This window comes from Polynucleobacter sp. AP-Kaivos-20-H2 (genome assembly GCF_018882215.1).
Classification (GTDB): Bacteria; Pseudomonadota; Gammaproteobacteria; order Burkholderiales; family Burkholderiaceae; genus Polynucleobacter.
Map to the genome: position 1 here is coordinate 1 of NZ_JACVOX010000004.1, position 56825 is coordinate 56825.

Sequence of the window (56825 nt, forward strand, 5' to 3'; positions counted from 1 at the left end):
ATATATCCACTACTACAACCATGACCGAATCAAAGAAAAGCTAAAGGGATTAAGTCCGGTTGATTACCGAACTCAATCCCTCGTGCTAACCTAACTAAACTGTCCAACTACTGGGGGTCAGTTCAGAAGGTGGCTTTAGTATTTCTTGCTTGCCTAGAGCAGCATCAACAAAGGCCTGAGATTCTTTGCAAATATTAATTTAACTTACGGCTTTAATCTTAAGGCTATCAATATCGTCTCTTAGGCACACCAGCAAAAGATTGCTTCTTCTCAAGATGTCTAAATGTAATACGGCCTTTGCTCAAGTCATAGGGAGAGACCTCCAAAGAAACCTTATCTCCTGCCAATATACGAATGTGATTTTTTTTCATTCTTCCCGCTGTATAGGCAATAAGCTTATGGCCATTATCTAAAGTAATCCGATAACGAGAATCTGGCAGAATTTCATCAACCAGACCTTCCATTTCAAGCAACTCTTCTTTTGCCATTTAACATCCTTTATAAAAATAAAAAGCCCAGTCATGCTGGGCTTTAGGCCAGGCAAATAATTTCCGCCTGGTATTTGCTTCTGATTTAAACAGGTTGAATATTGGATGCCAACTTGCCTTTAGGGCCAGTAGTGATATCAAAAGTCACCTTTTGACCTTCAGCTAAAGACTTAAATCCGCTGCTGTTAATTGCTGAAAAATGGGCAAATAAATCTTCGCCGCCGAGTTCAGGGGTAATAAAGCCGAAGCCTTTAGCGTCGTTAAACCATTTCACAATTCCGTTTGCCATATCTGACTATTCCTTAAAAAAATATAAAAGGGGCTATGCCCCAAATGAGGCGAAAGTCAAGAATGGCGGGGGAGATGCTAAGAAGAACTATCGCAGAACTGCGGTATTAATTACTAGTACAACAACACTATTAGCTTGAAAATCGCTAAATGTATTTTACTCTACTTTAGTCATCAAAGATTATTTAATTACAAATCACCTCTATAACAGCCATAGGTGCAGGTAAAAGTGCTTTGGCTATCTGTTAGTTGCGAGTTAGAATCTACCGACCTACCAGCTATACAAAAGCCGCCCTCTAGCGGCTTTTTCATTTCACTACCCATATGGCATCATAGAATCATGACAAGTAAACTATATGACTTATTTCTAGAGAAAAATCCAAGCCTGCAAGAGCGGCTAGATTTAGGAAAATCGATTCGCAAACAGGTTGGTCGTTCTTCAATTGGAGTATTTAATATAGAAGCTAAACGTCAAACTCCAATTGACATCTTGCTTTCTCAAGCGCGATCACGCATTCCTGAATATGTACCAATTCGACATGCGCGCATGGCGGTTGATCCCTTTGCGTTTTTTCGAGGTGGTGCCGCAATTATGGCTAATGACCTAAGCCGCACCCAGAGCCCACCTATTAAAGTGCAGTTATGTGGAGATATGCATGTCAGCAACTTCGGGTTCTTTTCCACAACCGAACACCAGTTAGTCTTTGGAATTAATGATTTTGATGAAACACTGCCCGGTAACTTTGATTGGGATCTGAAACGTCTTACAGCAAGCGCAATGATTGCCGCTCAGCAATTAGGCAAAGACTGTGTTTATGGTGAAATGATTGTCAGGACGATAGTGAAATCCTATCGTAATTTTCTACAGCAATACTCAACCGTACCCTATACCGATCTCAAGCGAGCATATATTGATGAAAAGGTGCTAACGCAAGCTGCGGCAAAATATGCGGATCCGGTAAGTCAAAAATACTTACAAAAATTGCTTGATAAAGCGAGGAAAAATAATAGTCATGGCCTCATCGGAAAGCTCACTGAAGATACCCCAGAGGGTATGCGATTAATTAATCAACCCCCATTGATTGAGCACCCAGAACTTTCGCCCCATGGCCGCAAAATATCGGAATTAAATGATGTAGGTATAAATTTTTATATTCAGTCATTAAATCCAGATCGCAGGCATTTATTAATGCGTTACCAATGGGTTGACTGGGCTAGAAAAGTTGTCGGCGTAGGAAGTGTTGGCACTGCCTGCTGGGTAATGTATTTTGAAGGTCTCAATGCCAATGACCCACTATTCCTCCAAACAAAACAAGCCCAAAAATCGGTATTGGCTTCATTTTTTCCGGATATACAGTTCAAATCAGAGGGAGAACGAGTTGTTCACGGTCAATGTCTAATTCAGGGGGCTCCAGACCTTTTCCTAGGCTATGGCAAGACTGCAGAAATGGATTTTTATGTACGGCAATTGCGTGACATGAAGGGTGGAATATCTGTGGGGGGCGACGGCATCAATGCCAAAGTATTTCCTGACTTTGCAAAACTCTTTGGATGGGCATTGGCTAATGCGCACGCTCGGTCAGGTGATGCAGCTCAATTGGCAGGCTACTGCGGCAAGAGTGAGGCAATGGATGATGCCCTTGTGAGCTTTGCTACAACATATAGCAAACAAAATATGGTCGACTACGATACTTACTTAAAGGCGATCAAGTCAGGCAAGATCCCCTGCGCGACTGAAAACTTTTAACCCTTTGGTTGCGAGTTAGAAAACGAAGTTTCGGCGCAGCCAATTTCGCTCGACCTAGTAGTTAAAAAGAGCCACTCTCTAGTGGCTTTTCTTTTGCATCCATTTAGCCTGTATCACAAACTCAACTGCAAAAAGTCTATTGAGGTGCTACATTAGATCTATGCAGAAAACGGCCTTACCAATTAAATCAATCTTTATTTTTTCCTTTCAATTGCTTTTCTTGAATGCGGCATTTGCATGGGGAGATGAGGGACATCAGGTAGTTGGTCAAATTGCTCAATCGCAACTATCGCCTAAAGCACAGATTGAAATTAGCAAACTATTAATGTTGGAGCCCGGCTCTACTATGGTGAGCATCTCAACTTGACTAGATGAGCATGCGACCAAGATTACCGCCCGGTGGCATTACATCAATTTTCCAAAGAAAGCCTGTTTATACGTACCCGAGAGAGATTGCCCAAATGGGGATTGCGTGATTGCAGCCTTGGAGCAACAGACGCAGATTTTGGGATCAAAAGAGTCAGGTGAGAAAAGGCTGCTTGCACTCAAATACATTGTTCACTTTATGGGTGACATCCACCAACCTTTACATGCGGGCTATAAAGAAGATAAAGGCAGTAACACTTACCAAATCCAGGCCTTTGGTAAAGCAACTAATTTACATGCCCTTTGGGACTTTGGTCTGATTAAGAACTTAAATACCCCAACCAATGCATTGGTGCTCGACCTATCATCCAATAAGACTCAACGCGGGGATTACTTCAATATAGAACCACTCAATGCGGCTACTGAGTCCTGCAATATCGCCCATGAAAATAGGTTTTATCCAACCCGCCTAGTTGATCAGCAGTACATCAATCACTACACGCCGATTCTAGAGGTCAGACTTAGGCTTGCAGGTGAGCGACTGGCTCAACTACTCAATAAAACTTTTCAATAGTAATTTAAGCTTCATAAAAACTATTCACAAATACCCGTCAAGAGTAAGCTGCCAGAGAAGAAACCAAAAGGTTTTTGCTTCCCTTTTACAAATTCATCAATATTCAAATAATCTACAAAGACCCCACTTTTACTGGCTGCCTTTTGGACCCAAAGTACTTTAAAGGAATTTTTCTCGCTGCCGGACGCAAGCACCTTAGGATTTTTTTGAGCGTCCATTACGTCGCCAAAAACCTCGCCCGTTTTCTTCATCACAGTAAATTTCTGCCCTATTCTTGAGTTATTTTGCAAGATCTCTAAAGAACCATCATACTTAATATGAGCATCGCTCATCACTTCGCATTGGTAAATTTTGGAATCAGCAAAGACTTGTAATGGAGAGGTCAATACGATTACGGAAAGTATATTGAATAAGTAATTCATAGTTTTATCTCTTTGTAATAAGTTCGAAAAAATCTTTAGATCCACTAATTTCTTTTAATCATTCAGCCATACAAAAACCTTCACTACTCATCCCAAGGAAATCTAGCGCGGGACAGCTCCTCCATGATTTCTCGTTTACTGCGACCGACCCTTCTAGAATGATTGGAGGCTTGCAGCCCTTCACCCCCATGATCCGATGGTGTTTCTGATTGCTCCCGCCCCAACTCCTCTGGTGTAGAGGATTCACTCTTAAGGTCTTCCTTCTTGGCAGGCTCTATATTGGAATGATTAGTCATCACTTAGTACAGGGAATAATTTAAAAATCGATCAAATTAATTCAGAGATTTCAATCAAGTTCTGATCTGGGTCTCGAACATACACAGAGTTAATTTTCTGTGTAGCGCCAGTACGAACCACCGGACCCTCAATGATGGGCCAGGCTTCAGCTTTAAGCCTTTCAATCACTTGTTGTAGTGGGCAATCAGCAATAAAACACAGATCTAACGAGCCTGGAGTTGGAATGTCGGCCTTAGGCTCGAATTCCTTACCTTTAATATGTAGGTTGATCTTTTGATTGCCGAACTTAAAGGCTTTACGCTCTACAGGCGGAGTGCCACCAATAAAAGATTCCAGCTTCATTCCAAGAACCCGGGTATAAAAATCCACACACTCAGCCTCCTTTGCGGTGGTGAGAACTAAGTGATCTAAATGGTCAATCATGCTTATCTTCTGATCTAGACTTTATTGAACGCGGCGTAATTCATCAACGTAATCTGGCTCAGGATGCAATGCGTTGGTAGTGCCGGCCTTTGCCACCTGCCCGGGAACTTCATGACCGACAATCTTTGGTAACTCTCTTGCCAGCTGTATTAGCCTGGGAATATTCATGCCGGTGTCATAACCCATCGCATCAAGCATATGAATCGCATCCTCACTAGAAATATTGCCACTTGCACCTGGTGCATAAGGGCATCCTCCCAAGCCACCTAGAGAACCATCAAAGCGAACAATGCCAGACTGAACAGCAGCCAAAAGATTAGCTAAGCCCATGCCTCTGGTGTTGTGGAAGTGTAAGGTCAGCTGTAGGGCAGGAAATTGCTTCTGCAATGAATCGCACATCCTCTTTACTTGATCAGGATTTGCCATGCCCGTGGTGTCGCAGATTGTTACACCTCTTACACCGAGGTCTGCAAACCGTTTTGTAAATCCTTCAACCACCGCTTGAGAAACCTCCCCTTCCATGGGGCAGCCAAAACTGGTGGATAAGGAAACATTAATAGGGGTTCTGCCATCAACATACTTAATTACTTCAACTAATCCAGCAAAGCTCTTTTCTCGACTCATGCGTAGGTTGGCTAAGTTATGAGTCTCTGAAGTCGACATCACGAGATTAAATTCATCGGCCTTAGATTCCAAGGCGCGCTCGGCACCTCTTAAATTGGGAACTAAAACGGTGTACTCCACTCCAGGTACGCGCTTAATACGCCCCATCACTTCCTCAGCATCGCGTAGCATCGGAATAGCTTTAGGCGAAGTAAATGAGGTCACCTCAATTTTGGCAAAGCCGCACTCACTGAGTGCATCAACCAGCTTTACCTTATCATCCGTTGGTACAAAATTGGGCTCAATCTGAAATCCATCCCGCATTACGACATCATTGAAATAAATTCTGGTCATGGTTTTATCTTTATTTAGTAAATGCAATGCCGCGCTCTTTTAAAGAGGCGACCTGATCATCACTCAAACCAATGCTTTTGAGTATTTCATCGGTGTTCTGCCCAATATCTGGGGCAAGAGTCTTAATGGATCCCGGCGTACGCGATAACTTCGGAATCACGCCCGGCACATCCAACTTTGTGCCATCTTGCATCTGAATCGTTTGAATATTTTCACGGGCTTTGTAATGTGGATCGCTTGCGATATCGGCAACGGTATAAATTTTTCCTGCTGGCACGGATACAGAATCCAGCGCTTCCAATGCTTTGGTAGCGCTAACCGTTTTAGCCCACTTACCTATAGCTTGATCAAGCTCAGCCACTCGTTTGACGCGACCATCGTTAGTTTCCAGCTGGGGGTCATTGCCTAAATCTACGCGCCCAATCACTGTCATCAGGCGCTTGAATATGCTATCACCATTGCCGGCAACCAATACATAGCCACCATCAGCGCACTGGTAGGCATTGGTTGGGGCAATACCAGGCAAGGCGCTACCAGCCGCTTGGCGTACCTCACCAAATGCGCTGTATTCAGGCAACAGGCTTTCCATGCAATTAAAGACTGCTTCATACAATGCAATATCAATAATCTGACCCTTGCCACTGTTATGGCGCTCTTGCAGAGCTAGCAAGATACCAATCACACCATGCAAAGACGCTAAAGTGTCGCCGATGCTGATACCAACCCGCACAGGTACTCTGCCGGGTTCAGCAGTGAGATGTCGCAAGCCGCCCATAGCTTCTGCAACCACACCAAATCCCGGTTTATCTCTGTATGGACCAGTCTGACCATAACCACTGATACGGAGAACAATTAACTTGGGATTGAGTTGAAGTAATTTTTCTGGATCAAGACCCCAACCCTCCAATGTTCCAGGGCGAAAGTTTTCGATTAATACATCCGCCTCTTTTACTAGCGTCCTGACAATATCTTGCGCTTCCGCTTTTCTTAAATCCAGGGAAAGTGATTTCTTATTACGTGACTGCACTTGCCACCAGACTGAAGTGCCATTTTTAAGAAGGCGCCACTTGCGCAATGCATCGCCCTCTTTAGGAGGTTCGATCTTGATGACATCAGCACCAAAATCAGCCAGGGTCTTAGCGGCGAATGGCCCGGCAATGAGTTGTCCCATCTCAACGACTTTTAACTTTGATAATGGCTCCATCAAATCCCCTGAATTATGCTTTTATGCCCTAAGTGGGTACTTTAAATCAATCAGCAATTGATCTAATAAAAGTCCATTTTCTGAGCCTAAAACACAGCTCTTTTATGGTGGGGGTTAATCAATCCTTCCAGGTGGGATATTTTTGCATCACTGAATCGAATAATTCAGATTCAAGCTGCTGATCGAGCCATTTTTTGACTGCAGGTATAGGGAGTTGCTCAAACCTTTTGGGATCAACCATTGAAAATTGCCTAATGAATGGGAAGATAGCCACATCAACCCAAGTTAATCTGTTCCCCATTAGGTATTGGAAGTTTTGCAGCGCCTGCTCCATAGGGATCAACATGACTTGTAATGCTTCATCGAGAACTGCTTCTGGATCTAGCTCTGGGAATCGAGCAGGGTATTTGTATTGATCTAATAGAGTCTTAAATGGGCCATCATTTTTTTCAATCCAAGTATTGGCGATAGACTCATCTACCTCCCTCCACTCTTGAGGGTCAGACTGTTGCAATGCCCAGCGCAAGATATCCAGGCTTTGATCTAATACGAGATCATCAATCCGTAAAACAGGGACCGTTCCCTTGGGAGAGATCTGCAACATCGATTGCGGTTTATTGCGCAACTCAATCTCTCGGTGTTCAACCTGAATACCCGCATACTTCAATGCCATGCGGGCCCGCATTGCATATGGACATCTTCGATAAGAATACAAAGTGGGTGTCATGCAATCACTTTACTCCCAGCAACTAATAGGTCACCCGCTGCCAACCGCTAGGGCAGGCCTGTGTCTGTGGATAGTACAGTCCATTTTCAGGGCAATAGGCAGCAGTTTGGGGCTGCGGAGGATAAACATATTGTGGGGCGTAATAAACGCGCGGCGGCCTGTAGTACGCATTAGCAACAGCCACTCCAGCCACAGCACCAACCGCAAAAGGCGCCCAACCGCCACGCCAACCACCATATCCACCGTGCCACCTACCACCATGAGCGCTAGCTGAACTAGCCATTCCTGCAAGCATGACTCCTGTAAGCAGGCATATCAGTAACTTTTTCATATCGACCCCCATTTATAAAGGCATTAAGCCCTTTCTTACATAACGGATCAACTTTTAGGTGAGTTGACGCTATCCAATTAAATACTTTTGCAGGTATTGATGGGCAGGTCTTAAGGGAGCTTTTTCTTCCTACAAGCATCAGAGCAGTATTTGACTGATTCCCAATTTTTAGCCCAGGATTTTCTCCAAGTCATTTCTTTTTTGCAGACAATACAAATCTTACTTGGGAGAGCGCTTTTATTTCCCTTAAACGTTGTCTTCATGAGTATTTTATAGCGTGTCGAGCTGATTCAGAATCTTTTGGGCATGCAGCACAATTTCTTTTTGATCTTCATCACTAATTCTTTTGAGGTTAGCCGTCATTAACTTAGTACGCGGGCTCGCTTCAAATTGCGCGCGATGCTTAATCAAAAAGTTCCAATACAAAGTTGTGACGGGGCATGCCTCTTCCCCATAACGTATCTCAGGCTTGTATTTACATGAGCCACAATAATTACTCATGCGCTTGATATATGCGCCACTGGCGATATAAGGCTTACTAGTAAACCGTCCGCCATTGGCAAATAAGGCCATCCCAGCCGTATTAGGCAACTCCACCCATTCAATCGCATCTACGTAAATCGCCAGATACCAATCGCACACTTCTTGAGGCAGGATTTCTGCTAGAAGTGCAAAGTTCCCCGTCACCATTAAACGCTGAATATGGTGTGCATAACCATATTGCAATGTTTGACCAATAGCATCTTGCATACAAGTCATCTGGGTCTGCCCAGTCCAATACCATTTGGGCAATGAGCGCTGATGTTGATAGTAGTTATCTTGCGCCATCTTTGGCATATCAAGGTAATACATACCCCTGACAAATTCACGCCAGCCTAATATTTGCCGAATGAAACCTTCGATTGTTGATAGATCCAATACATACTTTTTCCAAGCAATGATGACCGTATCAATCACCTCGCGAGGATTTAGTAGCTTTAGGTTTAATGCGCTCGACAAAATTGAATGCCACCCAAACGGCGTATCCGTCCACATAGCATCTTGATACACACCGAAGTTTCTGAGGCGATATTCGACAAAATACTCAAGAGCTTGTAGAGCCTGGCCTCGGGTAACAGGCCAGTTAAATGATTCCAGGGATCCGGGGTGCTCTGGGTAAGTCTTTGCAACGAATTCCAATACTTCATTGGTAATCGCATCTACTTCAAACGCCGCAGGAGCATCGATGATGCCCGGCCCCTTCTTGGGATAGGGCTTGCGATTATCTTGATCAAAATTCCACTGACCCCCCTCGGGATTGCCATCTGCACCTATCAACACATGGTGCTTCTTGCGCATTAGGCGGTAAAAATACTCCAGCCTGAGTTCTTTCTTGTTTGCTGTCCACTCCACAAACTCTTGACGCGAGCAATAGAAATGCCCATCCTCAAGCATCTCCAGCTCAATGTTGAGCTCTTTTGCTAATACCTCAATCGCCTGCTTTAGACGCCACTCACCGGGTTCCACGCAAACTAAACGCATTACTTTCTTGTGCAGGATGTGCTCCTTAAGAACCTCGACAAGCGTTAGAGACGCACCTTGAACGTAAGTCAGTGGATATTCCAGCTTTTTCAACTCTACTGCGAAGTGACGCATCGCCGATAGAAATAAAGCAATTTTGGCTTTATGGGACCAAACGTACTGAGCCTCATTAGCCGATTCAATCATGATGATTTCATCTGCTTGAGGATCAAAGCCTCGTAATGCGGCGCTCTGTAAATCGAGCTGATCGCCCAGAATCAGAACTAAGCGCTGAGACTCCTTGGTTTGCTGCTTGCTTTGGCGCTTCATTTATTTTTATATTGAGTGGGGCAATAGGCCCGAGTGACATCTTCACTGCGTAAGGCGCTATGTTTTGTTGCCCTTCCAGTTACCCGCTTGCGCCAAAGTTCAAAGGAGCTGCGTTTTAGCTCCTTACGCATGATGGCAATCACCTGAGGCTCACCCAAGCCGAAGGTCTTCTCAATCGCATCAAATGGTGTGCGATCCTCCCAGGCCATTTCAATAAGGCGAGATAAATCGGGCTCTGCGAGGGTCCTAGGAGCTAGCTTTGGCATCCTGCAATTTTAAGACTTATTCAATAAACTAGCTTGAGCCCATGATTGGAAAAATTCGTCAAAAACTGATTTCCCAAGAAATCCCAGCGATACAAAAGCCGGCGGTAATCATTTGCCCTATTTGCGATCGACCCATCCCAGATTCACAGAAGGATGCGCACCACCTCATCCCCAAATCTAAGGGTGGGAAAACTACCGAGCACCTTCACCGCATTTGCCACAAGCAAATACATGCCTTATTTAGTGAATCAGAATTAGCTCAGCAATACCATCATGCTCAGATCCTGAAAGAGCACCCAGAAATGAAGAAATTTATTCAATGGGTCAAAGACAAGCCCAATTCTTTTTATGAAAAAACTCGTAAGAGCGCACGCTTGAAAGACTCTTATTAAGTATTCACTTTGCCCTATTTAAGTGCATTGAAGAGTTTAATTGACCTATTAGCGACTCAAGAACCTTTTTTAAAGGGCATTAAAGAGAGATCAATCTAAACCCCTCTTTGGTGCATAGGATTTGAAGTTGTGCAAAGCCAAATTTCGTTCTAATTATTAAAACTTAAGATGTGGCATGCGTATAAAAATTACAAAGAGCCTGGTATTACCGGCCCAAATACTCGAGACCGAAAGCATCCCTGAGGCACTTTTCCCTGAGGGGGATTATCTTGCCAACCTCACCCCTGATGGGAAGATTGAGGTGATCAATACACGGAAAATAAAAGCTCTTTTTTCTTTCTCGCAATTTAGAGAAAGAGTCTCGCTAGGTGAATTTATTGTGATGGAGGCCTGAGATCGAATCTCAGTGGGCTAAATCTAGACTCACTACAACCGCTGTCATTGCAGCAACAGATTCAAATGCTTTTGAATTAACGCCACTAGTATCAACATCCTCCCAGTTGAACTCCAAGGAGAAATGGGCAGACTCGACAATCAGCTCATAACTAGTAGACACCTTATTGCTCTCAACCCCCTTTAGCTCATCACTCAGAGGAACGCGTAAGGACTCGATAGCAGCAATTAATGTACTCACCTCATTACCCGTTAACTCTCGGGTACGCAGCACATCATCTGTTCGCTTAATAGAAATCTTGGAGACCTCATCAATCGTCACCTCGTATTGGTTAAGACCCAGATCTTCCCAAACAGTTAATTCCAGAGCAATCGGATATGTTTTCATCAATCTACCTCGTCAACATGGGGTTCGTCAAAATGCGTCTTTTGAGGCCGAAGCTTTACTGCTAGCTGAGTCCATTTACTTTGATGGATTCGGTAATCGCAATCCTCAGCATGATTCTCTAGCAAACCAAAAATGATGGTAGTCGGGATTTTGCAATGAAGGCAGCGATAAGCATGTTGATGCTCTTCAATCTTCTCTTGGGGGTAGTCGATATAAAACGGTTTCAATTTGAGCCCCTTTTTTTTCTTAGCTAGATCAGGTTAATAAAACCATCTTACACCTGAGCTTTATTAAAGTGGGATTCATTTGAAGGTATATATCTACCCCTCAAGCTCACCTTCCCATTTAGAGATAACGGCCGTTGCCAAGCCATTACCCAATACATTGGTTGCCGAACGCGCCATATCCAAGAAGTGATCTACCCCAAGGATCAATAGGACGCCCGCTTCTGGCAAGTTAAATTGGGATAGGGTTGCAGCAATGACCACCAATGAGGCTCGCGGTACGCCCGCTATCCCCTTTGAGGTGATCATTAACACTAGCAACATCAAGAGCTGTTGGCTGAGCTCCATCTCAATACCGTAGACCTGCGCAATAAAGATTGCAGCAAATGTGCAATACATCATCGACCCATCTAAGTTAAAGGAATATCCCACCGGCAAAACAAAAGAAGCAATTTTGTTTTTACAGCCAAAGCGCTCCACTCTCTCTAAAGTCATTGGATAAGCCGCTTCTGAACTCGCCGTCGTAAACGCAAGTAAAGCCGGCTCACGCAACATCTTCACTAAAGTCCAAGTGCGATTTTTTAATACCAAGGAACTAATCAGAATGATGACGATCCATAAGGTGAAAATAGCAGCATAAAAACTCAGCATGAATTTTCCGTAGGTCATCAATATGCTGACACCATTTTCAGCAATGACGGAAGAAACTGCCGAGAAGACTGCGATAGGAGCCATCTTCATCACTGCAGTCGTAATCTTGAGCATGATGTGGGAGAGCATATCCAGATTACGAATGAACTCATCCGCTCTAGCTCCCATGCCTGCTGCGCCAACCCCAAAGAAAACAGCAAAAACTACGATCTGCAAGATCTCGTTTTTAGCCATCGCATCAAAGATGCTGACCGGGAAAATATGTCTCACAAAATCTGGAAAATTAAGGCTCGCTTTATTTAATCCAGTATTGGCCGCGATCTCCGGCAGAGTTAATTCCACACCAACACCCGGATGCAGAATATTGACCATGACCAAGCCCAGCAATAAAGAAACCAGCGACATAGAAATAAACCAAGAGAAGGTTTTTAAACCCACTCTACCGATAGTCGAGGCATCACCCATTTTGGCTATACCAACAACCAAGGTGGCAAATACCAAGGGAGCAATGATCATCTTAATCAAACGCAAAAAGACATCCGTCAAGATTGAAATGTAAAGGACGTACTGATCGGGGAAAGAAGTTCCTGCACCGTATAAGTTGACAAGATAGCCAACCAAGACACCCAAGACCATCGCCCCTAGAATAAAGTGAGTTAGCTTTTTAGAGTTCATGGACGGCCTAATAAATGAGGGGAACAGAAAGATTCTACCCATCTTTAGGCTTGCTAGAGGTCAACCAAGACTGAAAAAGTTGATAATGAGCGATTGAACATACTTCTTGGAAGATAAATATGCTCCCTTGCATTGAATTGGAAACTAGCCCGAATCCAACAGCTGCCGTTATCTGGTTGCATGGTCTTGGAGCCGACGGCAATGATTTTGTACCTATCATTCCTGAGTTAAAACTAGCTGGATGCCCTGGCATTCGCTTTGTGTTTCCCAGCGCCCCAAGCATGCCCGTCACCGTTAATGGTGGCTACGTCATGCCAGCCTGGTATGACATCATTGGCAGAAACCTGATGGATCAAGAAGATGCGGCAGGCATTCAAAAATCGGCAGCGGCGATTGTTCAGTTAATCGAAAAAGAGGCTGAGCGCGGGATTGCCTATGACAAGATTGTGTTGGCTGGCTTTTCTCAAGGGTGTGCAATGGCCTTGCATATTGGCTTACGTTTTCCACACAAACTTGCCGGCATTATTGCCCTGTCAGGCTACCTACCCTTAGCAATGACTGCCAATATTGAAAAGCATACTGCCAATGTTAAGACACCGATCTTTATGGCACATGGCACATATGATCCCGTGGTTGCTCTTGATCGCGCCCAAGCATCGCATGCCTTACTAGAACAAATGGGTTATCAAGTAGATTGGAATGAATATCCCATGGAACACTCCGTTAATCATGAAGAGCTCATGGATATCTCGCGCTTCTTGCAAGAAGTATTAGCAGCTAAATAAGCCCATCCGAAATTAACTTGATACTGGCAATCAGCAAAAAGAATCTTACTGTTCGGTAGTACCATTTCATTGAGATTCTTTTAGCAAGATAAAAGCCAAAATAGACACCTACTGGTGCACAAGGCAACAAGATGATTGAGGTTGCCAATTGCTTGTAATTTAATAGATCTAAATAGGCATAAGGCCCCAGCTTCCCAAAATTCATAACCGTGAAAAAGACTCCTAAGGTCGAGGTGTAAACCATTGGCAAGAGCTTTTCTCTGAGCATGTACACCGTAATCGGTGGCCCACCAATATGTGCAACAAAGGAAGTAAAGCCAGACGTCAACCCCATAGCTCTCCCAAGCCAAGGATAGGACTTTGTCTCCTTCGCCTCTATGCGAGACATAGCAAGATTCTGAATCAAAAAGAGGAGGGTAAAAATACCAATCGACAGTGTCAATACCTGAGGCGTGATGGCAGTAAAGAAAATCATTCCCAACAGAAGACCTGCTATGGCCGGCGGAATAACAATCTTAAGAATGCCCCAGTTCGCATTTTGAATGTATCGACGCAAACCCACTAAATCAATCACAATTAAGAGTGGCAGCATGATTGCTAAGGCTTCATTAATTGGAGCTTGGCTAGCCATCAAAGGTAGCGAGAGAGTGCCAAGCCCAGCGCCAAAGCCGCTTTTAGATATACCCAGAATGGTCACGCTGATGACCGCACATACAAAAAAAGCAAGTGAATGTGCGTGAAAAGATTGCTCCAGGGAGGTAAAGAGTAAATCAAGCATCCAGCGATCTTACCAAGCTATGAATAGGTAGGCAGCGGCTACGGCCATAAAGCCTGTAGCTAGCCATCCGAAAATCCTCATGCTCAAAGAGGCGACATGAGCCCCCATCACAGACTGTTTTGATGACAAAACCATAATGGCCACCATGAGTGGTACAGCGACAATCCCATTGATTACCGCACTCCAAAACAAGGCTTTCATAGGGCTAATGGGCGAGTATTGAATCGCGAGGGCAATCAACACGCTCAAGGCAATGATGGCGTAAAACTTGCTTGCTTGAGCAGCGCTATCTTCCAAGCTAGAGCGCCAGCCAAATACTTCTGACAAAGCATAGGCAGCCGAACCAGCAAGAACGGGCACACCCATCAGCCCGACGCCCAAGATCCCCAGTGCAAAAAGCAGAAAAGTAAACTCGCCGGCGAGAGGTCTCAGTGCTGATGCAGCTTGAGCAGCAGTATTGATATCGCGTATGCCTGCAGCATAAAGAGTTACTGCTGTAGCGAGAATAATGCAGTACGCAGCCACATTGGAGTACAACATGCCGCTCCAAGTATCCCAACGAATTCTTCTGAGCTCTGCAGCGACCACCGCGGGATTTTTCTGTTCAAAGAGACTGGGCTGACCACGCAAGTTCATATCCTCCACTTCCTGGGAGGATTGCCAAAAAAATAAATAAGGGCTGATAGTAGTGCCAAAGATTCCAACCACTACGGCGGCCGAATCTGCACTCCAGGTCAGTTGAGGGAAGAAGGTACTCCAGATCACATCACCCCAAGGAATATGCACCGTAAAAAGGACGGCGCCATATGCCAGTAGGGAAAGTGATAACCACTTTAAAAAGAAAACATAGTGGCGATAAGGAATCAGTATCTGCAAAATCAAAGTCAACAATACAAAGATGCCGGTCATGATGTGCCAATTAATGCCTGTAACCAATTGGGCCACTTCACCCATTGCAGCAATATCTGCAGCAATATTGAGAACATTGGCAATCAATAGCAGCAACACTAGAGCAACCAATACAACCGGCGGAAAAGCCAACTTCATATTGGCGGATAAACCACGGCCAGTCACCCTGCCGATACGAGCGCATAACACTTGGATTGTCGACATTAAAGGGTATGCAAATGGCATTGTCCAAAGCATATTTAAACCAAATTGCGCACCCGCTTGAGAATAAGTGACGATCCCACTTGGATCATCATCCGCTACACCCGTCACCAATCCCGGACCTACCCGAGATAAAGGATGTTGCTTAATGCGGACCCAGATTTCCGAGAGATTCATATGGGTTGCGGTGAAAAGATCATCCTTTGAGTGTAGTCTTTAATAGAGAGCTCAGGAGGATCCGCCCAAAAGAAAAGGGCTCATACAGAGCCCTTATGCTGATTGCTTTCACTCTCAAAGTTTCTTGCTAAAACTATATTGAGCAAATGCTTGCTCGGCCACATTAAACCACTGCGCCTCCATGCTTCTAAATGCACGGTAGTCCTCAAAAATCTTTTTGAATTGCGGATTCTTGGCAGACTCCTCTGCATACGTTTCTTGGCTTGCTTTAAAGCACGCATCTAGGATAGAAGTGTTGAACTTGCGAAGTACGGCGCCGTTTTGCAGGAGACGTTGTAATGCTGGCGGATTGAGCGCATCGTACTTTGCGCACATATCGGTATGGGCTTCGAAACAAGCCGACTCCCATGCTGCCTGATAGGCAGGCGGCAAAGAATCCCACTGCTTTTTATTGACCAAGAAAGAAAGTCCGGCGGCACCCTCCCAGAAAGCTGGGTAGTAGTAATTCTTGGCAACCTTTGCCAGGCCTAGCTTTTCATCGTCATAGGGTCCAACAAATTCAGCAGCATCAATCGTGCCTTTTTCTAAAGCCGAATAAATCTCACCGGCCGGAAGCTGTTGTGGCACTACACCGAGTTTTGCAAGTACCTGCCCTGCAAATCCAGCGATACGGAATTTCAGGCCCTTCAGGTCTTCTGGTGATTTAATTTCTTTGCGAAACCAGCCACCCATTTGCGTACCAGTTTGACCGCCTAAGAAATTCACAATGTTGTAGCTGGCATAGAGTTCGCGCATTAACTTCATACCATTGCCATACAGCATCCAAGCCGATTGTTGGCGTGCGGTCAAACCAAATGGTGCAGCGGTATCGAATATGAAAGCACTGTTTTTACCAAGGTAGTAATAACTCGCAGTGTGTCCGCACTCTACAGTGCCATTTTGTACGGCATCCAATACTTGTAGCGCTGGAACCACTTCACCAGCTGCAAATACCTTAACGTTAAATTTTCCGTCAGTAGCTTTACGCAAAGCGTTAGCAAATACTTCAGGCGTACCAAATAAAGTATCTAATGATTTAGGGAAGCTCGAAACCAGACGCCAATTCAGAGTTGGCAAACTTTGCGCAAGCGATGGCGCTGCTAAGGCGGCAGCTCCGGCACCAATTGTGGCTTTCTTTAAAAATGAACGTCTTTGCATTTCCGTCACCCCTTTTAAAAATAATGAAGTTTTATATTGATACTATTTTTAGTAGTCCGTATAGATTGTCTTGCTTTATTTTCCACCAACCGTCATTGAGCCCAATAAGATTGATCCCGTTTCTTTAGCACCACGAATGAGGGTATCACTGCCAATTAACTGAATATCCATCAGCATATCGCGTAGATTGCCAGCGATGGTAACCTCTTCAACAGGATATTGAATAACTCCATTTTCAACCCAGTAACCAAATGCACCTCGTGAATAATCACCCGTCACGTAATTGACCCCCTGCCCCATTAATTCTGTCACCAATAAACCGGTGCCCATTTCTTTTAATAGTGCAGGCAAGCCACCCTTAGGCGTTTTCTTACTTTGTAAAGTCAGGTGATGTGATCCACCAGCATTACCGGTGGTTTTCATGCCCAACTTCCGAGCAGAATAAGTCGATAAAAAATAACCTTCGAGTATTCCTTTATCTACCACTGTTCTAGCAGAAGTTTTGACACCCTCCTCATCAAATGGCGCACTACCACTCATTGACTTCAGATGCGGATCTTCAAACAAGCTGATATGTTTGGGCAACACTTGCTTGCCCAGGCTATCGAGTAGAAAGCTGGAGCGGCGATACAAAGCACCGCCTGAAACAGCTTGTACTAGACCTCCCAATAAACCCGCAGCGAGAGGCGCCTCAAAGATCACCGGGCAACGTCGAGTTGTCAAAGATCTAGCCTTGAGTCGTGACAAGGCTCTCTGAGCTGCATAGGTTCCGATTGCAGTAGGATCAGCCAACTCCTCAGGAATGCGAGAGCTGGAGTACCAATCGTCACGTTGCATGTGGGCTTTCTTGCCACCTTCGCTAGCGATTGGTGCGCAGGAAATATAGTGGCGAGAAAAAGGATAGCCACCCATAAATCCATGGGACGTTCCCATCATGAAATGCGCATGGTGTGCGGATACCGATGCGCCATCACTATTCTGAATTTGTTTGCTCACTGAAAATGCCGCACCCTCAGCACTACGTGCGATTTCTACGGCAGCAGCTGCATCAATATTCCATGGATGAAATAAATCTAAATCTAGCGGATTTTTTTCTAAGAGCTCAGCCTCAGCAGGACCTGCACATAAATCCTCTGCCGTGTGTTGTGCGATGTGATAGGCAGCATCTACCGTTGCCTTTAATGATGCTTTAGAGAAATCGCTAGTGCTGGCGTTACCGCGGTGATGACCCAAAAATACGGTGACCCCCACTTGCTTATCCAGACTTTGTTCGATAGTCTCGACCTCACCCTTACGAACAGTAACGGAGAGGCCTTGCCCCTCTGAAACCTCCGCTACGGCATCTGAGGCACCCCTTCTTTTGGCCTCTTTAAGCATGAAATCGATGATTTCTTGAAACTGGTTCGATGTGTATGTAAACATACCCTAATAATAGCTAGAATAGAAACATGAAGCATACAGAAGCCCTGAAACGAAACAGCCCCAATGAGGTCAAAATTGGCCTCATATCCATCTCGGATCGCGCCAGTAAAGGCGTCTATCAGGATGAGGGCATTCCTGCCCTACAAACCTGGCTCATTAAGGCCATGAGCAATCCCTGTGTTTTTCATGAACGGCTCATTGCTGATGAGTCTGAAAGCATTACCGAGACAATTGTTGAACTAGTAGACGAGCTAGGCTGCGATCTAGTGCTCACTACAGGCGGTACTGGCCCCTCCAGAAGAGATGTCACCCCTGAGGCTACCCGTGAAGCCGGCACTCGTGAGATGCCTGGTTTTGGGGAGCAAATGCGTCAAATTAGCTTGAGTTTTGTGCCAACCGCCATTCTGTCTAGGCAGACAGCCGTCCTAAGAGAAATTGATGGTCATGCCGCCCTGGTCATTAACTTGCCCGGACAACCTAAGGCAATTGCAGAGACGCTTGAAGGCCTGAAGGATGAAAACGGCAAATCGATTGTTCCCGGCATCTTTGCAGCAGTGCCTTACTGCGTTGATTTAATTGGCGGTCCGTATATCGAAACTGACGAAACCGTCATTAAAGTCTTTAGACCAAAAAGTGCTCTTAAGAAATCTGGAGCTTGATTCGCTAACCATCAATAAAAAGGTCCGCATTGCGGACCTTTTCGCTTGAGACAACTATTGAGGAAGCGGCACAATAAACTTCTCGCGGTAATACTTCAGCTCTTCGATAGACTCTTCTATGTCTGCTAATGCTGTATGCGCCTGGTTCTTTGTGAAGCCTTTCACCAACTCAGGATGCCAACGCTTACAGAGCTCTTTCAAAGTAGAAACATCAATATTTCGATAATGAAAGTAAGCCTCTAACTTCGGCATGTACTTCGCCATAAAGCGTCTGTCTTGCCCAATCGTATTGCCACACATTGGAGCGATGCCAGCCTTAATATATTTTTTCAAGAAAGCAATGCACTCTGCCTCCACTGTTGCCTCATCTAGAGTGGATGCCTTCACCTTATCGATCAAACCAGAGCGCCCATGCGTACCTTTATTCCAGGCATCCATGGCATCCAAAACGGCATCTTCCTGATGCACTACCCAGACTGGGGCCGTGGCAATAGTATTGAGGTGGGCATCCGTCACGATGATGGCAATTTCCAGAATCCGTTCGGTTTCCGGATTTAGGCCTGACATCTCCATATCTACCCAAATCAGGTGTTCATTAGCTGGTGCTTCCTTGGTTGCCGCCGTGACTGCTGCTGTGGCTGCTCCTGTGGCTGTAGTGTTAGTTTGCTCGCTCATATCTATAATGATCTCATGACATTCACAATTGTTTTTCTAATTGCCTTTATTGCTAGCTTTGGCTTACGCCATTGGCTCTCCCAACGTCAAATTCGCTATGTGGCACAGCATCGTAATGCCGTACCCGCAGATTTTGCTGAAAAAGTGACTTTAGCTGAACATCAAAAAGCAGCTGACTACACCATCGCTAAATTGCGTCTTGGTATTTTAGAGAATGGGGTCAGCGCCATCATTTTAATTGGCTTCACCTTATTGGGTGGGCTACAGATTCTAAACCTAGCATTACTACAATTTTTGGGCGAAGGCATCGCTCAACAAATTGCCCTGCTGGTTTCCGTCGTGATCATTTCTGGCGTGATTGATATGCCTTTCTCTTGGTACAAGCAGTTCCATTTAGAGGAACGCTTTGGATTTAACCGCATGGGTAAAAAACTATTCTTCACGGATATGATTAAAGGAATGGCAGTAGGCGGCGCCATTGGTATTCCATTACTCTGGGTCATCCTGACATTGATGGCCAAGGCTGGTGATTTATGGTGGCTTTGGGCATGGGCAGTATTGACAGCATTTAGCTTGCTCATGCAGTGGATCTTCCCCACTTTTATAGCACCCCTCTTCAATAAGTTTCAACCCTTAGAGGATGGACCTTTAAAAACACAGATTGAAGCGCTACTAAAACGCTGCGACTTTGCGAGCCAGGGCCTATTTGTGATGGATGGCAGTAAACGTAGCGCTCACGGCAATGCATTCTTTGCCGGCATGGGTAAAGCCAAGCGCATTGTATTTTTTGACACCTTGATTGAAAAGCTCAATCCGGGCGAGGTAGAGGCGGTTCTCGCACATGAGCTTGGCCATTTCAAATGCAAACATATTCGTAAACGTCTCTTGGTCTCGTTCGCTCTCAGCTTTGCGATGTTTGCTCTATTGGGTTGGATCAGCACCAAAGTCTGGTTCTACACTGACTTAGGCGTGATGCCTAACCTCAATGGTTATAACGGTGGCCTCGCATTGGCACTCTTTATGCTGGTCTCTCCAGTCTTTAGCTTTTTCTTCACACCACTTTCTAGCTTGGCCTCACGCAAGCATGAGTACGAAGCGGATGGATTTGCTGCCGAGAAATCTTCCGCAAAAGATTTAATTGCGGCACTAGTGAAGTTATATCAAGATAATGCCTCGACCCTCACGCCCGATCCGATCTATACGGCTTTCTATAGCTCGCATCCACCTGCGCCCTTGCGCATTGCTAACTTACAGCGGTTTAGCTCATAAGGATGGAGCAATTTCATGCGCTACTCATTGCCTCCTACGGAAGGCATTATTTAGCGCAGCGTTTAATTGCAGATGCTGCTGGTCAAGAATCACCTGATGGTCCATTAATACAAGTCAGCACTCCAGCTAAGCAACATATCGGTGCTGTGGGTGATCGCATGTTGCTTGAAATGACTTCAGCTGATCAAGCACGCATTATCCAAATTGAGCCCCGAGAAAATCTCCTCTATCGCTCGGATGCCTTCAAGAGCAAGTTGATTGCCTCGAATGTAGATCAAATCTTGGTAGTACTTGCTACTCAACCCGCTTTCTCGCCAGACTTATTGGGAAGAGCAGTAGTAGCTGCTGAAGCCAATCAAATTGGTCTCCATATTTTGCTTAACAAGTGTGACCTTAAAGACAATCTTGAGCACGCACGCAAAATCATCGCGCCCTATGCTCGCATGGGATATCAAGTCAGCGAAGTCTCTGCCAAATTTGATCCAGCCTCAATCGATTCCTTGCAGTCTGCTCTACAGGGCAAGATCTCTGTCTTTGTAGGCCAATCAGGTATGGGCAAGTCCAGCCTATTAAATGCTTGGATACCGAATGCGGCCGCACTGACCCAAGAATATTCTGTGCGCTTAGATACCGGCAAACACACTACTACTGCATGCCGTTATTTTGAATTGCCTGAGGCTTGGGGCAGAGATGCCACAGGTAAGCTTGGCGCTTTGATTGATTCACCAGGCTTTCAGGAGTTTGGTTTGGCGCACATGTCTGTTAGTGAATTGCAGCATGCCTTTAGGGAATTTAAAGACTTGCTTGGAAAGTGCCGCTTTCATAACTGCGCGCATTTGACTGAGCCAGATTGCGCAGTAAGAGAAGCGGTAGATAGAAATGAAATAGCGCCAGAAAGACTGGCGCTATTTAGACAGCTGCACTCAGATTCAAAAACAGCTGATGTACAAATTCAGGGAATTAGCCAAGCCAAAGAGCGATGGTCAGCATTAGCAACAAAGCCATCCAAGCGATAACTAAGCGCCATACTAATCCTACTGCAGAGCGCATCGTACGCTCAGTAGGCTCAAGACCTACTTCATAAATAACCGGTTCACCAGCTTCAGCCATACGCAAAGCTTCATCACTATCAGGCTCGCTCATTGGCTCACCAAGACGCACACCCAATGCACCGCTGCCTGCTGCCAAAATTACTGCAGACAAAGAGTCTGACCACTTTTGCGTGAGATAGCGCCAGCCATATACAGCGCCCTCGAAGTTGCCAACAATGGCAAAGCCCATTGCGGTAATGCGCGCAGGAACCCAATCCAAAACGTAGAAGAAATGACGGGCAGATTCGCTGAGGTTAAAGTCACCACGCTCTGACCAACGTTGAGAGGCAATATCAGCCAAGCGGTAGAGCACAACACCAGCCGGGCCCATTGGCATCATGAACCAGAACAACACACCAAACACATGGTGGTGTGAACCGATGATGGCGCGCTCTAGTGCCAAAGAAATCACTTCAGTCTCGGAAAGATTGGAAGTGTCCAATTCAGGGCCATACCACTCACCCAAGGCTGCACGTGCAGCAGGTAAGTCATGCGCTTCAATTGCTTCATGCACGGCAGTAAAAGAATGACTGAACTGACGAAAACCAAAAAACAAATAAGCGATAACGATATTCCAAAGAAAACCCAAGATTGGATAAGTCACCATACAAGTGACATACACAATGAAGACTAAAAAAGTTGGCAGTATGAAGGCCACCAAGCAGGCCATGCGAGCACCGATAGGGCTTGCACCGTCTTCAGTCTTACCACCGAACTCAGCGGCGACCCAGTCTAACCAGCGAGCGCATACACGCGCAATCCAATGGCTTGAAGTGACTGGGCGGTATTGCTCAGCAATGAGGGCGAAGAGAATAGAAAAGAAAGTCATACTTTTAATAAATGATAAAGGTTACGCAACATTCCCGCAGTGGCACCCCAAATAAAGCGGTTCTCATAAGGCATTGAATAAAAACGTCGTCCACCCTGCTCACTTTGCCACAATCTGACTTGATGATTAGCGGGATCTAACAAAAAACTTAGGGGCACCTCAAAGACATCGGCCACCTCAAACTCGTCTAAGACATATTCTGCGTGAGCTTGGACCAATCCTACTACTGGTGTAACGCTATAGCCAGAAACAGTTAAATACTGTGGCAAATGACCAATAATCTCCACTCGCCCAGGATCTAATCCGATCTCTTCTTTGCTCTCACGCAAGGCGGTCTCATTAGGACTTTGATCCTCAGGATCCATACGACCCCCTGGAAAACTAATTTGGCCTGCATGATCGCGCAAATGATTGGTTCTTTGCGTGAGCAATACTGACAAACCATCCTCCTTCAATAGAAGTGGAATCAGTACTGCTGCTTTAGTGACTTTTCCGACTGCTTGGCGCTTAGCAATAATGTCAGCCGCAATGACATGACGATTTTCATCGGTAATCTCCGGCTCCCATTGGGGCGGTGATTGCAAACGCGCTTTTAAACCAGTGGGCTCCAAAAATTCTGGTGCTACCTTTTTTTCACCAGCACACACCGCATGAATCGGAATTGCCTGTGCATCAAACCCTGAAGGCGCAGCAACATTGATTGCATTATCTTCAGGTGTTGAGGTCTTGGGCATATTCATATTCTAAGGCAACAAAAAAGGCGACCGAGGCCGCCTTTTTAAATCAAGTCAGCATTAATTATGCGGCTGGAGTTGCTACTGCTACTTTACGTGCAGGAAGCTTCTCTTTAATACGTGCAGACTTACCTGAACGATCACGCAAGTAGTACAACTTAGCACGACGTACATCACCACGACGCTTCACTTCAATGCTAGCGATCAATGGTGAGTAAGTTTGGAATGTACGCTCTACACCTTCGCCAGATGAAATCTTGCGAACGATGAAGCTGGAATTGAGTCCGCGATTGCGCTTTGCAATCACAACACCTTCAAACGCCTGAGTACGCTTACGCGCACCTTCAACAACGTTCACGCCAACAACTACTGTATCGCCAGGAGCAAAGCTCGGCAAAACCTTGTTAGCACTTAAGCGAGCAATTTCTTCTTGCTCAATTTTTTCAATTAAATTCATTTTTAATCCTTAAACATCTTATCAGCGTTTAATCCCGAGACCTAAATCAACGGACCTAATAGAGGATGCAGTTAAAACAATTTCACTAAACCAAAAACTAAACCACCTATTCACCACTGCACACTACTGAAAGTATTTACAGAGAGCGAAGAAATTGTTCATCTTCTCGGGTTAGCAACCCTTTGGCTCTGGCCGATTCAATTAAGTCCGGCCTTAACCTGAACGTCAGCTCTAAAGACTTCTGCCGACGCCAATCCGCTATTTTAGCGTGATGTCCGCCTAAAAGCACGTCTGGGACAGATAAATTTTCATATATTTCGGGGCGGGTGTAGTGCGGATAGTCCAAAAGACCGTTCATAAAGCTATCCTGGGTGGCAGATTCGCCATCTCCAAGCGCCCCTGGAATCAATCTAATCACCGCATCCATCATCGCCATAGCGGGAATTTCGCCCCCAGAAAGCACAAAATCACCGATAGAAAGCTGTAAATCGACGTTTCGGTCGACAAAACGTTGGTCAATAGCCTCATATCGACCACAAATAAAGCTCAAATTGCCGTAATCCAGGATATCTGCCGCTATCTTCTGAGAAAAACGCTCGCCCTGGGGTGCCAATAAGCAAATTGGGCCTGATTTGATGTTTGCCGCCTGATGGGCTGCCTTAATTCCGGCGACTGTATCTTCTAAGGGCTTGGCCAGCATCACCATGCCAGGTCCACCGCCATAAGCACGGTCGTCCACTGTTTTACGAGGATCAGCGCAAAAGTCACGAGGATCCCAAAGATGAACGCTGGCTAATGATTGTCCACATGCGCGACCAGTAATGCCCCACTGTGTCAATGCAGAGAACATTTCCGGAAACAAGGTGACTACATCAAAGCGCATATCGGTAATTAATTTTGAAATTGATCTTTGCGTTCTTATTGCCAGTCAGACTGCCAATCAAGAGTAATCGTTTTATTTGGCAAGTCGACGTTTTGCACTACTTCTTTTACAAACGGCACTAAATACACAATCGTTTTAGTTACTGGATTACCAATTGCGATAACGCCATGTGCACCATTCTCAGTAACATCAATCACTTCACCAAGGGCTTCGCCTTGCAAATTCACGGCATTGCAACCAATTAGATCAACCCAGTAATAGGAATCACTATCTGCCTTTGGAAACGCATCGCGCGCCACCAAGATACGAGAACCTTTTAATGCGAGCGCCTGATCACGATCGCTTACACCCTCTAGCGACATCACAACATTGCCGCTGTGCATCTTGGCACTTTTCACTTTGTATTGTGTCAAGGAAGCTTGTTCTAGAGACGCAGAAACGCCCGCATCCCTACGAGGGATCAGAGACAGCCAAATAGATCTAGAAGAAAGAAGTGCTACAGGCTCTGATGAGTGAGGTCTTACCTTCACTTGGCCTTGCAAACCTTGCGCCTCAGATATGGCGCCAAGCTCAATCAAATCATTCAGGGAAGGCGTACTCATTTGTAAGACACCTTATTTTCCCAAAATAGAACTACTATAAATTCTGCCGCTAAAAACCTCATCACATCGATGAAGTTTTTAGCAATCGAATATTAAACAGCTGGATTGTTTTTGATCAAACGAACTACTGTTGGGGAAACCTGCGCGCCAACACCAGTCCAGTAAGTCAAACGGTCTTGAGCAATACGCATTGCTTGCTCAGTTGCCGCTGCTTGTGGATTGAAGTAACCAATACGCTCGATGAAATTCGAGTCACGACGGTTGCGTTTATCAGTAGCAACAATGCTGTAAAAAGGGCGCTTCTTAGAACCGCCGCGTGCCAGTCGAATGACGACCATACTTATTCCTTAAAATCTAAAATGAAAACAGGTTGATTACAACCCAATGAAATTTCTACAAAAAACCTTGGGCTCCAGCTCACCAAATAAAGATACGGTAGACCGGAAAACCTCATATTCTAGACGAAAACCCCTACTTCTTCCACCTATTTAAGCATCTAAGACAGTAGAATAGAATGTCGACTTAGATAAAATATACATTAAAAACAATAACTTAGGTAAATATGGTCCTTAAATCTAGACTTTTAGACTTCCTCAGAAGGCCTTCAAAAGGGTTCTTTCTGACACTTTCTTGCCTAAGTCTTGGACTTTTAAGTGGCTGCGCAAACGTCATCCCTCCATGTGGAGCCAAAATAAGCCCACCAAGCAGCGAACTCAAAAATACCAAATGGGAGCTGACCCGCTGGAACTTACCCCCCAATAGCAATGGAGAGGTGCGTACCCGCCAAATTCCGCAAGGCGATGCCAGTAACCCGATTCAAATCATTTTTGATGCTAGCGGACAACGGCTGAGCGGCTCGACAGGATGCAATCGGTTTACTGCAACCCTTGATGAAGACACCCGCGGTTTTTCTCTCAAGCAAATCGCCAGCACAAAGATGGCCTGCAGCCCTCAGCGTATGGAATTAGAAAATGATTTCCTCTATGAGTTAAATGACTATCGCAGCATTGTGCGCAATGGTGATCAATTACTCATGATCGGCACTGATCGTGAAGTACTCAGTTTTACTCAAAAGCCAAACAACGCTAAATAAACACTCAATTATTCATTAGCAATACCACTGAAAGATTCATGAAAAAATCCAAACTTCTTTTTTGCGCACTCGGATTACTCCTTCCGGGCAGCGGCCTTAATTGTTTTTATCTGCAAGGACTTAAATCTTTTTGGGCATGGGTTCAACTATTTGCCTTGATAGGTGGCGCAGTAGGCTGGGTCATTCTCAAGGACGCCCACTTTAATTCGGCGCCAGGATGGGTGCTCGTTACTTTTGGCTTTATGGCTATTGAAGCAAGCTGGTTAACCACGATTGCCTTTGGTCTTCGCTTAGATGAGAAGTGGGATGCCCAATTTAATCCCGGCATTGAAGATCACCGACGCAGCCGCTCTGGCTGGCTCGAGATACTAACAGTGATTTTCTCATTGGTATTGGGTGCTGGTGTGATGATGACTTTTTTAGCAGTCTCATTTGAGCAATTCTTCATCTCTCAAATCCATGAAGCAAAAAAGCTATCCCAATAATTGCAGATAGCTTTCATTTTGCAAGAGCCGCTCTTAAGAGCGGTTTTTTTATTCTCTTTTGCGTCCCCTTAGAACTGCTCTACTTCCAGGGCATTGGTGGAGTGACCGCTTTCAACAATCGACGTTGCTAGTGCTTGTGCTTGAGGCATGAGATTCTCAGCAAAGAAACGAGCTGTAGCAATCTTCGCATCATAGAATTTTGGATCGCCATCGCGAAGACGCTCAGAAGCTAAGAGCGCCCTCGCCATTTGCCAGCCGCCCAATACCAAGCCAGATAAGCGCAAGTAAGCAAAGCTACCAGCATAGACAGCCTTGATATCTGTCTTTGCATTCGTAACGATGTATGCAACGGCCTGCTCGAAGGCGGCACGAGCTAAGGTGAGCTGTTTGAGCACTGCTTTAGCATCAGCGCTTCCACTGGCAGCTAAATCTTTTTCAGTGGCAGCAATTCTTTGGGAAAGCTCTTTGGCAATCGCACCGCCATCACGAACCGTTTTTCTACCAACTAAGTCATTCGCCTGAATTGCAGTAGTGCCTTCGTAAATCGTCAAGATGCGGGCATCACGGTAATACTGCGCTGCGCCAGTTTCTTCGATAAAGCCCATGCCACCATGCACTTGAACTCCCAGACTAGCGACTTCAATCGACATTTCTGTAGAAAAGCCCTTAACGATTGGGACTAAGAATTCATAGATAGCTTGATTAGCTTTCCGAACCGCTTCATCAGGGGCGGCATGCTGTGCATCATAGGCAGAAGCAGCGTAATAAGCTAAAGCACGTGATGCCTCTGTGTAGGCGCGCATGGTCATGAGCATCCGCTTTACATCCGGCTGATGAATAATTGCAACTGGGCCCGGTGAACCCGCTAGATCGCGGCTTTGTACTCGATCTTTTGCATATTGAACCGCCTTTTGATAGGCACGCTCAGCTACCGCTACGCCTTGCATACCTACTGCAAAGCGAGCCGCATTCATCATCACAAACATGTATTCAAGACCGCGATTTTCCTCGCCTACTAAGTAACCGATCGCACCACCATGATCACCAAATTGTAGAACCGCAGTTGGGCTCGCTTTAATACCCAACTTGTGCTCAATCGAAACGCAATGCACATCATTACGTTCACCTAATGAACCATCTTTATTCACCATAAACTTCGGCACTACAAATAATGAAATACCCTTTACGCCCTCTGGTGCATCAGGTGTTCTGGCTAACACCAAATGGATAATATTCTTAGCCATATCGTGCTCACCATAGGTGATATAAATTTTGGTACCAAAAATCTTGTAAGTACCGTCACCCCCTGGAACAGCACGTGAGCGAACCATCGCAAGATCAGAACCAGCTTGAGGCTCAGTCAAATTCATTGTTCCAGTCCACTCACCAGAAATCATCTTCGGAACATATTGCTCCTGAAGTTCAGGGCTAGCAGCAGTTAAGAGAGCTTCAATAGCACCATCAGTAAGTAATGGGCAGAGTGCAAAAGAAAGATTGGCTGCATTCACCATCTCTAAACAAGCAGTAGAGATCAATTTTGGTAAGCCTTGTCCACCAAACTCTGCGGGATGAATTACGCCTTGCCAACCAGCAGCAGCGTATTGCTCAAAAGCTTGTTTGAAGCCAGGGGTGGTTGTCACTACACCATCCTTTAAAGAGCTTGGGTTTTGATCGCCAGTCCAGTTGAGGGGTGCCACTACATCTTGATTAAATTTGGCTGACTCCTCCAAGATCGCAGGGGCTAAATCTACATCCGCACCCGCGTCAGCATAGGAGGGATAGGCAACAACATCTGATAGCCCAGCTAGTTCATTCATCACAAACAACATATCTTTCACTGGGGCTACGTATGGCATTACAACTCCTCTTTATACAATTTGATACTTAATTAATCTTTGACTTCAATCTTCAGCTCAACCAAGTGCTTTTGTTAGCTCCGGCACAGCAGTATTCAAATCCGCCACTAGACCATAGTCAGCAACACCAAATATTGGCGCCTCTGGATCTTTGTTGATTGCTACGATCACTTTGGAATCTTTCATACCAGCCAAATGCTGGATGGCACCTGAGATACCTACGGCAATGTAAAGCTGAGGAGCCACAATCTTGCCAGTCTGACCCACTTGGTAATCATTGGGAACATAACCTGCATCCACCGCAGCACGGGATGCACCTAAAGCAGCACCGAGCTTGTCGGCCAAAGGAGCAATGAGCTCCTGATACTTTTCACCAGAACCCAAACCGCGACCACCAGAAACAATAATCTTGGCGGCGGTCAATTCTGGACGATCAGATTTAGTCAGCTCACGACCAACAAAGGATGATGAAGATTTACTATCAGCAGCAGCAGCTTTTTCTACAGCAGCTGAACCACCAGTTGCAGCGACTGGATCAAAACCAGTAGTACGTACGGTAATCACTTTGATTAGGTCAGTGGATTGCACGGTTGCAATCGCATTGCCAGCATAAATTGGACGCTCGAAAGTATCTACAGAGATGACTTTGGTAATGTCAGACAACTGGGCCACATCTAACTTAGCGGCAACGCGTGGCAAAACATTCTTCCCATTAGCTGTTGCAGGAGCGAGGATATGACTATAGCTATTCGCAATGGAGATGATCTGCGCAGCCAAAGGTTCAGCCAATTGATCGGCCAAATTGGCGGCATCGATTTGAATGACTTTGCGCACACCAGCAATTTGCGCTGCGGCAGCTACGGCAGCATCAGCACCACTACCAGCAACGAGCACATCCACTTCAGGAGAGCACTGCAAAGCAGCTGCTACAGCATTAAGGGTTGCCGCTTTTAATGATTGATTGTCGTGTTCAGCAATAACAAGTGCAGCCATTTAGATCACCTTCGCTTCATTTTTGAGTTTTTCTACAAGGGCTGCTACATCAGCAACCATCACGCCAGCAGAGCGCTTTGGCGGCTCTTCTACTTTAAGTGTTTTCAGGCGTGGGGCAATATCGACACCCAATTCTTCAGGCTTCACGATATCAATCGTTTTCTTCTTGGCCTTCATGATGTTCGGCAAAGTGACATAGCGTGGTTCATTCAAGCGCAGGTCAGTGGTAATCACTGCCGGCAAAGTTAGTGCAATAGTTTCTAAGCCGCCATCGACTTCGCGAGTCACAGTGGCATTGCCGTCTGCAACCACCACTTTGGAGGCAAAGGTAGCCTGAGGGATATCCAACAAGCTTGCCAGCATCTGACCGGTTTGATTACTGTCATCGTCAATTGCTTGCTTACCAAGAATGATGATTTGCGCTTGCTCTTTATCAGAGAGCGCCTTGAGAATCTTCGCTACTGCTAAAGGTTGCAGCTCTGCATCTGTCTCCACCAGGATGGCACGATCCGCACCAATTGCCAAAGCGGTACGTAGGGTTTCTTGGCATTGAGTTGCGCCAGCAGTCACTACAACCACTTCAGTTGCAACACCCGCCTCTTTTAAGCGCACTGCTTCCTCTACTGCGATTTCATCAAAGGGATTCATGCTCATTTTGACGTTCGCTAAATCAACACCAGAGTTATCTGATTTCACCCGAATTTTGACGTTGTAATCTACAACGCGTTTTACAGCTACTAAGACTTTCATCCCTCAAACCTCTCCAATAATATATAAATCGAGAATAAACCCTCAATAAAAAGCACGATCGTTTTATTTTACCTGAATATTTGCCAAATTAAACATCAATTGCGGTAGCTGAACCCGCTTGTTTCCGAAGCTCAAACTTCTGAATCTTGCCAGTCGAGGTCTTTGGTAGCTCACAGAACACAATGGCTCTCGGAACCTTAAAGCCTGCTAAATGCTTTTTACAGTGGGCAATAATCTCCTCAGCAGTCACTTCTGAGCCAGGTTTGATTTCCAAGAAGGCACAAGGCGTTTCACCCCACTTAGCGTCAGGCTTAGCAACCACCGCAGCAGCATTAATGGCTGGGTGTCGATAGAGCACATCCTCAACCTCTACAGAGGAAATATTTTCACCTCCAGAAATAATGATGTCTTTGCTGCGGTCCTTCATCTTCACATAACCATCTGGATTTATTACCGCCAAATCACCCGAGTGAAACCAGCCACCTTCAAATGCCTCTTGGGTTGCTTTTTCGTTCTTCAGATATCCCTTCATGGCGATATTGCCCTTGAACATAATTTCACCCATGGTTTCACCATCAGCCGGAACGGCCTGCATAGTTTCTGGATCAAGAACAGCAATTGCTTGTTGCATGTGGTAGCGCACACCTTGACGTGCATTTAAGCGAGCACGCTCACCGATATCAACATCATTCCACTCATCTTGTTTAACGCACACAGCTGCTGGCCCATAGGTTTCAGTCAAACCATAGACGTGCGTTAAATCAAATCCTAACTTTTCCATGCCCTCAATAATGGATGCAGGTGGTGCGGCACCCGCGATCAAGCCTTTGACTCCTGCGGGCACTCCCACCTTCAGCTCATCTGGCGCATTGACCAACAAGTTATGCACGATAGGTGCTGCGCAGTAGTGGGTCACGCCATGTTCTTTAATTGCCGCAAAAATATGTTGCGCATCAACCCGACGCAAGCAGACATTGACACCAGCGCGAGCTGCGATCGTCCATGGGAAGCACCAACCATTGCAATGGAACATCGGCAGAGTCCAAAGATAAATAGGGTGCTTATTAATATCCCAGTCCAGCACATTGGAAACAGCATTGATTGCAGCGCCACGATGGTGATACACCACGCCCTTAGGGTTACCAGTAGTTCCCGATGTGTAGTTCAAGCAAATCGCTTGCCACTCATCTGCGGGAACTTGCCATGCAAAATTTGGATCCCCTTCGGAGAGTAATTTCTCATAAGTAAGTTTGCCTAACTTCTCGCCAGGAACATTAAATTCATTTTCTTCAACATCTACCACCAAGAAATCACGACCAGAATCTTTCTTAGCGATCTCAAGCGCTTTTTTCATCACCCCTGAAAATTCAGGATCAACAATGACTACCTTTGCTTCGCCATGATTCAGCATAAAAGCCACTGTCTCTGCGTCTAAACGAGTATTAAGAGCATTCAAAACTGCACCCGCCATCGGAATACCAAAGTGGGCTTCTACCATTGGAGGCGTGTTGGGTAACATCACCGCTACGGTGTCACCCAAACCAACACCATGCTTTTGCAAGGCGCTAGCCAAGCGACGGCAACGCTCATAGGTTTGCGCCCAGGTCTGACGCAATTTCCCATGAATAACGGCAGTTTTATTGGGGTAAATTTCTGCTGAGCGCTCTAAAAATAAGAGCGGTGTAATTGGGGTGTAGTTGGCTGGATTGCGAGCCAAACCTTGTTCATAAATATTTGCCATCTTCAGCTTTCGATTTCTGTTTTACTAAATTTTTTATTAAATGTCTGCTAGTGCTTTAATATGGGCCACCACACTGCGGCCTAAAGCAGAGAGGTTATAACCACCCTCTAAGCAGCTCACAATGCGTCCTTGCGCATACTCATTAGCAATCTCTTTTAAACGTTTGGTAATCCAGACATAGTCATCCTCCACCAAGCCCATCTGACCTAAATCATCCTCGCGATGGGCATCAAACCCTGCTGAAATAATCACGAGCTCAGGCTCAAAATTACGCAAAGCTGGCAACCACTGCTCTTCCACAATGGAGCGCACCACATCGCCCCGAGTCGCAGCAGGCAAAGGTACATTGACCATATTGTTTGCGTGATCAAGGCCGCTATAGGGATAAAAGGGATGTTGAAAAAAGCTACACATCAAGACATTAGGGTCATTGAAAAAGGCAGCTTCAGTACCGTTGCCATGATGGACATCAAAATCAACGATGGCGACACGCTCAATGCCGTATGTTTCCATTGCATATCGCGCAGCAATCGCCACGTTATCAAATAAACAAAATCCCATAGAACGCGTTGGCTCCGCATGATGTCCTGGCGGTCTTACAGCACAAAATACGTTCTCAACCTCACCCTTCATCACAGCATCTACGCCTGCAATAGCAGCGCCTGCAGCTCTGAGTGAAGCTCTGTAAGTATGGGGATTCATAATGGTGTCACCATCGAGCATGAAATACCCGCTCTCTGGGGCGCGATCTCGAACAAAAGAAACGTGGTCAGAACTATGAACCAATTCCAATTGGTCCTCAGTGGCCAATGGCGCATCTAAATGATGTAAAAATTGATCAACACCACTGCGAATCAGTTGATCATTGATCGCCTGAATTCTCTCTGGACACTCTGGATGATGGCTTCCCATCTCATGTTTCAGAAAGTCTGGATGAGTTATGTATCCTGTTGTCATTACTCGAAATCCTCAATAGCAAATTTGTTATTTTTATAATCTAATTAAACGTGCTCAACATTCGAAAATCCAATACCAATAAAAATATCTTAGGCATGAACTTTCACGTCTCCTACCTACTGCTTGCTCTTGCGTTTTTAGCAGGGTGCTCTAGCACCTCCACACAACCAACCCAATCGCAACAGCCCATCGTAAACCAGACTGACGATGTCGCTACCGAGGCGCGTTTTAGCCAGAACCTCAACGAACTCCTTACCCAGGTCTCCCAGAACCAAGAAATCCCACTCCCAGCCCTAGAAATGGGCTTCCTAGATGCTAAAACGGTTCCCTCAATTCGGAAATTGGTATTACCCCCATCGGTTACATTTAAGAAGAATTGGCTGGCTTATCGCAAACGCTTTATTGAGCCCGTGCGCCTTAAGGCTGGCAGGGTCTTTTGGGACCAAAATCAAGCCTTTTTGAGCCAAGTTGAGCAAGAGTCAGGGGTGCCAGCTGAGATTATTGTGGCCATTATTGGCATCGAGACCATCTATGGGCGCCAAACTGGTAATTTCAGGGTGAAAGATGTTTTATCCACCCTCGCCTTTAGTTACCCAGATACCCCAAATAAACCAGCACGTGAACAACTCTTCAAGGATCAACTCAAAGAACTCATTCTGATGTGTTGGACCGGGGCGGGTGGCAAGTTGCCCTCTAAAAATAGTAGTCAAGGTATCAATAGCACACGCTTTAATGCTTGCCTAAATCAGAATAGTTCTTATGCTGGCGCCATCGGCCTGCCACAGTTCATGCCCAGCAGTATTCGCAGCTTTGCAGTCGATGGTGACGGCGATGGTCAAATTGATCTAAGGCAAAGCCCTAAGGATGCTATTGCGAGTGTTGCCAACTTCATGAAAAAACATGGCTGGCAACCCGGTATGCCGATTTCATTTCCAGTTCAAGAAAATGGCATCAGTACTGCCAAAGCAATGGCTGATGGTGAACCGCAATTGAAATTTACTGTACAAGAGCTCATTGAAAAAGAAATCTTGACTCAGCAACAGGGCGATCTTCAAAGTGGTGGGGTAGAGCCACAAAGCAAAGCTTTCATCGTTGACCTACCGTATCCAGATAAAGATGGCGTAGACCAAGTGCAATATTTTGTTGGCTTAAATAATTTTCTGACGATAGTGCAATACAACCGCAGTTATTTCTATGCGCAAAGTGTTGCTGAGTTTGCCCAAGCCCTAGGATATAAAAATCAAAGTGTTGTGCCAGTAGAAAACTCAAGTAAAACTGTTGGCTCAAAGGCGGCTACTGAAAAGTCTAAACCCAAGAAATCCAGCGCTAAGAAAAAAGTAAAGTCTTAAGCCGGAAAAACACCAGTAGATAGATAGCGGTCACCACGGTCGCAGACAATAAAGACGATCGTGGCATTTTCAACTTGACGGGCAATGCGCAAAGCCACTACCAAGGCACCTCCAGCAGAGATGCCACAGAAAATACCCTCTTCTGCTGCCAAGCGACGGGCCATCTCCTCTGCATCCGCTTGCGAAACATACTCAATCAGATCTACCTTATCGCCTTGATAAATCTTGGGCAGGTACTCGGGTGCCCACTTCCGAATACCAGGGATCTGTGAGCCCTCTTCTGGTTGTGCACCAATAATCTGAATCGCAGGATTCATAGACTTTAGATAAGTGGAGACTCCCGTAATGGTTCCAGTTGTACCCATAGCGGATATGAAATGGGTAATCTGTCCATCAGTGTCTCGCCAAATTTCTGGTCCAGTAGTTTCTATATGTGCTCTAGGATTGTCAGGATTGGCAAATTGATCAAGTAATCTACCGCGCCCTTCTCTTTGCAGCTGCAAGGCGTAATCTCTGGCAAATTCCATACCGCCAGAGGCTGCGGTCAATATTAATTCAGCACCATAAGCCGCCATACTTTGACGACGTTCAATGCTTTGATTTTCTGGCATGACTAGAATCATTTTGTAACCGAGCATCGCTGCAGTCATTGCCAAAGCAATACCCGTATTGCCGCTGGTTGCCTCAATTAATGTATCGCCAGGTTTAATCTCACCGCGCTCTTGTGCGCGTGAGATCATCGACAGCGCAGGTCGATCCTTCACCGACCCGGCTGGATTGTTTCCTTCCAACTTACCCAAGATCACATTATTGCGATTCTCGTTTTCTAAACCAGGAATACGCTGCAAACGAACTAAAGGCGTATTGCCCACAGTCTGCGAAATAGTAAGGTAGGAAGGTTTGCTCATAAAGCCATTTTAGCCATAAGCCGCCTTAAACACGGAAGGGTTTAATTTCTGCGACCTGATCCCGAACGCTCCTGCTGATTGCGAGGACTAGCTTGATTACGCGAATGGCGTCGGCTAGATGCTCCACCCTCTTTCTTCGTGCGGCCATTAGGCTCCCGAAAGGAGCTAGGGGCTTCAATGGTTAAACCGTTATCCACCATTTTTTCGACTGATTTCATACCAATGCCACGAACCCGCTTCTGCAGATCATTCGCATCCTGAAAATGACCGCCATCCAAACGTTCAGCAATAATGGTTTTTGCCTTAGCAGGGCCAATACCCTTAATGCTCTCAAGCTCGGTTTGAGTGGCAGTATTGACATTAATGGGTGAAGCGTAAGCTGCCCCAGAACCCAATACCAATACAGTTAATGCTAGTGCTACAGCTCCAACTAAAGTCTGAACTTTACCCAAAGTTAAATTTTTTATCATCTTCTCTCCTGTAGTAAATAAAAAATCCACGGACACAAAGTGCGCGTGGATCGTTTACAACGAGGAGAAACTACTTTTGTTGACTGACTTACAAGGGGTTAGCCAGAAAACCAGCATTAGCCTCCAACCACTCGATATATTTTCCTACACCCTGCTCAACACTGAGGAAGGGCTCTGTATAGCCCGCAGCCCTCAACTTAGTCAAATCAGCTTGAGTAAAGCATTGATATTTGCCTTTGAGTGCATCCGGAAATGGAATGTACTCAATGGCTTTTTCTTTCACCAATTCTTGAAGGGTTGCAGGCACCCCTTTATCTAACTTACGCATAGAATTAGCTACGGCATGCGCTACATCATTGAAGGGTTGCGCACGACCGCTACCTAAATTAAAGATGCCACTGATTTCTGGATGATCTAGGAAGAAGAGGTTTACTTTAACTACATCCTCAACGGATACAAAGTCGCGACTTTGCTCACCAGGAGCATAACCACCGTACTCACCAAACAGCTTTACATGACCATTAGCTTTGTATTGGTGATATTGATGAAAGGCAACTGAAGCCATACGGCCTTTATGTGACTCACGAGGGCCATAAACATTGAAGTAACGAAAGCCAACAACCTGTGCTGTATTTGCCTTTTCTGCAAAATGCTTACGCATCACTTGATCGAATAAGAACTTAGAGTAGCCATAAATATTGAGTGGCTTCTCATGCTCACGACTTTCTACAAATACGTCTGAGCCACCATAGGTAGCCGCAGAAGAGGCATAAAGCAATTGAACCTTTTGCTCAGTGCAAATATCCAAAAGATCCATGGTGTAGCGATAGTTATTCGCCATCATGAAAATTCCATCTGTCTCCATGGTGTCGGAGCAGGCCCCCTCATGAAACACGGCCTTCACCTTACCCAAACGACCACTTCTAAATGCCTCTAGAAACTCATCTTTATCAAGGTAATCAATGATGTCCAAATCAGCGAGGTTGCGATACTTGTCTGCAGGGCGAAGATCATCTACTGCAATGATATTTTTCTCGCCACGCGCATTAAGCGCTTGAACAATATTGGCACCAATAAATCCAGCTGCGCCGGTAACGATAATAGTCACTGTAATTCCTCTGAAGTAACGGTTGCAGTTCCCAACTTGCCAACGACGATGCTACCAGCACGGTTTGCAAGCGCCATGGCTTTTTCTAAAGGCCACTTCGCAGCCAATGCCACGGCCAATGTTGCAATCACAGTATCGCCAGCACCAGATACATCAAATACCTCACGAGCCTGCGCCTTGACATGACTGACACCTGCATCAGTATACAAACTCATACCTTCTTCAGAACGCGTTAGAAGCAAGGCTTGTAAGTCAAGGGACTTTCTAAGGTCTTGGGCTTTCTTAGTCAAATCTTCTTCGCTAGTCCACTGACCAACCACTTGGCGCAATTCACTACGGTTAGGCGTTAAGACAGTAGCGCCACGATACTTTTCATAATCTTCGCCCTTAGGGTCAACCAAGATCATTTTATTTTGTGCTCGAGCCTGCTCAATCATATGAGCTACTTGGCCCAATGCGCCTTTGCCGTAATCGGAAAGTATTACTACGTCAGCATCACCCACGAGTTTTTCAAAACGCTCTAATTTATGAGCAAGCGCTTTTGCGCTTGGAGTTTCTTCGAAATCTAAACGAATGAGCTGTTGCTGACGAGCAATCACTCGTAACTTCACAATAGTTGGAACATCTGCATCAATTTCCAACTGGCTATTGACACCGCCGGCTTTTAATAGCTCAACTACACGCTTGCCAGGTTCGTCATTACCAACAATACCGAGAATGGTTGCTTTAGCATCGAGCGCAGCTACGTTACGAGCTACGTTAGCAGCGCCACCAAGACGTTCATCAATCTTACCTACCTGCACCACTGGCACTGGCGCCTCAGGAGAAATGCGATTGGTGTCACCGAACCAATAACGATCCAGCATGACATCGCCCACCACTAGTAGACGGGCTTTGGAGAACTGTTCTCTATTGGCTTTTTCCATTTAGCTATTTACTATTTTCTGTGTTTTGGCGCTTCTTATTTATTTACTTAATTATGTCTACCAATGCCATAGTACTCAATACCTAATTCTTGCATAGAAGCTGGCTCATAGAGGTTGCGACCATCAAAGATAGTGGGACGCTTGAGTTTTTGCATGACCTGATCAAAATCAGGAGTATGGAATGCCTTCCATTCCGTCACAATAACCAAGGCATCAGCATCAGTTAGCGCTGACATCGGATCGGCAGTCATTGATACTTGCGCAAGACCTGTTGGATTACCTTTAAAGTCGAGCTCCAAGGCATGACTAGCTTCAGACATAGCAACTGGATCATACGCAACCACTTGGGCGCCACGTTTAACTAATTCCTGAATAATCACACGGCTAGGCGCTTCACGCATATCGTCGGTATTAGGCTTAAAAGCCAATCCCCACAAAGCAAACCTCATGCCTTTGAGATCTTTGCCAAAGCGTTTTTCGATCTTCTCAACTAAGGTGTACTTTTGTAATTCATTAACGGCTTCTACAGCGTCCAGAATTTTGAGTTCACGACCGTGTTCTTTAGCAGTCTTAGAAAGTGCTGATACATCCTTTGGAAAACAGGAGCCGCCATAGCCTGTGCCGGGATACAAAAAGCCAAAGCCAATACGGGAGTCTGAGCCAATGCCTTGGCGCACATGTTCAATATCAGCGCCAACTAAGTCGGCCAAGTTCGCTAACTCATTCATAAAGGAGATGCGGGTTGCTAACATTGCATTAGCTGCATATTTAGTCAGCTCAGCACTCTTCACATCCATGTAGTAGGTGCGCTCGTGGTTGCGATTGAATGGGGCATAGAGTTTGCGCATTTGCTCTTTAGCACGCATTCCTGCTGGTGTATTTTCAGTGCCAATCACAATGCGATCAGGGCGCATAAAGTCTTCAACGGCTGCGCCTTCTTTTAAGAACTCAGGATTAGAGACCACTGCACATAAGTCTGAAGGTAAACCTCTTTTTTCTAGCTCTTCGGTAATTGCGGTTTGAACCTTATCTGCAGTACCTACTGGGACAGTCGATTTATCGACAATCACTTTAGGGGTGGCCATATGGCGACCAATATTACGCGCTGCTGCAACAACATATTGCAAATCAGCAGAACCATCTTCATCGGGAGGGGTGCCTACTGCGATGAACTGAATATCGCCATGGGCAACCGAAGCAGCAATATCAGTAGAAAATTGCAAACGACCAGCAGCACGATTTCGCTCAATCATCTCTTTGAGGCCTGGCTCATAAATTGGAACTCCGCCAGAATTGAGAATCTCAATCTTTTTGGGATCAACATCTACGCAAAAGACATTATTGCCCTGTTCAGCCAAGCATGCGCCTGTAACCAAACCTACATAACCACTGCCAATTATAGTAACTTTCATTCTTTCTCCTAAATTCTTTACATCGAAGGACCACTTGGTGCGGCACCTTCACTTCGTCTTGGGGAGTATGCCTCCCAATGATTACATCCAGGGCACTGCCAATAAAATCTTCTCGCCCTAAAGCCACAATTGCCGCAAGTGTAACGAGCCAAACTAGTAGTACGCTGGCGCAATAGATTCAAAATCGATTGAAGTTCTAAAAGTCTTTCTGGACTAGCACTACCTTCTTCTAATGCGAGTCGGGTTTCAGCCATCTTTGATAATGCAATCAGAGTAGGTGAATGCTGCATCACATCAGACAACATGATATTTGCTGCTTGTGGGCCACGAATTTTCATCAGGTGCTTATGCACAATATCGAGCAACTCACCTGTAGCTTGGGTTTTCAGTAAATCACAAAGGCGATCTAAACCCTCATCCGCCTTATTAATTGCGGTATGAGCCAACATCCAACGATCTGCCAATAAATGCATGTATGCAGGGTGCTTACTAGCAATCATGCTCCAAGCCTCAATTGCTTGAATAGGTCGCTCCATTGCCATTAAATAATCGCCCTGCAATATCAAAGCGCGCGCGTGATTAGGCACCGCCTGCAAAGCACGTTGTATCGATTGCTCCGCTTCCACTAAATCTTTACGGCGTAACGCTTCTTGACCTAGCTCACAGTGGAATTGCGCAATTTCAGTATGGTGTGACTTGCCTTGGAGACCCTCTAACTCACTAGCCGCAATAATTGCTTTTTTCCAATCATGCTCAATTTGATACATCTCCAGCAAGCTTTCTTTAGCAGGCTCAGCATACTTACCATTGCCTACACGATTTAAAGAAGCTTCCGCTCGATCAAGCAAGCCAGCACGCAAAAAGTCACGGCCCAACTCATAGGCAGCGTGATCACGATCGCGGGGCTTCAGATCATCACGATTAGCCAAGTGCTGATGAATGCGAATAGCGCGCTCTGTTTCACCACGACGGCGAAATAAATTACCCAATGAGAAATGCAGCTCAATAGTCTCTGGATCTAATTGTGCAATTTTGACTAAGGTTTCAATCGCCTGATCAGGCTGCTCATTGAGCAAAAGACTCAAGCCTTTAAAGGTAGAGCGCTGCTGACGCATGCGCTCACGTTCATCCATGCGGTTTTCAAGACGCAAGTCCCAGCGTGCCGCTAACCAACCAATGCCAAACATCACTGGCAGCAGCAACAACCAAGCGGTAGCTATCTGGATCATAGTGCGCAGAATTTAAATAAAAAAATGGCCCGAATGGACCACTGAGGTTGAGCCTGAATCTTAGGCACCAGAACCCTCTTTGGGGCCCGCCTGCTTCAACGGCTTGTAATCTACTCGCTCACGCAACTCTTTGCCAGGCTTAAAGTGGGGAACGCGTTTTTCTGGAATCAATACTGTCTCACCAGACTTTGGATTGCGACCAGTACGCGCAGGACGATGGTGAAGCACAAAGCTACCCACGCCACGCAACTCGATACGCTTGCCCTCAGCCAAAGCATGAGTCATTGTGTCCAGCAAAGTTTTTACCGCCAACTCCACATCCCTAGGCAGAAGCTGCGGAAACTGTTCCGCGAGGCTCTCCACTAGTTCGGAGCGGGTGATTGCTTGTTGCTCTTGATCTGTCATGATCTATCAATAAAAAATCGCCACTCCCCTAATGGAAAGCGGCGATATTGATTTAGCCTTGATTATCCAATTTTGCTTTTAACAAAGCACCCAAATTGGTTGTGCCAGACTGCGCATCACCTTGGAGCTTGCTCATTGCATCTTGTTGATCAGAGCTGTCTTTTGCTTTGATTGAAAGATTGATAACACGTGACTTGCGATCAATATTAATGATCATTGCAGTAACGCTATCGCCTTCTTTCAATACATTACGTGCATCTTCAACGCGATCTGTTGAGATCTCAGAAGCACGTAAGTAAGCTTCAACTTCATCAGCTAAGTGAATTGTTGCACCCTTAGCATCAACCGCTTTCACAGTACCAGTTACGAGGCTACCCTTGTCGCTGACAGATGTGTAGTTGTTGAATGGGTCACCAGACAATTGCTTGATACCGAGAGAGATACGTTCCTTCTCAACATCAATTGCCAATACAGTGGCTTCAACTTCATCACCTTTTTTGTATTTCTTAACAGCTTCTTCGCCTGGCTCATTCCATGAAAGGTCTGAGAGGTGAACTAAACCGTCGATACCGCCAGGCAAGCCAATGAACACACCAAAGTCAGTAATAGACTTGATTGCGCCAGATAACTTATCGCCTTTTTGTTGGGCACGTGAGAATTCTTCCCATGGATTAGCTTTGCACTGCTTGATACCCAAGCTAATACGACGCTTGTCTTCATCAATATCCAGAACCATTACTTCAACTTCGGTTCCTAATGCAGTAGCTTTGCTTGGAGCAACGTTCTTGTTAGTCCAGTCCATTTCAGAAACGTGTACCAAACCTTCGATGCCAGATTCGATTTCAACGAATGCGCCGTAATCAGTCAAGTTAGTTACTTTGCCGAATAAACGGGTATTAGGTGGATAGCGACGAGCGATACCAACCCATGGATCATCACCAAGCTGCTTCACGCCGAGTGAAACACGGTTCTTTTCTTGATCGAACTTCAAAATCTTCGCTGTAACTTCTTGACCAACAGTCAACATCTCGCTTGGGTGACGTACACGACGCCATGCCAAGTCAGTGATGTGCAAGAGGCCGTCGATACCACCGAGGTCAACGAACGCGCCGTAATCAGTAATGTTCTTAACGAGGCCAGTAACAACTGCGCCTTCTTTAAGATTAGACATCAACTTAGCACGCTCTTCACCTTGGCTAGCTTCAACCACTGCACGACGTGACAACACTACGTTGTTACGCTTACGGTCAAGCTTGATAACCTTGAACTCCATCGTCTTACCTTCGTAAGGGCTGGTGTCTTTGATTGGACGTGTATCAACGAGTGATCCAGGCAAGAATGCGCGGATACCGTTAACCATAACAGTCAAGCCGCCTTTAACCTTACCGGTAACAGTACCGGTAACGATCTCAGCTTGCTCAAGCGCTTTTTCCAAATTCATCCATGATGCCAAGCGTTTTGCTTTATCACGGGAAAGGATGGTGTCGCCATAGCCGTTCTCAAGAGCGTCAATAGCAACAGAAACGAAATCGCCAGGAGCTACTTCAATCTCGCCAGCGTCGTTATGGAATTCTTCAACAGGAATAAACGCTTCAGACTTTAAGCCAGCGTTAACAACGACGAAGTTATGGTCGATGCGGAGAACTTCAGCCGAAATAACTTGGCCGGTCTTCATATTCGATCGGGTTAATGATTCTTCAAATAGTTCTGCAAATGATTCAGACATGTGTATTCACTTTGTGCCGCCAGAAGGCCTGACGGGTTAGATTAAAAAAGTCTTCAAGAAACACGCTAATGAAAAGTCGCGTTGTGGAGTTTCTTAAGACACCAAAAACTACTGCATACAGCCAGCTACATACAAACTAGGCGATTGTCGATTGATACCAATCTAAAACCGTCTTAACTGCTTGATCTATAGATAAATCTGATGTTTCAAGCACTTTTGCACCATCTGCAACTAACAAGGGTGCGGTACCTCGACTACTGTCTCTGGCATCGCGCTCCTGCAAATCTTGCAGCAAGTCCTCAAGTTTAGCAGAAATTCCCTTAGCTATCAATTGCTTATAGCGACGCTCAGCTCTAGCAGCCGCTGTTGCGGTCAAGAAAACCTTTAAAACGGCGTCTGGGAATATGACACTTGCCATATCCCTGCCATCGGCCACCAGCCCCGGAGATTGGCGAAAACTGCGCTGTAGGCCTACCAAAGCGGACCTCACGTCAGGGTGTATAGCTAAAGCGGATGCCCTTAAACCCATACTTTCTGTGCGAATAGCATCTGTGACATCCTCGCCATTAAGCAAAATTCGCCCATTTTTGAATGAAATCAATAACTTAGGAACCAAAAGCCCTAATTCTGAGCCATTTTTAACGTCAATTCCCTGTTTTTCGCTAGCTAAAGCCACCAAGCGATAAAGGGCACCACTATCCAAATAATGAAAGCCTAGCTTTTCTGCAACGAGTGAGGCAACAGTACCTTTGCCCGAAGCAGTTGGGCCATCAATAGCAATGACTGAGAAAGAGCTCATGAACTTAGTTCACTACCTTTGCAAACTCTGCGAAGTAAGTCGGGAAGGTTTTTGCTACGCAATTAGGATCATTGATCTTGAGCGCATTTGGACCAAATGCAGCAAGTGAGAAACACATCGCCATGCGATGGTCATCATAGGTATCAATACCTTCAATCGGAGACTTCCAGTCACTGGGTAATGCAGGAGCTTGCACAACAATGTAGTCAGCACCTTCTTCAACGATTGCACCAACTTTTTTCAATTCTTTTGCCATTGCCGCAATGCGATCTGTTTCTTTAACGCGCCAGCTAGCGATATTGTTCAAACGCGTTGGACCTTCTGCAAACAAAGCAGCAACAGCCAAGGTCATCGCAGCATCAGGAATTTCAGTGCAATCAATGGTGATGCCATTGAGTTTGCCATTGGCATTTTTCACGCCAGATACTTCAATCCAATCTTCACCCATATTGATCTTGGCGCCCATCAGCGCAAGCGCGTCAGAAAAAGCTACATCACCTTGAATACTATCTTTACCAACGCCAAGAACCTTTATGGGACCAGCGCCAATGGCACCAAGAGCCAAGAAGTAGGATGCAGAAGAAGCATCACCCTCAACAGATAACTGACCAGGACTCTTGTACACAGAATCCGAATGTTTTGCAGGAATAATGAATGACTGTTTATCAGGACAAGCAACTGTCACGCCAAAGCGGGTCATCAACTTCAAGGTGATATCGATATACGGACGTGAGATAAGTTCACCAATTACTTCAATACGTACCGGCTCTATCGCAACCAAAGGCAAAGCCATGAGTAATGCGGTTAAGAATTGGCTTGATACATCGCCGCGTACTTTAACAACATCTTTAATCTGAATCGCTGCAGCGGATATTCTGATCGGTGGATAGCCTTCCTGCAATTCATAGTCGATCTTTGCGCCCACTTGACGTAAACCATCCACCAAATCCCGTATTGGTCGCTCATGCATGCGGGCAACACCAGATAAACGATAGTTACCACCTTGCATTGCTAAAGCTGCGGTTAATGGACGCATCGCAGTACCAGCATTACCCATAAAGAGGTCCGCCTCCTGCACCGGGAACTTACCACCACAACCCTCGACTACGCATACTTGATTAGGTTGATCGGTAACGGTCAATCCTAATTGACGCAAAGCACTGCGCATAACTTGAGTGTCATCTGCATCCAATAAATTCTTGAGGGTGGTCGTACCACTGGAAAGGGCTGCAAGTAGCAATGCCCGATTTGAAATACTCTTAGATCCTGGCAAAACAATCGAGCCTTGGGCTCGCTTGAATGGACCAATACTAATATCTGGCAAACCACTCATCAAAGCACATCCAAATCTTGACGCGCTTTACTCGCCTTATTGAATAATTTTTCCAATCCAGGGCCATCGTTCTCAGCAATCAGTTTTCGCATGTGACTCACAATCAACAGATACTGATCCAATTCTTTCAGAATTGCAGTGCGATTACCTAAGCAAATGTCGCGCCACATCTCTGGGCTGGATGCAGCAATGCGTGTGAAATCTTTAAAGCCAGCACCAACATGACCAAGCTTTTGATCAGCGTCTTCAGAATTCACTACGCTAGCCATTAATGCGTAAGACAGGATATGAGGCAGATGTGAAACCGCTGCATATATTGCATCGTGCTGTACGACGCTAATCTTTTTCACTTCAGAACCAACGGATTCCCAAAAACCAGTAATCAAAGCCGTATCTTCAGGTGAATTTTCTTGTAAAGGGCAAATAATAGTTTGCTTACCTTTAAATAAATCTGCCTTAGCAGCACTGGCTCCGTGCTGAGCACCACCTGCAATCGGATGAGCCGGCACAAATTGACATGCCTTCTTACCCAACACTTCCTTGGCAGCCAAAATCACATCGCCTTTAGTGCTGCCAGCATCGGTAACCATGGTGCGAGGCTCAAGATGTGGCTCCATCACCTCAAAGGCAGTGCGCATTTGCGCTACAGGCACGCAAAGCACGATGACATCAGATTGCTTAGCGGCCTCAACCAAATCCACCACACCATCAATAGCACCCATCTTTTGCGCTTGCTCTAAATTTTCCTTGCTACGACCTACGCCCAAAACTTTAGTCACCAAACCCGCCTGCTTGAGTGCCAAACCCAATGAGGCACCGATTAAACCAACACCAACGATGGTGACGGTACCGTAATTGCTTGCTGGATTAATGATGGTCATTAGGAAAGTATTTGTTTTAAAGAATCAATGAATGCTGTATTTTCTTCTGGCAAGCCAATCGAGATGCGTAACCACTGCGGCAAACCATAATTACCAACTGGGCGAACAATAATCCCGCGCTTAAGTAATTCCAAATTAATACGAGCACCAGCTTGGTCATCATCACCCACTTTGACAAGAACAAAGTTGCCTGCAGATGGCAGATAGCGTAAACCTAGTTCATCGAAAGCTTTGGTGAGCTGAGCATAGCCAGCACGATTGAGTTCAAAACCTTGCTGCAAAAATTCTTTGTCCTGAAGGGCTGCAATAGCAGCAGCCTGAGCCAGACTATTTACATTAAACGGCTGACGAATTCGATTCAGCAGATCAGTTAAGTGGGGTTGTGCAACCCCATAACCAATGCGCAGACCGGCTAAGCCATAAGCCTTGGAGAAGCTACGCGACAAAATCATATTAGGGAAGCGCTTTACCCAAGCAATGGCATCGTAGCGTTGCTCAGGCGTGAGGTACTCGTTATAGGCTTCATCAAGTACAACAACTACATTCGACGGGACTGCAACTAAAAAGTCTTCAATCTCTTTAGCTGTCAAATAGCTACCAGTAGGGTTATTGGGATTAGCCACAAACACCAACTTCGCCTTGTCGCCAGATGCCTTGATTGCCGCCAACATGGCTGGTAGGTCGTGACCATAAATATCCGTAGCAGCCACTTCAATTGCCTTGGCGCCAACAGCCTGGGTAGCCAAAGGATAAACAGCAAAAGCGTGTCTTGAGAAGATCACTTCGTCGCTGGCTTGTGCAACTGCACGTGCAGCCAATTCCAGAATATCGTTACTGCCGTTACCTAAGGTAATCCAATCTGTTGGCACACCCAATCGATCGGCTAAGACGTTCTTTAACTCAAATCCATTGGAATCTGGGTAGCGGCCTAAGTCACCTGCAGCCTTGAGCATGGCATCTTGTGCCGACTTTGGCATGCCTAATGGATTTTCATTGGAAGCTAGCTTCACAATTTTATTTTCATCAAGACCATACTCACGCGCAACTTCGCTGATAGGGCGACCACCAACATAAGGGGCGATCGCATGAATATGTTTTAAGCCAATCTTAGAAGTCATTCGAGCTTTACTAATTTATTTACTAATACACAGTTAGTTACAGTTAATCTTGGATTAAGTAGAGTGGGGATAAGAGCCAAGGTTCTTATAGAAAGCTGCAACCCCTTTTAACTCCTCAAGCGCCTTCACTACTTTCGCATCATCTGCATGACCAGCAATATCAATATAGAAGTGATATTCCCAAGTACCTTTACGTGCAGGACGAGATTCAAAGCGATTCATAGAGACGCCATGCTTTGCCAAAGGCGCCAATAAACGATGGACAGCACCAGGCTGGTTATCAACAGAGAGCACCAAAGAGGTCTGATCTTTACCGGTTGGCTGGCAGGCGTAGTTACCGACCACAACAAAACGGGTGCGATTATGCGGATCATCCTGAATCTGTGCAGCTACCGCTTGCAAACCATACGCCTCTTGCGCAGGATCGCCAGCAATTGCAGCCAGAGTTGGATCACTTGCCGCCATGCGAGCTGCTTCCGCATTACTGCTCACCGCTTGACGCTTTAATTGTGGAGCGTGCACGCTTAACCATTGCTGGCACTGAGCCAATGCTTGAGCATGAGCGCAAACAGTAGTTACGCCATCAAGCTTGCCACTCTTAGTCAATAAGTGATGACGAATTGGCAATACGACTTCGCCGCTAATACGCATAGAAGAGTCGAGCAATAAATCCAATGTGCGAGAAATCGCACCTTCACTAGAGTTCTCAACAGGCACTACGCCAAATTGTGCCGCGCCCTTCTCTACTGCTTTAAAAACCTCGTCCAAACTGGCGCAAGGCAATCCAGCGATGGAATGACCAAAATAGGTTTGTGCTGCTTGCTCAGAAAATGTTCCTACTGGGCCAAGGTAAGCAATGGTTTGGCGAGCCTCCAAAGCTCTACATGCAGACATCACTTCGCGCCAAATGGCAGCAATACCATCTGGAAGTAATGGGCCTTTATTAATCTCTTGAAGGCGCGCGACAACTTGGCGCTCACGCTCAGGACGAAAGACTGGTGATGCGAAGCCGCCTTTAACATGGCCTACTTCTTGGGCTGCTTGTGCACGCTGAGTAAGCAAATCCAAGATCTGCGCATCGAGCGCGTCAATTTTTTCCCGCAAGGGCGCTAAGCGCTGTTCTTCAGTACTCATTAAGCCCGCCTTTCAAAGTCGCGCATAAATTCAACTAAGGCTTTTACACCCTCAATAGGCATTGCGTTATAAATGCTGGCACGCATACCGCCTGCAGCTTTATGGCCACGCAAGGCAACCAAGCCAGCCGCGCTCGATTGCGCCAAAAACTCTGCATTCAGGTTCTCATCTTTTAAGAAGAAAGTCACGTTCATACGTGAGCGATATTCCTTGGTGACACGATTCTCATACAGGCTGCTTTGATCTAAGAAGTTATAAAGTAAATCCGCTTTTTCTTGATTACGCATTTCAATGGCTTTCACTCCACCTTGCTTAAGCAACCACTTAAAGCCTAGGCCAGCCATATAAATCGAAAATGTCGGCGGCGTATTGATCATCGACTGAGTTTTAGCTTGCACAGCCCAGTCCCAAATCGTGGGAGTAATGCCCATGCTATGTCCAATTAAGTCCTTACGCACAATCACAATCGTCACGCCAGAGGGGCCGATATTCTTTTGCGCACCACCAAACCAAACGGCGCACTTACTCACATCCATTTCCTTAGAAAGAATATTGCTAGAGATATCCGAAACTAGTGGAACATCACCAACATCCGGCACGTCTGGGAACTCAACACCACCAATCGTTTCATTGGCACAGTAGAGAACATAAGCAGCATCACCAGATAACTTCCAAGTTGATCTTGCCGGAATAGTATTGAATTTTTCTGCGGCTGAAGAGGCGGCTAGATTTGCAGTGCCATACTTCTGCGCTTCTTTATAGGATTTTTCTGACCATACGCCAGTAACGATGTAATCTGCCTTCGGTCCGTTCTTGGCCAAAGGCATCAGATTCATGGGGATGGCTGCATTTTGCCCAAGACCACCGCCTTGTAAGAGCAAAATTTCATAGTCATCAGGAATATTCATGAGGGTGCGCAAATCTTGCACCACCTCTTCATATACTTCCATAAAATCTTTGCTGCGATGACTGATTTCCATCACACTAGTACCGAGTCCACGCCAATTGAGCATTTCATCGGCAGCCTGCTTCAGTACCTCCTCAGGCAAAGTAGCAGGCCCCGCAGCGAAATTGAAAATGCGGCGGTCAAAAGTCATGATGTGGTCTAGTCTAAAGGTGACGCTTAAGCGTCACCTACCGTATCGTCATTAGAGTCGGTTGTTGGATCAGCAGATACATCACCTTCTTCTGCGCTATCAACATCAACTTCTTCATCCGAATCGCTCTCAGCAATACGCTGCAGACCTGATAAGCGCGTACCCTCATCAACATTGATCAAAGTAACGCCTTGAGTAGCGCGCCCCATTTCACGAATTTCAGAAACACGAGTACGTACCAAGATGCCGCCAGTAGTGATCAACATAATTTGATCTTCTGGAGATACCAATGCAGCCGCAACTACCTTACCGTTACGCTCTGAAGTCTGAATGGCAATCATGCCCTTCGTGCCGCGACCATGACGAGTGTATTCAGCGATTGGCGTACGCTTACCGTAACCATTCTCTGTAGCTGTCAATACGCTACTTGGAATTGCAATGCCGTCCGCATCAACCACAGCTGCTTCAGCACCTTCCGCAGCTTCTGCTGGAGCAACCAACATAGCGATCACTTGATGACCTTCGCCTAAGTTCATGCCGCGCACACCGCGTGCGGTACGACCCATTGGACGAACATCATACTCGTCAAAGCGCACGGCTTTACCAGCGTCAGAGAACAACATAACGTCGTGCTGACCATCGGTAATCGCTGCACCAACTAAAAAGTCGTTTTCATTCAAGTCCACAGCAATAATGCCGGCCTTGCGTGGGTTAGAGAAGTCAGACAAACGCGTCTTCTTCACAGTGCCCAAGCTAGTAGCCATAAAGACGTAATGATCATCCTGGTAGCCCTTGATCGGCAGAATCACGGTGATCTTCTCGCCTTCAATCAGCGGGAACATGTTGACGATTGGCTTGCCACGAGAAGTACGACTACCTTGCGGCACTTCCCAAACTTTGAGCCAATACATACGACCGCGATCGGAGAAGCACAAAATAATATCGTGAGTGTTGGCAACGAAGAGCGTGTCGATCCAATCTTCATTCTTAGTGGCTGCAGCCTGCTTGCCACGACCACCACGTTTTTGTGCGCGGTATTCACTCAGTGGCTGACTCTTCATGTAACCAGTATTTGAAAGAGTCACCACCATATCTTGCGGTGTAATTAAATCTTCTGTGAAGAGTTCTGTGGCATTCATTTCGATGAATGAGCGACGACCTGTATCACCACCAGCAATACCAAACTCCGCTTGAACTTCTTTCAACTCGGATTCGATCACTTGAGTTACACGCTCTGGCTTTGCCAACAAATCAAGTAAGTCAGAAATCTCTGACATCACTTCTTTGTATTCGTTAACAATCTTATCTTGCTCAAGACCAGTCAAGCGTTGCAAACGCATCTGCAAAATTTCTTGCGCTTGACTATCAGAGAGGCGATACAAGCCAGTAGTTTGCATGCCGTACTCAGGCAACAATCCCTCTGGGCGATAAGCGTTGCGGCCGCCTGGCGTATCTGTCTCAGCACGCGCTAACATCTCACGCACCATCGATGAATCCCAAGCTTTGCCCATCAATTCTTGCTTAGCAATCACTGGGTTCGCAGCAGCTTTAATAAGCGCAATGAACTCATCGATGTTTGCCAATGCAACAGCCAAACCTTCCAAGACATGGCCACGATCACGCGCTTTACGCAATTCAAAAATCGTACGACGTGTCACTACTTCACGACGATGCTGCAAGAAGTACTCAAGCATCTGCTTCAAGTTCAACAAACGTGGCTGGTTATCTACCAAGGCCACCATGTTCATACCGAAGTTATCTTGCAACTGAGTACTCTTATACAAATTATTGAGAACGACCTCGGGCACTTCGCCGCGCTTCAATTCAATCACAACGCGCATACCAGATTTATCTGATTCATCACGCAAATCAGAGATACCCTCAACTTTTTTCTCATTCACTAACTCAGCGATACGCTCGAGCAAGTTCTTTTTGTTTACTTGATATGGCAATTCATCAACGATAATGGCTTGACGCGCGCCCTTATCCAAATCTTCAAAGTGCGTCTTAGCGCGCATCACCACACGGCCGCGGCCAGTGCGATAACCCTCGCGGACGCCTTGAACGCCGTAAATAATGCCGGCGGTTGGGAAATCCGGGGCTGGAATGATCTCGATCAGCTCGTCTATCGTGCATTCTGGGTTGTGAAGTACATGTAAACAGGCTGTAACTACCTCATCCAAGTTATGGGGAGGGATGTTGGTCGCCATGCCTACAGCGATACCAGAACTACCATTTATCAACAAATTAGGCACTTTGGCAGGCAGAATCAGGGGTTCTTTCTCGCTACCGTCGTAATTTGGCCCAAAATCGACCGTTTCCTTGTCCAAATCGGCCAAAAGCTCATGAGCTATCTTGCGCAGGCGGATCTCGGTATATCGCATTGCAGCAGCGTTATCGCCGTCTACGGAGCCAAAGTTACCCTGCCCGTCAACCAGCATATAGCGCAGAGAGAAATCCTGGGCCATCCGAACGATCGTGTCATACACCGCAGAATCACCGTGCGGATGGTATTTACCGATTACATCGCCAACTATACGGGCAGATTTTTTGTAAGCTCGGTTCCAATCGTTGTTTAATTCATACATAGCGAATAAGACCCGGCGGTGAACCGGTTTGAGGCCGTCACGCACGTCTGGCAGGGCTCTGCCGACTATGACGCTCATTGCGTAGTCCAAATAGGACCGCCGCATTTCGTCTTCGAGGGATATTGGTAGTGTTTCTTTAGCGGCTTGTTCCATCTGGAAATAATATCATTTTGATGACAGGTAGGCCCTATGCTAAGATTCTGTCAGTTTGTACGAAATTGAGATGTGTCGCTTTGCAGTTTTTGCATCAAGGTAGGGCGAATTACATTTAAGTTTGACTTTAATTAAAAAAGAGATTTTTGAGGACTAAAAATGAACAAAACCCTAAGAGTGTTGCTCGCTTCTGTTATTACTGTTTCTGCTTCTGCAGCAATGGCTTCTGATAACTGGCAAAACGGCGATGGCGCCCTAAACTGGAAAAACGGCGACGGCACATTGTGCTGGCGCGATAACAACTGGACTCCTGCTACTGCAGCTAAAGGTTGTGACGGTGCGTTGACTGCTGCTGCTGCTGCTGCTGGCGTTAGCCAAAGCAAAATCACTTTGCAAGCTGACACACTGTATGACTTCAACAAGTCTGACTTGAAACCAGAAGGTAAAGCTACTTTGGACAAGATCGCTGCTGATTTGAGCAAGATCAAGTTAGAAGTAATCATTGCTGTTGGTAACACTGACAGCGTTGGTACAGATGCATACAACATGGCCCTCGGTCAGCGTCGTGCTCAGTCAGTTAAGACTTACCTGACAAGCAAAGGTGTTGACGGTAGCCGCATCTACACAGAATCAAAAGGCAAGAGCAATCCAGTTGCATCAAACGCAACTGCTGAAGGCCGCGCTAAGAACCGCCGTACTGACATCGAAGTTGTTGGTACAGCAGCTAAGTAATTCACTTTACTTGTAAAAAAGCCCGCTTCTAGCGGGCTTTTTTATTTCCGCTATATTCATAGACTTCTCCAATAGCCTCACAATTAGCCCATTTATATGAACGTCGACCAGTCAGAAATCGCCAAATTTAGCGCCCTAGCCCATCGTTGGTGGGATCCTAATAGTGAATTCAAGCCCTTACACGCCATCAACCCACTGCGCCTGAACTGGATTAAGTCATTTGTTAGCTTGGAAGGCAAGAAGGTGGTTGATATCGGTTGCGGTGGTGGCATCTTGGCAGAATCTATGTCCCAATCAGGCGCAGATACTACCGGCATTGATCTCTCTGAAAAAGCACTCAAGGTAGCTGAATTGCATGCTTTAGAGGTAGGCGCAAACCTTACTTATCGCTCCATCTCAGCAGAAGCGCTCGCTGATGAGCAACCTGAACATTATGACGTGGTGACCTGCATGGAGATGCTTGAACACGTGCCGGACCCCGCCTCGGTAGTGCGCGCTTGCGCCAAACTTTGTAAGCCTGGTGGCACTTTATTTTTTAGCACCCTCAACCGCAGTCCTAAGTCCTACTTATTTGCCATTATTGGTGCTGAATACATTCTGAAGTTACTTCCTAGAGGTACTCACGAATACGCAAAATTCATCAAACCTTCTGAGCTAGTTGCCTTTACACTTCATGCGGGTTTACAGATGCTGGGCATGAAAGGCCTTAGCTACAACCCACTCACTCAGGTCTATAGCTTGAATGATGACGTCGATGTGAATTACATGATTGCCGTCAGAAAGTAATGCAATAGTGAGTAATCTTTCTAGTCCTTATGCCGGCATCTTTTTTGATTTAGATGGCACGTTAGCTGATACCGCACCTGATTTAGTAGCGGCAACTAATCAATTACTTGTTGCACGCAATCTTGCGCCTAAGCCTTATGAATTTCTGCGCCCCTATGCATCGGCTGGTGCCCGCGGATTACTCGAAGGCGCATTTGGCATTAGCCCCGATCATGCGGATTTCATTTCATTGCGTGATGAATTTTTCAGTAATTATGAAAAAGCAATGCTGGTAGAAAGTAAATTATTCGATGACATGAGCCATCTACTCGATCAAATGGATCAAGCTAAGCTCCCCTGGGGCATCGTTACGAATAAAAGTGAGCGCTTTACTAACCCTCTTACCGAATTAATGGGTTTACGCCAAAGAGCCATTTCTACGGTCTCAGGCGATACAACAGCGTATTCAAAACCCCATCCTGAGCCGATCTTGCACGCCGCCAGAATAGCTAAAGTAGATCCTACAAAATCGCTTTATGTGGGCGATGACATTAGAGATGTTCTAGCAGGCAAAGCAGCGGGAATGAAGACTGTCGCAGCCGCTTATGGCTACTGTGGCTGTAAAGAGCCTCCAGAGGCTTGGGGGGCCGATTACATCGTCAATAAGCCTCTCGAGCTACTGCAAATCATCTTTCCCAGCAGGGGATAAACCAAAGATATTCAGCAATTTAAGGTCGACGGCCTTAAAATAAGGTTTCCAATGCATGAACTCCGGGGTCGACATGGTTTCGACGTGGATTACAAAGCATCAAGGGCATACCGAGGACCCGTTATCTCGTAAATCAATGGGAATGTTTTAACTGCAAACGACGAACGTTTCGCACTAGCCGCTTAATTGCGGTTGCCCCTGAACTGATTCTCTCTTGGGTCAGCTAGCGAAAGCTAGATCAGGGTCATTTACAAGAGATAAGATCATTTCATGTCACGGGGAATGATTCGAAAACTTAGTGAATCGTCAGCGTGGAACGTGTCAATCTGTGCCTAGCTGGCTAAATTAAATGATATGACTAAGTATGTAGAACTTGTTGTGGAGGATTTGCGGACGCGGGTTCGATTCCCGCCGACTCCACCATTTTGAAGTAACAGTCAAACGCCACCCAGATGGGTGGCGTTTTTTTGTCTCAAGAATCCATCATTCTTATTAATTGAATTGATAGCTCATTCCGGCTTGGAAATTGAGAGGCGCTCCAGCAAAAATCCCATCAGGACTCCGGCTGGATATATATCTCTTATTAAATACATTATTAATCACTCCAAATACTTTCCAATCTTTGTTGATGGCGTAGTTAGCACTCCAATTGACTGTTGTAAAAGCAGGAACCTCGCCTAAAGTTCCAATGGCATTTTGCGCAACCGTATTTGCCGAATCCGCATACTGAGTAGAAACATAATTCAGATTGACTAAAGTATTGAAGCCATTCTTTTCGTAGCTAACACCCAAATTTGAAGTTAATTTAGGCGTGTACGGAATGCGATTACCATCTCGCCCCAAAGAACTCGTGCCAACAAACTTAGCCACCGGGATGTACGTAGCATTACCGTTAATGCCCCACCCTCCTCCTAGCGCATAAGCCAAGGACATCTCAGCCCCTTGATGCAAACTTTTACCTCCATTGGCTTTAGAAATTCCGGCAGCTAAGCTCTGATTCACAATTTGATTACTGAAGTTCATGCTAAAAATAGCTGAATCATAAGTAAAAGCACCCGAGCGACCACGCAGCCCGAGCTCCGCATTAGTTGAGCGTTCTGGGGCTAACTGCTGATCAACTCCTTTGTCATCAATTGCGGTGGCTAACTGTGCTGGCGCAAAACCTTTATAAACACTACCGTACGCCTGCACTTGGGGAACAAGCTGCCAGGTAGCACCAATTTGCGGAATAGTTTCTACATTCTTGGCGCTACCGGCTTTACCAGAGGCAGCATTTGAACGGGTCTGGTTATAACTTTCCACTCGTACCCCAGGAATAAGTGCAAAGTCTTTACTCAGCAAGAAACGGTTTTGTGCATAGACCGCCACTGAATTAGCCTTGTTATCTTCCTGCGAAGTGAGTCGACCAGAATAGGCTAAAGTTTTGGAGCTCACTAATTGATTGATTTGAGATTCGGTATGCATGCGCAATCCAAACTCTGCTTCATTAGAAATCCCTAGAGCCTTATAGGCATGACTTACCCGAGAATCGATGCCCAACATTTGAAATTCTCGATTTCGCCCAATCAGACAATCAGTACCTATGTTGCAGGCTCTCAAGACTGTCGATTCCTGTGTGCGTTTAACAATACTTTGCCGCCAATAATCCCTAGATAACCTACTCCAATACATCAAGGTATTGATTTTGGTCTCTGGGCTGATTTCAATAGCATGGTTGAGATCTACTGCATTTCTTTGGGTAATAAAGCGGTCATTTGGCGCTGGATTATTTCTTGAGTGAGTGCTGTACTGATTTGGACGCAGACCTACATAAGAGGTATTGATATTGTTATCGTAATGGGTGTATTTCAGACTTAACCACTGATTCTGTGCAATCTCCATTCCCCCTTTCACCAAGATGTCGTACATCTTGAAACCATTGTCCTGGTATCCATTGGACTCAGATTGAATCAGGTTTATTCCTCCAATGGCGCCATTCGATGACGATTTTCCCCCTGCCTCAAGCTCTGCTAAGCGATATCCGTAGTTACCCACTTTACCGGTTAACTTCAATCCTGGAGCAGGTGTTTTGCTAAGGTAATTCACTACGCCACCAATATTGGATGGGCCATATTTCAGGCCCGATGCGCCCTTTAAAACCTCAATTCCACCGATTTGCTCAACAGGCGGGCTGTAATAGGAAGCATTGGAAATAAAGAGACTTGGTTGAATGGGGGCACCATCCTCCAGAAGAAGAACCTTGGAGCTGCGACTCGGATTTAACCCCCGAATACCAATATTTGGAATAGACCCCAGGCCACCCTCATCTCCGCGGACATTAACACCAGGAACCGTCTTTAATACATCTTGTAGGGACTGAGGTTGCAACTCCTCCATCCTCTGTTGATTAATGACATCAACCGTACCAGGAATTTTATACAGCGCATTTTCCTCTCGCCCAACAATATCAATCCTAGGTAACTCAATATCTTGAGCATTTGCCCAAACCGAAAAAGATCCTCCATATAGCAATACAAAAGATGAAAGCCAGACTAACTGATTTCGAGGACGAAAAACTTCTTGATGCTTCATATACCATCTCCAGTGATAAAAACAAAAAATCGCTGGCTATATGCATATGAAAATGCTCTTGCTGGCTAGTAAGTTAATTCATATTTACTTCGTCAAAATGAGTTTCCCTAATTTAGTGATGCGCAATTGATATGAATGCCCATCATGCAAAATGAAGATCTGCTTTGTGCGGCCCAATAAGGTTTCGCTTGGAATGCATCTAGGCAAAAGTTGATTTGATCGAATA

General features: G+C 45.8%; 63 protein-coding genes, 1 other RNA gene and 1 pseudogene (1 of these 65 running past the window's edge). 17 read left to right on the top strand and 48 right to left on the bottom strand.

Going from position 1 to position 56825, the window contains the following annotated elements; translation table 11 throughout:
* Positions 1–94, top strand: a 94-nt coding sequence (locus tag ICE89_RS10370; protein WP_216265973.1) for an IS3 family transposase, incomplete at its 5' end; no start/stop codon positions are given.
* Positions 95–227: 133 nt separating this feature from the next.
* Here the strand turns inward: ICE89_RS10370 and infA are convergent.
* Complete coding sequence (gene infA, locus ICE89_RS10375) at positions 228–488, bottom strand: translation initiation factor IF-1 (RefSeq protein WP_216265833.1); 261 nt, start codon at positions 486–488, stop codon at positions 228–230.
* Between the two features lie 85 nt (positions 489–573).
* The gene (locus ICE89_RS10380; protein WP_072583619.1) at positions 574–777 is read right to left on the bottom strand and encodes a cold-shock protein; all 204 of its coding nucleotides are present in this window, start codon (positions 775–777) and stop codon (positions 574–576) included.
* 339 nt (positions 778–1116) lie between these two features.
* On the opposite strand from ICE89_RS10380, the gene ICE89_RS10385 reads away from it, so the two are divergent.
* The 3 genes from ICE89_RS10385 to ICE89_RS10395 all read left to right on the top strand — a co-directional run bounded on the left by ICE89_RS10385 (position 1117) and on the right by ICE89_RS10395 (position 3463).
* Positions 1117–2523 carry a DUF2252 domain-containing protein gene (locus tag ICE89_RS10385; protein WP_216265834.1) on the top strand — a complete coding sequence of 469 codons (1407 nt, stop codon included), beginning with the start codon at positions 1117–1119 and terminating at the stop codon, positions 2521–2523.
* A gap of 160 nt (positions 2524–2683) precedes the next feature.
* A complete protein-coding gene (locus ICE89_RS10390; protein WP_216265835.1) occupies positions 2684–2890 on the top strand; it encodes a hypothetical protein in 207 nt (68 codons plus the stop codon).
* A gap of 21 nt (positions 2891–2911) precedes the next feature.
* Positions 2912–3463, top strand: a complete 552-nt coding sequence (locus ICE89_RS10395; RefSeq protein ID WP_216265974.1) for a S1/P1 nuclease — start codon at positions 2912–2914, stop codon at positions 3461–3463.
* Positions 3464–3483: 20 nt separating this feature from the next.
* On the opposite strand, the gene ICE89_RS10400 is transcribed toward ICE89_RS10395, so the two are convergent.
* The 10 genes from ICE89_RS10400 to ICE89_RS10445 form a co-directional block, all read right to left on the bottom strand.
* Positions 3484–3930 carry a hypothetical protein gene (locus tag ICE89_RS10400; RefSeq protein WP_216265836.1) on the bottom strand — a complete coding sequence of 149 codons (447 nt, stop codon included), beginning with the start codon at positions 3928–3930 and terminating at the stop codon, positions 3484–3486.
* A gap of 38 nt (positions 3931–3968) precedes the next feature.
* Positions 3969–4181, bottom strand: coding sequence for a hypothetical protein (locus ICE89_RS10405; protein ID WP_216265837.1), 213 nt, complete (start codon positions 4179–4181; stop codon positions 3969–3971).
* A 31-nt stretch (positions 4182–4212) separates the two neighbouring features.
* Entirely contained in the window at positions 4213–4605 is a 393-nt protein-coding gene (locus ICE89_RS10410; RefSeq protein WP_216265838.1) for a VOC family protein, read from the bottom strand.
* Between the two features lie 21 nt (positions 4606–4626).
* Positions 4627–5562, bottom strand: coding sequence for a hydroxymethylglutaryl-CoA lyase (locus ICE89_RS10415; protein ID WP_216265839.1), 936 nt, complete (start codon positions 5560–5562; stop codon positions 4627–4629).
* Positions 5563–5572: 10 nt separating this feature from the next.
* Positions 5573–6766 (bottom strand): CaiB/BaiF CoA-transferase family protein, encoded by a 1194-nt coding sequence (locus ICE89_RS10420; RefSeq protein WP_216265840.1) that lies wholly within the window; start codon positions 6764–6766, stop codon positions 5573–5575.
* Between the two features lie 118 nt (positions 6767–6884).
* A complete protein-coding gene (locus ICE89_RS10425) occupies positions 6885–7493 on the bottom strand; it encodes a glutathione S-transferase (protein ID WP_216265841.1) in 609 nt (202 codons plus the stop codon).
* A 22-nt stretch (positions 7494–7515) separates the two neighbouring features.
* Positions 7516–7824, bottom strand: coding sequence for a hypothetical protein (locus ICE89_RS10430; protein WP_216265842.1), 309 nt, complete (start codon positions 7822–7824; stop codon positions 7516–7518).
* Between the two features lie 110 nt (positions 7825–7934).
* The gene (locus ICE89_RS10435) at positions 7935–8087 is read right to left on the bottom strand and encodes a DUF2256 domain-containing protein (RefSeq protein ID WP_216265843.1); all 153 of its coding nucleotides are present in this window, start codon (positions 8085–8087) and stop codon (positions 7935–7937) included.
* A 7-nt stretch (positions 8088–8094) separates the two neighbouring features.
* Positions 8095–9654 carry a cryptochrome/photolyase family protein gene (locus ICE89_RS10440; protein WP_216265844.1) on the bottom strand — a complete coding sequence of 520 codons (1560 nt, stop codon included), beginning with the start codon at positions 9652–9654 and terminating at the stop codon, positions 8095–8097.
* Entirely contained in the window at positions 9651–9920 is a 270-nt protein-coding gene (locus ICE89_RS10445) for a TIGR03643 family protein (RefSeq protein ID WP_216265845.1), read from the bottom strand. The genes ICE89_RS10440 and ICE89_RS10445 overlap by 4 nt, the downstream gene beginning before the upstream one ends.
* A 41-nt stretch (positions 9921–9961) precedes the next feature.
* Between ICE89_RS10445 and ICE89_RS10450 the strand changes: the two genes are divergently transcribed.
* Both ICE89_RS10450 and ICE89_RS10455 read left to right on the top strand, forming a co-directional pair.
* Entirely contained in the window at positions 9962–10312 is a 351-nt protein-coding gene (locus ICE89_RS10450) for an HNH endonuclease (RefSeq protein ID WP_216265846.1), read from the top strand.
* 175 nt (positions 10313–10487) lie between these two features.
* Positions 10488–10706, top strand: coding sequence for a hypothetical protein (locus ICE89_RS10455; protein ID WP_216193915.1), 219 nt, complete (start codon positions 10488–10490; stop codon positions 10704–10706).
* A gap of 9 nt (positions 10707–10715) precedes the next feature.
* Here ICE89_RS10455 and ICE89_RS10460 read toward each other — a convergent pair whose 3' ends face one another.
* The 3 genes from ICE89_RS10460 to ICE89_RS10470 all read right to left on the bottom strand — a co-directional run bounded on the left by ICE89_RS10460 (position 10716) and on the right by ICE89_RS10470 (position 12643).
* Positions 10716–11093, bottom strand: a complete 378-nt coding sequence (locus ICE89_RS10460) for a hypothetical protein (RefSeq protein ID WP_216265847.1) — start codon at positions 11091–11093, stop codon at positions 10716–10718.
* Complete coding sequence (locus ICE89_RS10465; protein WP_216265848.1) at positions 11093–11320, bottom strand: hypothetical protein; 228 nt, start codon at positions 11318–11320, stop codon at positions 11093–11095. Before ICE89_RS10465 ends, ICE89_RS10460 begins: the two co-directional genes overlap by 1 nt.
* 93 nt (positions 11321–11413) lie before the next feature.
* Positions 11414–12643: a dicarboxylate/amino acid:cation symporter gene (locus ICE89_RS10470; RefSeq protein ID WP_216262437.1), complete on the bottom strand. Its 1230-nt coding sequence runs from the start codon at positions 12641–12643 to the stop codon at positions 11414–11416.
* A 119-nt stretch (positions 12644–12762) separates the two neighbouring features.
* On the opposite strand from ICE89_RS10470, the gene ICE89_RS10475 reads away from it, so the two are divergent.
* Entirely contained in the window at positions 12763–13428 is a 666-nt protein-coding gene (locus ICE89_RS10475) for an alpha/beta hydrolase (RefSeq protein ID WP_216265849.1), read from the top strand.
* On the opposite strand, the gene ICE89_RS10480 is transcribed toward ICE89_RS10475, so the two are convergent.
* The 4 genes from ICE89_RS10480 to pmbA form a co-directional block, all read right to left on the bottom strand.
* Entirely contained in the window at positions 13421–14206 is a 786-nt protein-coding gene (locus ICE89_RS10480) for a sulfite exporter TauE/SafE family protein (protein ID WP_216265850.1), read from the bottom strand. The genes ICE89_RS10475 and ICE89_RS10480 overlap by 8 nt on opposite strands.
* Before the next feature lie 9 nt (positions 14207–14215).
* A complete protein-coding gene (locus tag ICE89_RS10485; protein WP_216265851.1) occupies positions 14216–15493 on the bottom strand; it encodes an NRAMP family divalent metal transporter in 1278 nt (425 codons plus the stop codon).
* 114 nt (positions 15494–15607) lie between these two features.
* Positions 15608–16690, bottom strand: coding sequence for a TRAP transporter substrate-binding protein (locus ICE89_RS10490; protein WP_216265852.1), 1083 nt, complete (start codon positions 16688–16690; stop codon positions 15608–15610).
* Between the two features lie 75 nt (positions 16691–16765).
* Positions 16766–18112 (bottom strand): metalloprotease PmbA, encoded by a 1347-nt coding sequence (gene pmbA, locus ICE89_RS10495; RefSeq protein WP_216265853.1) that lies wholly within the window; start codon positions 18110–18112, stop codon positions 16766–16768.
* Positions 18113–18138: 26 nt separating this feature from the next.
* Between pmbA and mog the strand changes: the two genes are divergently transcribed.
* Complete coding sequence (gene mog / locus ICE89_RS10500) at positions 18139–18771, top strand: molybdopterin adenylyltransferase (RefSeq protein ID WP_216265854.1); 633 nt, start codon at positions 18139–18141, stop codon at positions 18769–18771.
* Positions 18772–18825: 54 nt separating this feature from the next.
* On the opposite strand, the gene orn is transcribed toward mog, so the two are convergent.
* Positions 18826–19446: an oligoribonuclease gene (gene orn, locus ICE89_RS10505; RefSeq protein ID WP_255558816.1), complete on the bottom strand. Its 621-nt coding sequence runs from the start codon at positions 19444–19446 to the stop codon at positions 18826–18828.
* A gap of 15 nt (positions 19447–19461) precedes the next feature.
* Here orn and ICE89_RS10510 point away from each other — a divergent pair, with 15 nt between their 5' ends.
* Both ICE89_RS10510 and rsgA read left to right on the top strand, forming a co-directional pair.
* On the top strand, positions 19462–20715 hold the full coding sequence (locus tag ICE89_RS10510; protein ID WP_216265855.1) for a M48 family metallopeptidase: 1254 nt from the start codon (positions 19462–19464) through the stop codon (positions 20713–20715).
* A 2-nt stretch (positions 20716–20717) separates the two neighbouring features.
* Positions 20718–21731, top strand: coding sequence for a ribosome small subunit-dependent GTPase A (gene rsgA / locus ICE89_RS10515; RefSeq protein ID WP_216265856.1), 1014 nt, complete (start codon positions 20718–20720; stop codon positions 21729–21731).
* Here the strand turns inward: rsgA and ICE89_RS10520 are convergent.
* The 6 genes from ICE89_RS10520 to rpsP all read right to left on the bottom strand — a co-directional run bounded on the left by ICE89_RS10520 (position 21676) and on the right by rpsP (position 25649).
* Entirely contained in the window at positions 21676–22635 is a 960-nt protein-coding gene (locus ICE89_RS10520; protein WP_215357847.1) for a CobD/CbiB family protein, read from the bottom strand. The two genes, rsgA and ICE89_RS10520, sit on opposite strands and share 56 nt — an antisense overlap.
* On the bottom strand, positions 22632–23369 hold the full coding sequence (locus ICE89_RS10525) for a CoA pyrophosphatase (protein ID WP_216265857.1): 738 nt from the start codon (positions 23367–23369) through the stop codon (positions 22632–22634). Before ICE89_RS10525 ends, ICE89_RS10520 begins: the two co-directional genes overlap by 4 nt.
* Positions 23370–23433: 64 nt before the next feature.
* The gene (gene rplS, locus ICE89_RS10530) at positions 23434–23826 is read right to left on the bottom strand and encodes a 50S ribosomal protein L19 (protein WP_072583649.1); all 393 of its coding nucleotides are present in this window, start codon (positions 23824–23826) and stop codon (positions 23434–23436) included.
* A 136-nt stretch (positions 23827–23962) separates the two neighbouring features.
* Entirely contained in the window at positions 23963–24709 is a 747-nt protein-coding gene (gene trmD / locus ICE89_RS10535) for a tRNA (guanosine(37)-N1)-methyltransferase TrmD (protein WP_216265858.1), read from the bottom strand.
* A 35-nt stretch (positions 24710–24744) separates the two neighbouring features.
* Positions 24745–25311 (bottom strand): ribosome maturation factor RimM, encoded by a 567-nt coding sequence (gene rimM, locus ICE89_RS10540; protein WP_216265859.1) that lies wholly within the window; start codon positions 25309–25311, stop codon positions 24745–24747.
* A gap of 92 nt (positions 25312–25403) precedes the next feature.
* Positions 25404–25649 carry a 30S ribosomal protein S16 gene (gene rpsP / locus ICE89_RS10545; RefSeq protein ID WP_072583652.1) on the bottom strand — a complete coding sequence of 82 codons (246 nt, stop codon included), beginning with the start codon at positions 25647–25649 and terminating at the stop codon, positions 25404–25406.
* Between the two features lie 224 nt (positions 25650–25873).
* Here rpsP and ICE89_RS10550 point away from each other — a divergent pair, with 224 nt between their 5' ends.
* Both ICE89_RS10550 and ICE89_RS10555 read left to right on the top strand, forming a co-directional pair.
* Positions 25874–26404, top strand: a complete 531-nt coding sequence (locus ICE89_RS10550) for an META domain-containing protein (protein WP_255558817.1) — start codon at positions 25874–25876, stop codon at positions 26402–26404.
* A gap of 38 nt (positions 26405–26442) precedes the next feature.
* On the top strand, positions 26443–26889 hold the full coding sequence (locus ICE89_RS10555; RefSeq protein ID WP_216265860.1) for a hypothetical protein: 447 nt from the start codon (positions 26443–26445) through the stop codon (positions 26887–26889).
* 68 nt (positions 26890–26957) lie between these two features.
* On the opposite strand, the gene ICE89_RS10560 is transcribed toward ICE89_RS10555, so the two are convergent.
* The 5 genes from ICE89_RS10560 to ICE89_RS10580 all read right to left on the bottom strand — a co-directional run bounded on the left by ICE89_RS10560 (position 26958) and on the right by ICE89_RS10580 (position 33186).
* The gene (locus ICE89_RS10560; RefSeq protein WP_216265861.1) at positions 26958–28745 is read right to left on the bottom strand and encodes an acyl-CoA dehydrogenase; all 1788 of its coding nucleotides are present in this window, start codon (positions 28743–28745) and stop codon (positions 26958–26960) included.
* Between the two features lie 57 nt (positions 28746–28802).
* Complete coding sequence (locus ICE89_RS10565) at positions 28803–29738, bottom strand: electron transfer flavoprotein subunit alpha/FixB family protein (RefSeq protein WP_216265862.1); 936 nt, start codon at positions 29736–29738, stop codon at positions 28803–28805.
* Positions 29739–30488, bottom strand: coding sequence for an electron transfer flavoprotein subunit beta/FixA family protein (locus ICE89_RS10570; RefSeq protein WP_216265863.1), 750 nt, complete (start codon positions 30486–30488; stop codon positions 29739–29741). It lies immediately after the preceding gene.
* An 88-nt stretch (positions 30489–30576) separates the two neighbouring features.
* Positions 30577–32229 (bottom strand): acyl-CoA synthetase, encoded by a 1653-nt coding sequence (locus ICE89_RS10575; RefSeq protein ID WP_216265864.1) that lies wholly within the window; start codon positions 32227–32229, stop codon positions 30577–30579.
* A gap of 36 nt (positions 32230–32265) precedes the next feature.
* The gene (locus ICE89_RS10580; protein ID WP_216265865.1) at positions 32266–33186 is read right to left on the bottom strand and encodes a histone deacetylase family protein; all 921 of its coding nucleotides are present in this window, start codon (positions 33184–33186) and stop codon (positions 32266–32268) included.
* A 95-nt stretch (positions 33187–33281) separates the two neighbouring features.
* Here ICE89_RS10580 and ICE89_RS10585 point away from each other — a divergent pair, with 95 nt between their 5' ends.
* Entirely contained in the window at positions 33282–34535 is a 1254-nt protein-coding gene (locus ICE89_RS10585; protein ID WP_216265866.1) for a lytic transglycosylase domain-containing protein, read from the top strand.
* Here the strand turns inward: ICE89_RS10585 and cysM are convergent.
* The 15 genes and pseudogenes from cysM to gyrA all read right to left on the bottom strand — a co-directional run bounded on the left by cysM (position 34532) and on the right by gyrA (position 51822).
* Entirely contained in the window at positions 34532–35443 is a 912-nt protein-coding gene (cysM, locus tag ICE89_RS10590; RefSeq protein ID WP_215357889.1) for a cysteine synthase CysM, read from the bottom strand. The genes ICE89_RS10585 and cysM overlap by 4 nt on opposite strands.
* A gap of 41 nt (positions 35444–35484) precedes the next feature.
* Entirely contained in the window at positions 35485–35913 is a 429-nt protein-coding gene (locus tag ICE89_RS10595) for a helix-hairpin-helix domain-containing protein (protein WP_216265867.1), read from the bottom strand.
* Between the two features lie 88 nt (positions 35914–36001).
* Positions 36002–37021, bottom strand: a complete 1020-nt coding sequence (gene rfaD, locus ICE89_RS10600; protein WP_216265868.1) for an ADP-glyceromanno-heptose 6-epimerase — start codon at positions 37019–37021, stop codon at positions 36002–36004.
* The gene (rfaE1, locus tag ICE89_RS10605; RefSeq protein ID WP_216265869.1) at positions 37018–37947 is read right to left on the bottom strand and encodes a D-glycero-beta-D-manno-heptose-7-phosphate kinase; all 930 of its coding nucleotides are present in this window, start codon (positions 37945–37947) and stop codon (positions 37018–37020) included. Before rfaE1 ends, rfaD begins: the two co-directional genes overlap by 4 nt.
* 47 nt (positions 37948–37994) lie before the next feature.
* A complete protein-coding gene (locus tag ICE89_RS10610) occupies positions 37995–39359 on the bottom strand; it encodes a UDP-glucose/GDP-mannose dehydrogenase family protein (protein ID WP_216265870.1) in 1365 nt (454 codons plus the stop codon).
* A gap of 17 nt (positions 39360–39376) precedes the next feature.
* Complete coding sequence (gene lapB / locus ICE89_RS10615; protein ID WP_216265871.1) at positions 39377–40588, bottom strand: lipopolysaccharide assembly protein LapB; 1212 nt, start codon at positions 40586–40588, stop codon at positions 39377–39379.
* 66 nt (positions 40589–40654) lie between these two features.
* Positions 40655–40993, bottom strand: a pseudogene (locus ICE89_RS10620) (integration host factor subunit beta); the annotation flags it as partial.
* Between the two features lie 52 nt (positions 40994–41045).
* Positions 41046–42719: a 30S ribosomal protein S1 gene (gene rpsA, locus ICE89_RS10625; RefSeq protein ID WP_216262497.1), complete on the bottom strand. Its 1674-nt coding sequence runs from the start codon at positions 42717–42719 to the stop codon at positions 41046–41048.
* A gap of 136 nt (positions 42720–42855) precedes the next feature.
* Positions 42856–43518, bottom strand: a complete 663-nt coding sequence (gene cmk, locus ICE89_RS10630) for a (d)CMP kinase (RefSeq protein ID WP_216265872.1) — start codon at positions 43516–43518, stop codon at positions 42856–42858.
* Between the two features lie 4 nt (positions 43519–43522).
* Positions 43523–44842: a 3-phosphoshikimate 1-carboxyvinyltransferase gene (gene aroA, locus ICE89_RS10635; RefSeq protein WP_216265977.1), complete on the bottom strand. Its 1320-nt coding sequence runs from the start codon at positions 44840–44842 to the stop codon at positions 43523–43525.
* Positions 44843–44850: 8 nt separating this feature from the next.
* Entirely contained in the window at positions 44851–45732 is an 882-nt protein-coding gene (locus ICE89_RS10640; protein ID WP_216265873.1) for a prephenate dehydrogenase/arogenate dehydrogenase family protein, read from the bottom strand.
* Positions 45732–46850 carry a histidinol-phosphate transaminase gene (gene hisC, locus ICE89_RS10645; protein WP_216265874.1) on the bottom strand — a complete coding sequence of 373 codons (1119 nt, stop codon included), beginning with the start codon at positions 46848–46850 and terminating at the stop codon, positions 45732–45734. The genes ICE89_RS10640 and hisC overlap by 1 nt, the downstream gene beginning before the upstream one ends.
* A gap of 54 nt (positions 46851–46904) precedes the next feature.
* Positions 46905–47984, bottom strand: coding sequence for a prephenate dehydratase (gene pheA / locus ICE89_RS10650; protein WP_216262503.1), 1080 nt, complete (start codon positions 47982–47984; stop codon positions 46905–46907).
* Entirely contained in the window at positions 47984–49081 is a 1098-nt protein-coding gene (gene serC, locus ICE89_RS10655) for a 3-phosphoserine/phosphohydroxythreonine transaminase (RefSeq protein WP_216265875.1), read from the bottom strand. The genes pheA and serC overlap by 1 nt, the downstream gene beginning before the upstream one ends.
* Positions 49082–49107: 26 nt before the next feature.
* The gene (gene gyrA / locus ICE89_RS10660; RefSeq protein ID WP_216265876.1) at positions 49108–51822 is read right to left on the bottom strand and encodes a DNA gyrase subunit A; all 2715 of its coding nucleotides are present in this window, start codon (positions 51820–51822) and stop codon (positions 49108–49110) included.
* 159 nt (positions 51823–51981) lie between these two features.
* Here gyrA and ompA point away from each other — a divergent pair, with 159 nt between their 5' ends.
* The 4 genes from ompA (at position 51982) to ssrA (ending at position 54451) form a co-directional block, all read left to right on the top strand.
* Positions 51982–52554 (top strand): outer membrane protein OmpA, encoded by a 573-nt coding sequence (ompA, locus tag ICE89_RS10665; RefSeq protein WP_216265877.1) that lies wholly within the window; start codon positions 51982–51984, stop codon positions 52552–52554.
* Positions 52555–52650: 96 nt separating this feature from the next.
* The gene (gene ubiG / locus ICE89_RS10670; protein ID WP_216265878.1) at positions 52651–53340 is read left to right on the top strand and encodes a bifunctional 2-polyprenyl-6-hydroxyphenol methylase/3-demethylubiquinol 3-O-methyltransferase UbiG; all 690 of its coding nucleotides are present in this window, start codon (positions 52651–52653) and stop codon (positions 53338–53340) included.
* Positions 53341–53347: 7 nt separating this feature from the next.
* Positions 53348–54028, top strand: coding sequence for an HAD-IA family hydrolase (locus ICE89_RS10675; protein WP_216265879.1), 681 nt, complete (start codon positions 53348–53350; stop codon positions 54026–54028).
* A 64-nt stretch (positions 54029–54092) separates the two neighbouring features.
* Positions 54093–54451: a transfer-messenger RNA gene (gene ssrA, locus ICE89_RS10680) on the top strand.
* Between the two features lie 69 nt (positions 54452–54520).
* On the opposite strand, the gene ICE89_RS10685 is transcribed toward ssrA, so the two are convergent.
* Together ICE89_RS10685 and hemP are read right to left on the bottom strand one after the other, a co-directional pair.
* Positions 54521–56599: a TonB-dependent receptor domain-containing protein gene (locus tag ICE89_RS10685; protein ID WP_216262509.1), complete on the bottom strand. Its 2079-nt coding sequence runs from the start codon at positions 56597–56599 to the stop codon at positions 54521–54523.
* A gap of 84 nt (positions 56600–56683) precedes the next feature.
* On the bottom strand, positions 56684–56825 hold the 3' portion of the coding sequence (gene hemP / locus ICE89_RS11810) for a hemin uptake protein HemP (RefSeq protein WP_216262510.1). 38 nt of this gene lie beyond the right edge of the window; 142 of the gene's 180 nt are visible here — the last part of the coding sequence; its start codon lies beyond the right edge, outside the window — the gene reads right to left on this strand; it ends in the stop codon at positions 56684–56686.

Bases quoted from the DNA above. Each gene is read 5' to 3' on its own strand.
- mog (WP_216265854.1), top strand. From the start codon at position 18,139: ATGAAGCATACAGAAGCCCTGAAACGAAACAGCCCCAATGAGGTCAAA.
- ICE89_RS10490 (WP_216265852.1), bottom strand. From the start codon at position 16,690: ATGCAAAGACGTTCATTTTTAAAGAAAGCCACAATTGGTGCCGGAGCT.
- ICE89_RS10640 (WP_216265873.1), bottom strand. From the start codon at position 45,732: ATGACCATCATTAATCCAGCAAGCAATTACGGTACCGTCACCATCGTT.
- ICE89_RS10685 (WP_216262509.1), bottom strand. From the start codon at position 56,599: ATGAAGCATCAAGAAGTTTTTCGTCCTCGAAATCAGTTAGTCTGGCTT.
- rimM (WP_216265859.1), bottom strand. From the start codon at position 25,311: ATGAGTACGCCTTCCCTGAATGATTTGATTGAGCTTGGCGCCATATCT.
- ICE89_RS10445 (WP_216265845.1), bottom strand. From the start codon at position 9,920: ATGCCAAAGCTAGCTCCTAGGACCCTCGCAGAGCCCGATTTATCTCGC.
- ICE89_RS10550 (WP_255558817.1), top strand. From the start codon at position 25,874: ATGGTCCTTAAATCTAGACTTTTAGACTTCCTCAGAAGGCCTTCAAAA.
- hisC (WP_216265874.1), bottom strand. From the start codon at position 46,850: ATGACTTCTAAGATTGGCTTAAAACATATTCATGCGATCGCCCCTTAT.
- ICE89_RS10460 (WP_216265847.1), bottom strand. From the start codon at position 11,093: ATGAAAACATATCCGATTGCTCTGGAATTAACTGTTTGGGAAGATCTG.
- ICE89_RS10440 (WP_216265844.1), bottom strand. From the start codon at position 9,654: ATGAAGCGCCAAAGCAAGCAGCAAACCAAGGAGTCTCAGCGCTTAGTT.
- infA (WP_216265833.1), bottom strand. From the start codon at position 488: ATGGCAAAAGAAGAGTTGCTTGAAATGGAAGGTCTGGTTGATGAAATT.
- ICE89_RS10405 (WP_216265837.1), bottom strand. From the start codon at position 4,181: ATGACTAATCATTCCAATATAGAGCCTGCCAAGAAGGAAGACCTTAAG.
- ICE89_RS10610 (WP_216265870.1), bottom strand. From the start codon at position 39,359: ATGAAAGTTACTATAATTGGCAGTGGTTATGTAGGTTTGGTTACAGGC.
- ICE89_RS10455 (WP_216193915.1), top strand. From the start codon at position 10,488: ATGCGTATAAAAATTACAAAGAGCCTGGTATTACCGGCCCAAATACTC.
- ICE89_RS10420 (WP_216265840.1), bottom strand. From the start codon at position 6,766: ATGGAGCCATTATCAAAGTTAAAAGTCGTTGAGATGGGACAACTCATT.
- rfaE1 (WP_216265869.1), bottom strand. From the start codon at position 37,947: ATGGAAAAAGCCAATAGAGAACAGTTCTCCAAAGCCCGTCTACTAGTG.
- serC (WP_216265875.1), bottom strand. From the start codon at position 49,081: ATGACTTTTGACCGCCGCATTTTCAATTTCGCTGCGGGGCCTGCTACT.
- ICE89_RS10430 (WP_216265842.1), bottom strand. From the start codon at position 7,824: ATGAAAAAGTTACTGATATGCCTGCTTACAGGAGTCATGCTTGCAGGA.
- lapB (WP_216265871.1), bottom strand. From the start codon at position 40,588: ATGATCCAGATAGCTACCGCTTGGTTGTTGCTGCTGCCAGTGATGTTT.
- cysM (WP_215357889.1), bottom strand. From the start codon at position 35,443: ATGAGCAAACCTTCCTACCTTACTATTTCGCAGACTGTGGGCAATACG.
- ICE89_RS10575 (WP_216265864.1), bottom strand. From the start codon at position 32,229: ATGGCAAATATTTATGAACAAGGTTTGGCTCGCAATCCAGCCAACTAC.
- ICE89_RS10520 (WP_215357847.1), bottom strand. From the start codon at position 22,635: ATGACTTTCTTTTCTATTCTCTTCGCCCTCATTGCTGAGCAATACCGC.
- ICE89_RS10570 (WP_216265863.1), bottom strand. From the start codon at position 30,488: ATGAAAGTCTTAGTAGCTGTAAAACGCGTTGTAGATTACAACGTCAAA.
- rplS (WP_072583649.1), bottom strand. From the start codon at position 23,826: ATGAATTTAATTGAAAAAATTGAGCAAGAAGAAATTGCTCGCTTAAGT.
- ICE89_RS10425 (WP_216265841.1), bottom strand. From the start codon at position 7,493: ATGACACCCACTTTGTATTCTTATCGAAGATGTCCATATGCAATGCGG.
- ICE89_RS10595 (WP_216265867.1), bottom strand. From the start codon at position 35,913: ATGATAAAAAATTTAACTTTGGGTAAAGTTCAGACTTTAGTTGGAGCT.
- ICE89_RS10415 (WP_216265839.1), bottom strand. From the start codon at position 5,562: ATGACCAGAATTTATTTCAATGATGTCGTAATGCGGGATGGATTTCAG.
- ICE89_RS10470 (WP_216262437.1), bottom strand. From the start codon at position 12,643: ATGAACTCTAAAAAGCTAACTCACTTTATTCTAGGGGCGATGGTCTTG.
- rpsP (WP_072583652.1), bottom strand. From the start codon at position 25,649: ATGGTCGTCATTCGACTGGCACGCGGCGGTTCTAAGAAGCGCCCTTTT.
- ICE89_RS10525 (WP_216265857.1), bottom strand. From the start codon at position 23,369: ATGCCCAAGACCTCAACACCTGAAGATAATGCAATCAATGTTGCTGCG.
- pheA (WP_216262503.1), bottom strand. From the start codon at position 47,984: ATGAGTACTGAAGAACAGCGCTTAGCGCCCTTGCGGGAAAAAATTGAC.
- pmbA (WP_216265853.1), bottom strand. From the start codon at position 18,112: ATGTTTACATACACATCGAACCAGTTTCAAGAAATCATCGATTTCATG.
- ICE89_RS10480 (WP_216265850.1), bottom strand. From the start codon at position 14,206: ATGCTTGATTTACTCTTTACCTCCCTGGAGCAATCTTTTCACGCACAT.
- rsgA (WP_216265856.1), top strand. From the start codon at position 20,718: ATGGAGCAATTTCATGCGCTACTCATTGCCTCCTACGGAAGGCATTAT.
- gyrA (WP_216265876.1), bottom strand. From the start codon at position 51,822: ATGGAACAAGCCGCTAAAGAAACACTACCAATATCCCTCGAAGACGAA.
- ubiG (WP_216265878.1), top strand. From the start codon at position 52,651: ATGAACGTCGACCAGTCAGAAATCGCCAAATTTAGCGCCCTAGCCCAT.
- ompA (WP_216265877.1), top strand. From the start codon at position 51,982: ATGAACAAAACCCTAAGAGTGTTGCTCGCTTCTGTTATTACTGTTTCT.
- ICE89_RS10475 (WP_216265849.1), top strand. From the start codon at position 12,763: ATGCTCCCTTGCATTGAATTGGAAACTAGCCCGAATCCAACAGCTGCC.
- trmD (WP_216265858.1), bottom strand. From the start codon at position 24,709: ATGCGCTTTGATGTAGTCACCTTGTTTCCGGAAATGTTCTCTGCATTG.
- ICE89_RS10435 (WP_216265843.1), bottom strand. From the start codon at position 8,087: ATGAAGACAACGTTTAAGGGAAATAAAAGCGCTCTCCCAAGTAAGATT.
- ICE89_RS10555 (WP_216265860.1), top strand. From the start codon at position 26,443: ATGAAAAAATCCAAACTTCTTTTTTGCGCACTCGGATTACTCCTTCCG.
- ICE89_RS10580 (WP_216265865.1), bottom strand. From the start codon at position 33,186: ATGACAACAGGATACATAACTCATCCAGACTTTCTGAAACATGAGATG.
- ICE89_RS10380 (WP_072583619.1), bottom strand. From the start codon at position 777: ATGGCAAACGGAATTGTGAAATGGTTTAACGACGCTAAAGGCTTCGGC.
- ICE89_RS10390 (WP_216265835.1), top strand. From the start codon at position 2,684: ATGCAGAAAACGGCCTTACCAATTAAATCAATCTTTATTTTTTCCTTT.
- rpsA (WP_216262497.1), bottom strand. From the start codon at position 42,719: ATGTCTGAATCATTTGCAGAACTATTTGAAGAATCATTAACCCGATCG.
- orn (WP_255558816.1), bottom strand. From the start codon at position 19,446: ATGAGCGAGCAAACTAACACTACAGCCACAGGAGCAGCCACAGCAGCA.
- ICE89_RS10560 (WP_216265861.1), bottom strand. From the start codon at position 28,745: ATGCCATACGTAGCCCCAGTGAAAGATATGTTGTTTGTGATGAATGAA.
- ICE89_RS10410 (WP_216265838.1), bottom strand. From the start codon at position 4,605: ATGATTGACCATTTAGATCACTTAGTTCTCACCACCGCAAAGGAGGCT.
- ICE89_RS10510 (WP_216265855.1), top strand. From the start codon at position 19,462: ATGACATTCACAATTGTTTTTCTAATTGCCTTTATTGCTAGCTTTGGC.
- cmk (WP_216265872.1), bottom strand. From the start codon at position 43,518: ATGAGCTCTTTCTCAGTCATTGCTATTGATGGCCCAACTGCTTCGGGC.
- ICE89_RS10485 (WP_216265851.1), bottom strand. From the start codon at position 15,493: ATGAATCTCTCGGAAATCTGGGTCCGCATTAAGCAACATCCTTTATCT.
- ICE89_RS10385 (WP_216265834.1), top strand. From the start codon at position 1,117: ATGACAAGTAAACTATATGACTTATTTCTAGAGAAAAATCCAAGCCTG.
- ICE89_RS10585 (WP_216265866.1), top strand. From the start codon at position 33,282: ATGAACTTTCACGTCTCCTACCTACTGCTTGCTCTTGCGTTTTTAGCA.
- ICE89_RS10565 (WP_216265862.1), bottom strand. From the start codon at position 29,738: ATGGCTGCACTTGTTATTGCTGAACACGACAATCAATCATTAAAAGCG.
- ICE89_RS10450 (WP_216265846.1), top strand. From the start codon at position 9,962: ATGATTGGAAAAATTCGTCAAAAACTGATTTCCCAAGAAATCCCAGCG.